The sequence below is a fragment of the Streptococcus sp. A25 genome, from assembly GCF_043674095.1.
Classification (GTDB): domain Bacteria; phylum Bacillota; class Bacilli; order Lactobacillales; family Streptococcaceae; genus Streptococcus; species Streptococcus suis_V.
This window is the reverse complement of sequence record NZ_JBIMJO010000020.1, coordinates 1-51,484: the sequence shown is the minus strand read 5'-3', so window position 1 is coordinate 51,484 and position 51,484 is coordinate 1. Positions and strand designations below refer to the sequence as shown.

Genomic DNA, 51,484 nt, shown 5'->3' with positions numbered 1-51,484 from the left:
GGAAGTAGCTCAGCTTGGTAGAGTACTTGGTTTGGGACCAAGGTGTCGCAGGTTCGAATCCTGTCTTCCCGATGTTACAAATCAAAGAGTGCTCATTGGGCATTCTTTTTTGATTTTACTGTTCAAAAAATTTAAGCTCTTTGTCAACTTTAGTGGGTAGATGAAAAGCTAAGACCTAGAGAGGACGAACTTCGTTCTCTCTTTCTTTATCTCTTTCTAGTTTTTAGGAGATAAGCTGAAAAGGGCTCTCCCCAGCCCTTTTCACTGTTCAAAGCAATCAAAATGCGTTTTTTAAAGTTCTCATCTTCCTGAAACCAAAGGCATTTCTCTTAATGACTTTGATGAGATTATTGGTAGCTTCCAGTTTGGCGTTGGAATAGGGCAATTCTAGGGCATTCAAAACCTTGTCTTTATCCTTTAGAAATGTCTTAAATACCGTCTGGAAAACAGGTTTAACAGTGACTATTTCCTGTTCGATGAGGTCAAAGAAATGGTCTGAGTTCTTCTCTTGGACATGGAATAAGAGCAATTGATAGAGTTCATAGTGTTGTCGTAGTACCTCTGAAAAAGACAGGAGTTTTTCCAGTATTTCCTTGTTAGTCAAATGCATTCGAAACATAGGGCGATAAAATCGTTTATCATTGATTTTCCGGCTATCTTATTGTATCAATTTCCAGTAGCGTTTTAAGGCTCGGTATTCGTGCGATTTTCTGTCGAATTGATTCATAATTTGAATACGAACACGGTTCATAGCACGGCTAAGTTGTTGAACAATATGAAAGCGATCAAGGACGATTTTGGCATGCGGGAGTGAAATAGTCTGGGAGACTATTTCAGCCTGAGCTTGGAAATTAGCAAAGCGAAGGGGTTAGCCAGCTGATAACACGTGCTAAACATGTCCATAGTGATGATTTTAACGCTATTCCAGACAGATTAGAAATCGCGTAAAAGTCATTTTCGCCCACCTACAACTGTTGACAAAGAGCCTTTTTAATATGAACTTTCTCTAATGGTCAATGTCGTTCTGAGTTTGATTTTTCGTGGGTGGTGGGCGGTTGGATTTGCAATGATGCGGTCCAAGAGTTGCATAGCTTCAAGGCCCATTTCCTCCGTGAAAACGCTGATAGAGGAGAGTGCCGGATAGACTTGACGAGTGATGGCGGTGTCGTTGAAAGTGATGATTTGAACACGATCAGGAACCTCAATTTGCCGTTCTTGTAGGGCTCGCAAAGCACCGACAGCCAGCGTATCGTTGGCCATGAAGAAGGCTGGTGGCAGGTCGTCGCCCAATTCTTGTATTGCACGGGTCATCAGTTCGTAGCCTGACTGGGTGGAAAATTTCCCGATATAGCAGTAATTTTCTTTGTAGATGCCCAAGGTGGACAGATAGTCATGATAGCTGAGCAAGCGGGGGTCGGCAGGCAGGTCTTGTCCGTCGGAGGTCTTTTCCTGCCCGACTAGCAGTCCGATGTCAGCGATACCTTGACTGCGAAAATGATTGATGACGGTTTGAACCGAGTGGTTAAAATCAGTGGTTACACAGGAGAACCCTTCGGTCAGAGTATCACTGTCCACAAAGACCAGATGAGGAGACAAGCTGGTCAGCTCTGCTATTTGCCTAGAAGAAAATTTGCCCACTGCGATGATGCCGTTAACCTCGGCCAGGAGCGGATTGCTCAGGTCGTTGAAGGAGAGGATGAGCTGATAGCCCAGTCGGCTAGCCTCGCGCTCGATGCTGACGCGGATAGAGTAATAGTAGAGGTCGGCTAATTCCTCGCTTTCTGTGTACCATTGGACAAGTCCGATGGTGCCTTTTTGTTGGGGCGCCTGCTTTTTCAAATGTTTGGTATAGCCCATTTCTTGAGCCAAGTCTAGGATGCGTTCGCGAGTTTCTGGACTGACGGATAGGCTGTTATCTCCATTGAGAACTCTGGAAATAGTGGCGGATGAGAGCTGTGCTCTAACTGCAATTTCTTTGATAGTGACCATGGCTTTCCCCTTTCTTTTTCTTTGATTATAGCACAATAGAAAAGATTAGTAAAATTTTAGTAAATTCTTGACAAGGTCTTTTTTTAGATATAAAATAAAAGAAATCGATTACAATTCAAGGAGGTTCTTATGAACAAGGAACAAATCACACAAGCCTTTCAGGATGTATTTGGTCAAGAAGCGGACGCGGCATTCTTCTCGCCAGGTCGAATTAACCTGATTGGTGAACACACGGACTACAACGGCGGTCATGTTTTCCCAGCTGCCATTACTTTGGGGACCTATGGTGCAGCCCGCAAGCGTGATGACCAAGTCCTGCGCTTTTACTCTGCCAATTTTGAGGAATTGGGTATTATTGAGGTGGATTTGGGCAATTTAGTCTATGACAAGGCCCATAACTGGACCAACTACGCCAAGGGCGTACTTAAGTTCTTGCAGGAGGCTGGACATACGATTGACTCGGGTATGGACGTCTATATCTATGGCAATATTCCAAATGGGTCTGGCCTGTCCTCATCAGCCTCTTTGGAACTGCTGATTGGGATTATTGCAGAGGAGCTATACAAGTTAGACTTGACTCGCCTTGATTTGGTTAAAATCGGAAAATTGACGGAAAATCAGTTCATCGGGGTTAATTCAGGAATCATGGACCAATTTGCTATCGGTATGGGTGCGGACAATAAGGCGATTTACCTAGATACCAATACGTTGGAATATGACTTGGTGCCGCTGGATTTGGGCGACCATGTCATTGTTATCATGAATACCAATAAGCGCCGTGAATTGGCAGATTCTAAGTACAATGAGCGCCGTGCGGAATGTGAAAAAGCGGTGGAAGAGCTCAATTCTGTCCTCTCTATCGAGACCTTGGGTGAGTTGGACGAATGGACTTTTGACGAATATGCTTACTTGATTAAGGACGAAAACCGTCTCAAACGGGCGCGCCATGCCGTTCTGGAAAATCAACGGACCTTGCAGGCTCGGGCAGCGCTTGAAGCTGGTGATTTGGCAAAATTCGGTCGTCTGGTCAATGCCTCACATGTGTCCTTGGAGCATGATTATGAAGTGACCGGTCTGGAATTGGATACGTTGGCCCACACCGCTTGGCAACAAGAGGGCGTTCTCGGGGCGAGGATGACGGGAGCAGGATTTGGTGGCTGTGGCATTGCCATTGTCCACAAGGATAAGGTAGAGGCCTTTAAGGAAAATGTTGGCAAGACCTACACAGAAGTGGTCGGCTATGCACCTAGCTTTTATGTGGCAGAAATTGCTGGCGGTTCAACCGTTTTGTAAGATGTGAAATGATGAAGGAGAGACGATGGCAAATCTGGTAGATACATTTGTGGAGCAAGCGATTGTTCATAGTGACTTTGAGGAGATGGACCGTCTCTATCTGCGCAATCGGGTTTTGGCTTTGGTTGGCGAGCAGGTCTTGGACATTGAGACGGAGCTGACGGATATGATTGCCCTCAAAGATGCCTTGTTGGCATCGGCTCTTGAGGCTGGTCAAGTTGGGGAACTCTTGGAGGAGCAGGACATGGTTGGGGCTAGTCTGATGGACTTGGTGACACCGGCTCCTAGTCAGGTCAACCGTCAATTTTGGGCGACCTATGAAAATAGTCCGGAGCAGGCTATTGCGGCTTTCTATGACCTCAGCAAGCGCAATGATTATATCAAGCTAGCAGCTGTTGCCAAAAATATCTATTACCAAGTACCGACAGATTATGGCAATCTGGAAATCACCATCAACTTGTCCAAACCAGAGAAGGATCCGAAAGCCATTGCGGCGGCCAAATTAGCAGAAGCAAGTAATTATCCTAAATGCCTGCTCTGTATGGAAAATGAGGGCTATCAGGGGCGGATCAATCATCCTGCTCGTGCGAATCACCGGATTATTCGTCTTCAGTTGGGGCAGGAGAACTGGGGCTTTCAGTATTCGCCCTATGCTTATTTTAATGAGCATGCCATTTTCCTCAATGCTGAGCATGTGCCAATGGCCATTACGCCACAGACCTTTGAGCAACTCTTGGATTTGATTGACCTTTTGCCGGGTTATTTTGTCGGTTCCAATTCGGATTTGCCGATTTCTGGTGGCTCTATCTTGACCCACAATCACTATCAGGGTGGTCGGCACACCTTCCCTATGGATGAGGCTCCGATTGAGCAGGAGCTGACGTTTAAAGGCTTTGAAGGTGTACAGGCTGGACTGGTCAAGTGGCCCATGTCGGTCATCCGTTTGACTTCCAGCGATCGGACGGCGCTGCTTGGTTTGGCGGCTAAGATTTTGGAAAAATGGCGGAGCTATTCAGATGACTTGGTTGGAATTAAGGCTGAGACGAATGGAGTACCGCATCATACCATTACACCGATTGCCCGCAAGCGTGACGGTCGTTATGAGCTGGACTTGGTCCTCCGCGACAATCAGACCTCGGAGGAATTCCCAGATGGTATCTACCATCCTCATCCAGATGTTCAGCATATCAAGAAAGAAAATATCGGCTTGATTGAAGTCATGGGCTTGGCCATCTTGCCACCGCGCCTTAAGGCGGAGTTGGCCGAGGTGGAGAAATTCCTGCTGGGGCAGGACAGTCAAGTGGCAGCCTATCACCAAGACTGGGCAGACCGCTTGAAGACCGCTCACAGCTCAATTACCGCTGAAAATGTCCAAGAGATTGTCCGCACGTCGGTGGGACAAATCTTTGCCCGTGTACTTGAAGATGCCGGCGTCTACAAACGCACACCAGAAGGCCAAGCTGCCTTTAGAAGATTTGTCGAGTTTGTGGGGGTTGTATAATAACTTTCGAAGGGTAGGCAGACGCCTGCTCTTTTTGTTATAATAGTAAAAGTTATCAAAGGAGTAGATATGAAAAATTCAAAAATTGGGACTTTCATTACGCTTGTGGCAGGTATTGCTTGGGGTTTGTCGGGAGTCAGTGGGCAATATTTGATGACGCGTGGGGTGACGGTTGAGATGATTACGACCCTGCGTTTGGTGATTTCGGGCGTGGTTCTGCTGGGCGTGGCCTATTTGACCAGTAGGGACCAGTTGATGGCTGTTTTGAAAAATAAAAAGGCCCTGCTTGGGATTTTCCTCTTTGCCATGCTGGGCTTGGTGCTCAATCAAATCGCTTATCTACAAGCCATTTACTATACAAATGCCGGTACGGCAACGGTTTTGCAATACCTCTGTCCTATTTTGGTCTTGGGTTATACCTGTCTGCGGGACCGACAAAAGCCGACAGCGGTTGAATTGATGTCGATTGCTTTTGCTGTAGTAGGTACATTTCTGATTGCGACACATGGGCAATTGGACAAGCTGGCGGTGACACCGGTTGGTCTGGCATGGGGGATTTTCTCAGCCTTCACTTACGCCCTCTATATCATCCTGCCTAGTCGCTATATTCACCAATATGGAAGTATGGTGGTCATTGGGATTGGCATGCTGATGGGTGGTTTGGTGGCAGTTTTTGCCTTTAGGACCTGGGGCCAGAGCCTTCCCGTGGACGGTGGTAGTCTCTTGGGCATGTTGGGAATTGTTGGTGTTGGTACCATTTTTGCCTATACGGCCTTTCTCAAGGGCGTCAGCATGGTCGGTCCGGTCAAGGGCAGTCTGTTGGCTTCGATTGAGCCGGTCGCATCGGTCTTTTTTGCCGTTTGGCTAGTTAATGAGCAATTTTATCCCATTGATTTTTTGGGGATGGTGCTGATTTTGGTGGCTGTTCTACTTATTTCCCTGAAAGATTTAGTGATTTCACGAAAGAGTATTGGTTAAGATGCTCTTTTTTGTTATACTAAAAGAAAAGGCTTACAAAGGAGAAGATATGCTTAGAGAATTTTGTTCGGAGAACCATATTGACGTAGCGCGTGCCCTTTCTTTAGGGGCGCAACGAGTGGAGTTGTGCGATAATTTGGCAGTCGGTGGAACGACACCTAGCTATGCGGTGATTGATTACGTTTGTCAACTGGCCCATGAAAATGATGCGACGGTCATGACCATGATTCGCCCCCGTGGCGGGAATTTCTGTTATGATGAGGTGGAAGTGGACATGATGGTAGAAGATTGTAAGGTGGCCAAGAAACTGGGTTCGGACGGTCTGGTTTATGGTCTGTTGACCGAGGAAAATTGGCTGGACGAGGTCGCTTTGGAGAAATTATTGGCCGTGTCTGAAGGGTACGAAGTTGTTTTTCACATGGCCTTTGACCAAATACCACGCAGGAGACAATTTGAGGCCATTGATTGGCTGGCAGAACACGGTGTGACGCGGATTTTAACGCGGGGTAATCTGTCTGGTTGTGCTTTGGAAAACATTGACTGGCTAAACGAGATTGTGACTTATGCCAAGGGAAAAATTCAAATCCTTATTGGTGGTGGATTGACGGTGAATAACGTTCCAGAATTGGTCAACAAGCTACCGATTGACCAAGTCCATGGAACAAAATTGTTTTGGTAAGAAAACTTTAAGTTTTCTTTAAGGAGGCTTCAGTATACTCTATTTATTCTTTTTCATATAATCTCCTGAAGGCGCTCGGCATTTGTCGGGTGTTTTCTTTCTTTTTTATATTTTATCGGGGATGGAGCGAGAACTATGAGCATTGAACTATCTGTAGATTGGAGACAAAGAATGCTGTTACTATTGAGTTAGTTTGAAAGGGGTGACTGACTTCAGATAAGCTGATTGAAATGTTATGAGAGTCAGGGGTTATTCGTTCTGGCTCTCCAAATCCTATACAAGCCTCAGAATATTTGTTATACTAAGAATAGAAAGAACATTTGGAGGTTTCTATGAAGAGGGTAAAATATCTTGGTCTGCTCTTGGGGGCTATGACATTTCTAGCTGCTTGTCAGCCAGCAGATTTGCAGTCCACTACTACTGAGACAGAAACGTCTACTCAAACTTCTGCTCCAACGGAATCAGAAGAGATATCGGTTGGTTCAAGTGAGCAAGAGGCGGGGTCTTCTGCTCAGCAAGGTTTTTCCTTACCAGTAATTTATCAGGACGTCATCGGAAATTACCAAGCTAGTCTTGCCCAACCAGAAGCTATCAATCCCGAACAGGTCAGCACCCAATTAGTCTTGGTTCATCAGCCGGAAATCTATGCTGGCGCTTTCTATAGCCTGTATGATTTTAACCAAGATGGGGTTGAAGATCTGATTATTGCTCTGAAAAAATCAGATAGTTATGTGCTGATTGACCTCTATACTCTGTATGGTGGAGGGGACCTCTTACGCCTGGTTGACAGTTTCCGTCATATCGGTCCTGAAATAGGTGAGGAGGCCATTCTCCGTCCCCTACAAGATGGTAGCTATCTTTATGAGGTTGCTGGTCAATCCAAGCTCTATCAATATGACGAACATATTCCGGGATTGGGTCCTGTTCCTGAGATAGAAGCAGAATCACCAGTTTTTGATCTGAACAGTTTGACCTGGATTCAGATAGAAGCACAATAGTGAAAGGCTTGAGTTGATGCTCAGGCCTTTGGTTTTCTATCCATGTTGGGAAGATTGATTTTGTATTTGATGACTAGCAGTCGGATAATCAAAGAGATGACAAATATAGTAATAAAGGTAGGAATTTGAGGTAGTTGCCAATTGACCACACAGATATGGTAAATCATACCGGAAAATAGGGCCAAGACAGCATAAACGTCCTCTCGAAGGACAATAGGGGTCTCATTGACCAATAAGTCTCGGACAATGCCACCACCAACTCCAGTCAGGGTCGCAAGAATACCTGTTGTCACAGCATTTAGCTGTAACTCTATGCCAGTGTTGGCCCCGATTAGGGCGAAAATCGCCAGACCTATCGCGTCGAAGATGAGGTTGGTTTGGGCAAGGAGAATCAGGGCCCGCTTGTCAAGAGGTGTATCCTGTCGGATATGAATGGCGCAGAGATAGAGTAGAATGGCCACGACAACGGATAAGTAGATGGCTGAAGGGTCCGTCAGAGCAGTTGGAATACGATTGGCCATGATATCTCGAATAATACCACCTCCCACAGCTGTCATCAGACTGAGGAGAGAAATCCCAAATATATCTAGTTTTTTTCTGAAACCTTTAACGGCACCTGAAACAGCAAAAGCGATTGTCCCTATGTAGTTACAAATGATAAGAAATAGCTCAAAATCCATACCTACCTCCACCTCTAGTTTACCATAGAAACAATTGGAAGTTCAAGAGAAAAAAAGTTTGTGATAAAAAGAACTTTATCAGGTGTGTCCTTGTCGATATTTTTGTGAAAAAGTGAACGAAATCAAGGTTTTCAGAAAGTTTACAAGAAAATAGAAAACGGTTCAAAAATTTGCCATTTGTGAAAAAAAGGTCTATCATAGTAAGGAAAGAGAAAAAACCTTTGGAGGAAATTATGGTATCTATTTCAAAAGAGCAACATTTGGATATGTTCTTGAAAATGCAGCAAATTCGTGATGTTGACATGAAGTTGAACAAATTAGTGCGTCGTGGCTTTGTACAAGGTATGACTCACTTCTCAGTTGGTGAAGAAGCAGCAGCGGTTGGTCCGATTGCTAGCTTGACAGACCAAGATATTATCTTCTCTCACCACCGTGGTCACGGTCACGTTATTGCAAAAGGTATTGATATCAACGGTATGATGGCAGAGCTTGCTGGTAAGGCAACTGGTACATCTAAAGGCCGAGGTGGTTCCATGCACTTGGCCAACGTTGAAAAAGGGAACTTCGGTTCTAACGGTATCGTAGGTGGTGGTTATGCCCTGGCTGTTGGTGCGGCTTTGACCCAACAATACCTTGGTACAGATAATATCGTTATCGCCTTCTCAGGTGACTCAGCGACTAACGAAGGTTCTTTCCATGAGTCAATGAACTTGGCAGCTGTTTGGAATTTGCCAGTTATCTTCTTTATCACAAACAACCGCTACGGTATCTCAACTGATATTTCTTACTCCACCAAGATTCCTCACCTTTACCTTCGTGCAGCGGCTTACGGTATGCCAGGTCACTATATCGAAGATGGTAACGATGTGGTTGCTGTTTACGAGAAAATGCAAGAAGTTATCGAATATGTTCGTGCAGGTAACGGTCCAGCCATGGTTGAGGTTGAATCTTATCGTTGGTTTGGTCACTCAACAGCCGATGCTGGTGTTTACCGTACAAAAGAAGAAGTTAACGAGTGGAAAGCAAAAGATCCGCTTAAGAAATACCGCAAGTATTTGACTGAAAACAAAATTGCTACCGACGAAGAATTGGATGCAATCGAAGCACAAGTTGCAGAGCAAGTAGAAGCAGCTGTGAAATTCGCACAAGAAAGCCCAGATCCAGATATTTCAATTGCATACGAAGACGTTTTTGTGGACTAGTCTACAGTCTAGATTGAAGAAAAATTTTTTATAAGTAGGAGAAATTGTAAAAATGGCTGAAACAAAAGTAATGGCCTTGCGTGAAGCGATTAACTTGGCTCAAAGCGAAGAAATGCGTAAGGATGAAAAAGTATTCTTGATGGGTGAAGACGTCGGTATCTACGGCGGTGACTTCGGTACATCTGTTGGTATGTTGGATGAATTTGGTCCAAAACGCGTTCGCGACACGCCTATCTCTGAGGCAGCAATTGCTGGTTCTGCAGTTGGTGCGGCTCAAACTGGTCTTCGTCCAATCGTTGACTTGACCTTCATGGACTTCGTAACCATTGCCCTTGATGCGATTGTTAACCAAGCTGCTAAAACAAACTACATGTTTGGTGGTGGTTTGAAGACACCTGTAACTTTCCGTGTGGCTTCAGGTTCAGGTATCGGTTCTGCTGCCCAGCACTCACAATCTCTTGAAGCTTGGTTGACGCACATCCCAGGTATCAAGGTTGTCGCACCTGGTACAGCTAACGATGCAAAAGGTCTTTTGAAATCATCTATCCTTGATAACAACCCAGTTATCTTCTTGGAGCCAAAAGCTCTTTACGGTAAAAAAGAAGAAGTGAATTTGGACCCAGATTTCTACATTCCACTTGGTAAAGGTGAAATCAAACGTGAGGGTACTGATGTAACCATTATTTCATACGGTCGTATGTTGGAACGTGCCTTGAAAGCGGCTGAAGAAGTAGCTGCAGAAGGCATCAGCGTAGAAGTGGTTGACCCACGTACCCTTATCCCATTGGATAAAGAATTGATCATCGAATCTGTGAAGAAAACTGGTAAGGTTATCTTGGTCAACGATGCTTATAAAACAGGTGGTTTCATCGGTGAAATCGCATCGATCATCACAGAAAGCGAAGCCTTTGACTACTTGGATGCACCAATCATCCGTATCGCTTCAGACGATGTACCAGTTCCTTACGCAAACATTCTTGAAAATGCTGTATTGCCAAACGTAGAGAAAATCAAAGCGGCAATCTACAAACAAGTTAACAAGGGTTAAGAGAAAATCTTGTTATAAACAAGAATGAAACGTAAGAAACTGAAAGAAAGGAATTGAACCCGGCCGGAGAGTTGGGGAATCAGGAATTTTTAGGAATTTCTCATTTCCAGTCACTCTCTGTTGGGCCCTGGTATCTTAAATATGGCAATTGAAATTATTATGCCTAAGCTCGGTGTGGACATGCAAGAAGGTGAAATCATCGAGTGGAAAAAACAGGAAGGCGATTTCGTCAATGAAGGCGACGTCATCTTGGAAATGATGTCTGATAAAACCAGCATGGAATTGGAAGCTGAAGAGTCAGGCGTTCTCTTGAAAATTGTGCATGGAAATGGTGCGACAGTTCCGGTAACGGAAGTCATTGCCTATCTCGGCGCAGAAGGTGAAACAGTGGAAGCGGCTGGTAGCTCTGCTCCAGCGGTTGAGCCAGCAGCAGCTATCGAAGAAGTTCCTGCTAGCCGTACACCGGTTATTGTAACTCCAGTAGTGGCTGCGAAACCGCAAGGTGGTGGTAAAGTTCGTGCAACTCCAGCAGCTCGTAAATTGGCGCGTGATTTGGGTATCGACCTTGGTTTAGTACCTGGTACGGGTGCCAATGGTCGTGTCCACAAGTCTGACGTTGAAGACTTCAAAGGTGCGGCTCCTAAGGCTACTCCACTTGCAGCTCGTATTGCAGCTGACCTGGGTGTTGATTTGACAACTGTGACAGGAACAGGTGTCAACGGTAAAATCAAGAAAGAAGACGTTCTTGCCCTTGTTGCACCAGCTCCAGCGGTTGAAGCAGCAGCTAGTCCTAAAGCAGAAGAAAAATCAGTCAAAGAATTGCCAGAAGGCGTTGAAATCATCAAGATGAGTCCAATGCGTAAGGCTATTTCGAAAGGTATGGTTAACTCTCACTTGACTGCACCAACCTTCACGCTGAACTACGACATTGACATGACCAACCTCATGGCACTTCGTAAGCAGGTTCTTGAACCAATCATGAACAAGACAGGTCTTAAAGTAACCTTCACAGACTTGATCGGTCTTGCAGTTGTTCGTACGCTTATGAAAGAAGAACACCGTTACATGAATGCGTCTCTCATCAACGATGCGCAAGAAATCGAATTGCACAAGTTCGTTAACCTTGGTATCGCTGTTGGTTTGGATGAAGGTCTGATTGTACCAGTTGTTCACGGCGCAGATAAGATGAGCTTGTCTGAATTCGTGGTTGCATCCAAAGATGTCATCAAGAAAGCGCAATCTGGTAAGTTGAAGGGTGCTGAAATGTCTGGTTCGACATTCTCTATCACAAACTTGGGTATGTTTGGAACTAAGACCTTTAACCCAATCATCAACCAACCAAACTCTGCTATCCTTGGTGTGGCGTCAACGGTTCAAACACCGGTTGTCATCGACGGTGAAATCAAAATCCGTCCAATCATGGCACTCTGCTTGACCATTGACCACCGTATTGTTGATGGTATGAACGGCGCGAAATTCATGGTTGACCTCAAGAACTTGTTGGAAAACCCGCTTGAATTGTTGATCTAAGATAAGATCTCCATTGGTTTAAACTAGAGAATTAGATTTCTGATTAGAAAACAAAGAAAGGATGTAGAACGGGTTCGTGACATTTGAACACGAACTAAATGCTCGGAATTTAGATAGTCCGCCTTGGATGTGAACATCCTGCTTTGGACTCCTAAAATTCAGTCGCATTTGGACGTTCTTTGTATCATAATTATGGCAATTGAAATTATTATGCCGAAACTCGGTGTGGACATGCAAGAAGGTGAAATCATCGAGTGGAAAAAAGCTGAAGGTGATTTCGTCAATGAAGGCGATGTGATTTTGGAAATGATGTCTGATAAGACTAGCATGGAGCTAGAAGCTGAAGATTCAGGTGTTCTTTTGAAAATCGTTCATGGTAACGGTGCGACTGTTCCTGTAACAGAAGTTATCGCTTACCTTGGTGCAGAAGGTGAAACAGTTGAAGCAGGTAGCGGTGCTGCTCCAGCAGCGGCTGAAGTTGCTCAAGCAACTGCTGATTTGAAAGCAGCTGGTTTGGAAGTTCCTGCAGCACCTGCTGCAGCTGCTCCACAAGCTCCTAAGGCAGAATTGGCTGCGGATGAGTACGACATGGTCGTAGTCGGTGGTGGTCCTGCTGGTTACTACGCGGCTATCCGTGGTGCTCAATTGGGCGGTAAAATCGCTATCGTTGAGAAGTCTGAATTTGGTGGTACTTGCTTGAACAAGGGTTGTATCCCAACTAAGACTTACCTCAAAAATGCTGAAATCCTTGACGGCTTGAAAATCGCTGCTGAGCGTGGTATCAACTTGGCATCAACCAACTATACCGTTGATATGGATAAGACAGTTGATTTCAAGAACAAGGTTGTGAAGACTTTGACTGGTGGTGTAGCGGGTCTCTTGAAAGCCAACAAGGTTGAAATCTTCAACGGTCTTGGTCAAGTAAACCCAGATAAGACAGTTGTTATCGGCGAGAAAGTCATCAAAGGTCGCTCTGTTGTGTTGGCTACTGGTTCAAAAGTTTCTCGCATCAATATCCCAGGTATTGATTCTAAATTGGTATTGACATCGGATGATATCCTTGACCTTCGTGAAATTCCTAAGTCACTCACTGTTATGGGTGGTGGCGTAGTCGGCGTTGAACTTGGTTTGGTTTACGCATCATACGGTACTGAAGTAACGGTTGTTGAAATGGCAGACCGTATCATCCCAGGTATGGACCGTGAAGTGTCTGTTGAATTGCAAAAAGTCCTTTCTAAGAAAGGTATGAAATTCTTGACCTCAGTTGGTGTATCTGAAATCGTTGAAGCCAACAACCAGTTGACCATCAAGTTGAACGACGGCTCAGAAATCGTTTCTGAAAAAGCTCTTCTTTCTATCGGTCGTGTACCACAATTGGCTGGTCTTGAAAATCTTAACCTTGAACTAGACCGCGGTCGTATCAAGGTTAACGAATACCAAGAAACATCTATCCCAGGTATCTACGCACCAGGTGATGTCAACGGTACGAAGATGCTTGCTCACGCTGCTTACCGTATGGGTGAAGTGGCTGCTGAAAATGCTATCCTTGGTAACCACCACAAAGCTCATTTGGACTTCACTCCAGCTGCGGTCTACACACACCCAGAAATCGCTATGGTTGGTTTGACAGAAGACCAAGCAATTGAGAAATATGGTAAAGACAACATCCTTGTTGGTCGCAACAGCTTTACTGGTAACGGTCGTGCCATTGCATCTAACGAAGCACATGGTTTCGTAAAAGTTATTGCTGATAAGAAATACCATGAAGTGCTTGGTGTTCATATCATCGGTCCAGTTGCTGCAGAAATGATCAATGAAGCAGCGACTATCATGGAATCTGAGTTGACAGTTGACGACGTGGCAGCATCTATCCACGGTCACCCAACCTTCTCAGAAGTTATGTACGAAGCCTTCCTTGATGTTCTTGGCGTGGCAATCCACAACCCACCAAAACGTAAATAATCATCACACAGGATTGGACCTTGTCCAGTCCTTTTTTGTGTAGAGTTGAAAATATGAATATCCGAATATTTTAAAAAAATTCTGAAAAAAAGATTGACATATAGAAATAATAGTGTAAAATAAAAGCAATCAGAAGAAGTAGACTTCAGGTTTGTTTCCAGAAAACTGGCGGTTGTTGCGAGCCAGTAGCAGACGAAGTTGAAATGGGCTGATGGAAAATAAGAGAAGGTAAACAATATCCTTCCGGTTGGTACCCCTTACCGTGCGGCTCCTTGTTGGAGGAGCTTGAGATGACAAGGGCTTTTTGGCTACTCTTGTCAATGGAGGTGGCACCGCGCTAGCTATGATTAGACGCCCTCGCACAGATTTTTTCTGTGCGAGGTTTTTTGTGTTCGCGAGAGGAGTTCTATATGAAAACAAGTTTATCGGCAGATATTTTAACCCCGATTTTAGCCTATATGCGCCTAGAGGGGCAGCACAAGATGATTTTGGAGTCTATTCCCAGAGACAAGGAAAATGCTCGTTTTTCCATTGTGGCTTATAACCCGGTTTATGAGATTAAATTTGAAAATGGCATCTTGACGCGGAATGGCGAAGTTATTGATGCCGACCCACTGGATTATCTACAGGAATTGACGGGTAAACATCCAGTAGCGGATGCCGGTCCCTTTAGCGGTGGCGCCATTGGTTTCCTTGGTTATGACATGATTAGCCTCTATGAAAACATTGGCGATATTCCGGTTGATCCGATTGGCACGCCAGATATGCACTTTTTCATCTATGAGTCCTATTTGGTCTTTGACCATAAAAAAGAGACCATTTCCATACATGAGGACAATATCTACAGCGGTCGAAATGAACAGGAAATGGCTAGCGCTTTGGAGCAAGTCTTGCAGTCGCTCAAGCAGGCGCATCCGGCTGAATTTGCACCGCATGACCTTCATTCCTTGTCTTTCCGCAACCACCTGGAAAAAGAAGAATTTGAGGGAATGGTGACAAAAGCCAAGGAGCTCATTCGTCAGGGGGATATGTTCCAATGTGTTCTTAGTCAGCGGTTCTCGGCACCAATTTCTGGCAAGCCACTGGATTATTACCGGAATTTGCGGGTGACCAATCCTTCAAATTACCTCTACTTTTATGATTTTGGGGACTATCAGATTATCGGAGCTAGCCCAGAAAGTTTGGTTTCTGTCAAGGATGGTCTGGTGACGACCAATCCCATTGCGGGGACACGTCCGCGTGGTCTGGATGAAGAGGCAGATAAGGCATTGGCGGCGGATTTGTTAGCTGATCAGAAAGAGGTGGCGGAGCACCGGATGTTGGTTGATTTGGGGCGAAATGATTTGGGGCGGATTGCTCAAATCGGCAGTGTTCGAGTGACCAAGTACATGGAGGTGGAGCTCTTTCGCTATGTCATGCACTTAACCAGTATTGTCAAAGGGCAGCTATTACCAGAACTCAGTCCACTGGACGCTCTCAAATCGACCTTGCCAGCAGGTACGGTATCGGGCGCACCGAAAATTCGTGCCATGCAACGGATTTACCAACTGGAAAAGGAAAAGCGCGGTGTTTATGCAGGTGCCATCGGTTATCTATCTGCCTCTGGTGATATGGATTTTGCCATTGCCATTCGGACTATGATTATAAAAAATCAGATGGCCTATGTTCAAGCGGGCGCAGGAATTGTCTACGACAGCATTCCGGGAAATGAATACCAAGAGACGGTCAACAAGGCCAAGGCCATGACTAGAATAGGAGATTTGCCATGATTCTCATTATTGATAACTACGATTCCTTTACCTATAATTTGGCCCAATATGTGGGAGCTTTTACAGAGATTAAGGTCTTGCGAAATGATGACCAGCAACTCTTTGTAGAGGCCGAAAAGGCAGATGGTCTGGTCTTTTCTCCAGGACCGGGTTGGCCAGCAGACGCGGGTAAAATGGAAGAGATGATTGCAGCCTTTGCTGGGAAGAAACCGATTTTGGGGATATGTCTAGGTCATCAGGCTATTGCAGAGGTTTTTGGCGGTCAGCTTGGTCTGGCGCGACAGGTCATGCATGGCAAGCAGAGCCAGATGAACTTGGAGGTATTGTCGCCCTTGTTTGCAGGTTTGGAAAAGGAAGTGACCATCATGCGCTACCATTCCATTGTCGTGACGGAGATGCCAAAGGATTTTCAGGTAACGGCGCGCACGCTAGACGATGGGGAAATTATGGCCATCCAGCATGTGACTTTACCCATTTATGGTCTGCAATATCATCCAGAAAGTATCGGTACGCCAGATGGGCTCAAGATGATTGAAGCGTTTGTGAAAGAGGTAATCAGATGAAAGCAATTTACGAAAAAATAGCAGCCAGACAGGATTTACAGCAGTCAGAAGTGGAAGGGGTCTTTGCTCAAATACTAGAGGGGAAATTGTCGGAAAGTCAGATTGCAGCGCTCTTGCTGGGATTTAAGACCAAGGGGGAAACGGTCGAGGAGATTACAGGTGTGGTCAAATCGCTCAAGGCCCACGCCATTCAGCTGCCAGAGACCGTTACCGATGCCATGTGCAATTGTGGTACAGGAGGGGACCAATCTTATAGCTTTAACGTATCAACAACAGCAGGATTTATCCTAGCGGCGGGCGGTGTCCGTCTGGCCAAGGGCGGTAACCGTTCCGTATCCTCCAAGTCTGGTTCGGCAGACGTTCTGGAAGAATTAGGCATCAACATCGCAGCTAGTCCAGAAAATTTGGCTCGTGCCTTGTCAGAAGTCGGATTGGCCTTCGTCTTTGCCCAATCCATGCACCCAGCCATGCGCTATATCGGTCCGGCTCGTAAGGCTTTGGGTATCCCGACCATTATGAATATTGTAGGTCCGTTGGCCAATCCGTTATCTCTGGATACCCAATTGATGGGCGTTTTCCGTGGCGATTTGCACTTGGAATTGGCTCAGGTCATGAAAAGTCTGGGCCTGCGTCGAGGTGTGATTGTGACTGGTCCTGATAATATGGACGAGGCGGCCTTGTATGGCACTAATCATTACACGCTCTTGTCCGATGGGCAGATTAGCCAAGGCAGTTTTTCCTACAAGGATTTGGGTATGCAACGCGTGGAGCCAGCTGATATTCGCGGGGGCGATGCCAAGGAGAATGCAAACATTCTCGTTTCCGTCTTGCGCAACCAAGCCAGTCCCTATCTGGAAACAACGGTGCTCAATGCTGGTTTGGGCTTTTTTGCCAATGGTAAGGTAGACAGTATCAAGGATGGCATTACCCTAGCCCGTCAATTGCTGGCGGATGGTTCAGCCCTTGCCAAATTAGAGGCACTCAGAGAGGTACAGGTATGACAAAAGCATTTTTACCAACCATTTTAGAGCAGAAAGAAAAAGAAGTGGCTAGACTTGTTTTGGAGGAAGTTCAGCCGCTTCGCCAGACCTATTCTTTCTACGACTATGTCAAGGAGCATTCGGAGTGCCTACAGATTATTGCCGAGATCAAAAAAGCCAGCCCTAGTTTGGGCGCCATTAATCTGGATGTTGATATTCTAGCTCAGGCGCGGACCTATCAAGAGGCGGGTGCGGCCATGATTTCGGTCTTGACGGATGAGGTTTTCTTCAAAGGCAAGATTGACTATCTCCGTCAGATTTCAGAGGCGGTGTCTATTCCAACCTTGGCCAAGGATTTTATCATTGATGAAAAGCAGATTGTTCGTGCACGAAATGCTGGGGCTACGGTGATTTTATTGATTGTTGCGGCTTTACCGGAAAAACGTTTGCAGGAACTCTATGATTTTGCCAGCAAACTGGGCTTGGAAGTCTTGGTGGAAATCCATAACTTGGTAGAATTAGAGATTGCTCATCGCATCGGTGCCAAGATTATCGGGGTGAACAACCGCAATTTGACGACTTTTGAAACGGATTTACAAACCAGTTTGGACCTGAACAAGCATTTTCAAGACCAAGCCGTCTATGTATCTGAATCGGCTATTTTCAGTGGGGCAGATGCGGCTTTACTGGCACCTCATTTTCAAGCCATTTTGGTGGGGACTGCCCTCATGCAGGCGGAGGATGTTCAGCAGAAGGTAAAGGAGTTGGCCATTGACAAAGGTTAAAATCTGTGGCTTATCCACTGAAGAGGCTGTGCGAGCGGCTGTCGAGGGCGGTGCGGATTATCTGGGCTTTGTCTTTGCTCCCAGCAGGCGGCAGGTCAGCCTAGAAAGAGCGCATCAATTGGCGACGCTCATCCCGGAAAGGATGCAAATCGTTGGTGTCTTTGTCAGTCCGACCCCGACAGAATTGCAGTTGGCCATTGGTCAAGTGCCTTTGGATATTGTGCAAATTCACGGCGATTGGGATGAAAGCTATGTTCAGCAAGTCCCTGTTCCTGTTATTAGGGCCATTCAGTTGGATAAGGCTGACGATATCAGTGAGACACAGGCGGCTTATCTGCTTTTCGATGCGCCTATAGCGGGCTCAGGGCAGACATTTGACTGGGAATTATTGACCGGCAAGCAATTCAGACAGCCGATTTTCATCGCAGGTGGCTTGACCGTAGACAATGTTGCCACGGCACAAGACTTGTTTTCACCCTATGCTGTAGACGTTTCGTCTGGAGTAGAGACGGATGGACACAAGGACCCTGTCAAAATTAAAGCATTTATAGAAAGAGTGAAAAAATGACCTATCAACAACCCAATAAAGATGGCTTTTTTGGCCAATATGGCGGCCGTTTCGTGCCGGAAACCTTGATGACAGCTGTTTTGGAGCTAGAAGAAACCTACCGTTCAGCCAAGGAGGACCCTGCTTTTCAAGCGGAATTTGACCACTTGCTCCGCCAGTATGTGGGCAGAGAAAATCCCCTCTATTTCGCCAAACGTTTAACTGATTATTGTGGTGGGGCCAAGATTTACCTCAAACGAGAAGATCTCAACCACACGGGTGCCCACAAGATTAACAATTCTTTGGGGCAGGTACTCTTGGCCAAACGCATGGGCAAGAAGAAAATTATTGCTGAAACGGGTGCAGGTCAGCACGGTGTAGCAACTGCGACAGCAGCAGCCCTCTTTGATATGGAGTGTACCATTTACATGGGCGAGGAAGATGTCAAACGTCAGGCGCTCAATGTCTTTCGGATGGAGTTGCTGGGTGCTAAGGTGCATGCGGTGACTGATGGCTCGCGTGTGCTAAAAGATGCGGTCAATGCCGCTCTGCGCGCTTGGGTGGCTCAAGTTGAAGATACCCATTATGTCATGGGCTCCGTGTTGGGGCCAGCGCCCTTTCCAGAAATCGTCCGGGACTTCCAAAGCGTGATTGGACGCGAGGCCAAGCAGCAATTTTCAGATCTTTCTGGTGGACAATTGCCCGATGCCCTCTTGGCCTGTATCGGTGGTGGCTCTAATGCCATGGGGCTCTTTTACCCCTTTGTCGATGACGAGTCCGTTGCCATGTATGGCGTAGAGGCGGCTGGGCTGGGTCTGGACACAGAGCATCATGCGGCGACTTTTGCAAAAGGGAAACCGGGAGTTTTACACGGCGCGCTTATGGACGTCTTACAGGATGAAAATGGGCAAATCATGGAGGCATTCTCCATTTCTGCCGGCTTGGATTACCCGGGAATTGGGCCGGAGCACAGCTATTTCAATGCTATCGAACGGGCGACCTACGTGTCTGTCACTGATGAAGAGGCCTTGGAAGGATTCCAACTCTTGTCGCGCTTGGAAGGGATTATTCCAGCCTTGGAATCTAGCCATGCCATCGCCTACCTGCCACGCTTAGCAAAGGAATTGGGACCAGACAAATCCATCATCGTCTGCCTATCAGGTCGCGGTGACAAGGACGTTGCCCAAGTCAAGGAACGCTTAGCTGCCCATAGAAAGGACCAAGAACAATGACAAAAATACTAGAAAAACACTTGCGGAATATTAAGGAAAATGGCAAGGGCATTTTCCTTCCCTACATCATGGCCGGTGACCATGAAAAGGGTTTAGATGGACTATTTGAAACCATTGATTTTCTGGAGCAGGCAGGCGTTTCAGCTATTGAAATCGGTGTTCCTTTCTCGGACCCTGTTGCGGACGGTCCAGTGATTGAGGAGGCGGGGCAACGCAGTTTGGCCAAGGGTGTCCATCTGTCGGACATTATCAAGCAGTTGCAAGGGCAAGCCAGTCAGGTGCCATTCATCTTGATGACTTATTTTAATCCTGTCTTTCAATATGGCTTGGACCAGTTTTTCCGCGATTTGGAGACGACTTCTGTCAAAGGCTTGATTATTCCTGACCTACCTTACGAACATGAGGATATCCTGCGTCCCTATCTGGAAAAGAGTGATTTCTGCCTCATTCGCTTAGTTAGTTTGACAACAGGGACTGACCGGCAGCAAGAATTGGTGCAGGATGCGGAAGGGTTTGTTTACGCCGTTGCCATCAATGGCGTGACCGGCAAGAGCAACCAGTACCGTGAGGACTTGGATGGTCACCTGAAACGCTTAAGGGCTTTGTCTCCTATCCCAGTATTAACAGGATTTGGCGTTTCCAGCCAAGAGGATATTCTCCGATTTAACCGCGTATCGGACGGCGTGATTATGGGCTCGAAAATCGTCAAAGGTCTGCATGAGGGCGAAATAGAAGAAATTCGTCAACTCGTGGTATTTGGCTGTCGGGTGGAGAAATAGAATGAAGTCTGGAAGAATCAAGGACTCATGCCGTTGACCAATAAAATGCTCAGAAAGGATGCGACCTAGTCGGTCCTTTTTTGATGGGATGCGGAAATGATCGTTCCCCTTGTTATTCGCTTTTTTTGCGAAAAAATGCTATAATTATCTGATTATATTTTTTGGAGAAATTAGTGAGTTTAGAGAATTACATGCCAGATTTTGCCTTGGAAAAGGCTTATGATGTGACGGTGGACAGTTTGAAAAAGCATGGGATTAAGGTGGTGTTTGTCGATTTAGATAATACCTTGATTGCTTGGAATAATCCTGACGGAACGCCTGAGATGCGCCAGTGGTTGCATGATTTGCGGGACGCAGGTATTCCAGTTGTCGTCGTGTCCAATAACAAATATGAGAGGGTCAAGCGCGCGGTCGAGAAATTCGAGATTGACTTTGAATCTTATGCGCTCAAGCCCTTCACTATCGGCATTAACCGCGCTCTCAAACGCTTTGATGTCAAGCCTAGCGAGGTCATTATGATTGGTGACCAGCTGATGACAGATATTCGGGCGGCCAAGCGGGCAGGACTCAAGTCGGCACTGGTCAAACCGCTGATTAAGACAGATTCGATTAACACACAGATTAACCGTTGGCGTGAGCGACGGACTATGAAAAAAATCATTGCCAAGTATGGACCAATAGACTACAAGAGGGAGATGTAAGTGGAAGAATTATTTTGTATCGGTTGTGGTGCTCAAATTCAGACGACAGATAAAGAGATTGCCGGATTTACTCCCCAATCTGCCCTCGAAAAAGGTCTGGAAACAGGGCAACTCTACTGCCAGCGGTGTTTCCGTTTGCGCCATTACAATGAGATTTCAGATGTCAATATCTCAGACGATGATTTCTTGAAACTCCTCCATAGTGTAGGAGAAAGCGATGCCTTGGTAGTGAATGTCATTGATATTTTTGATTTCAATGGGTCAGTCATTCCTGGTTTGCCTCGTTTTATTTCTGGAAATGACGTGCTTTTGGTCGGCAACAAGCAGGATATTTTACCCAAGTCAGTCAAGCCAGGTAAGGTTACTCAGTGGTTGACCGAGCGGGCGCATGAAATCGGCATGCGACCAGTTGATGTGGTCTTGACTTCGGCCCAAAACAAGCAGGCTATCAAGGACTTGATTGAAAAAATTGAACAACACCGCAAGGGTCGGGATGTCTATGTGGTCGGCGTGACCAACGTCGGCAAGTCAACGCTCATCAATGCCATTATCCAAGAAATCACAGGGGACAAGGATGTCATTACCACCTCACGTTTTCCAGGGACAACTTTAGATAAGATTGAGATTCCTCTGGATGATGGTTCTTTCATTTATGATACGCCTGGGATTATCCATCGTCACCAGATGGCTCATTACTTGACGGCTAAAAACCTCAAGTACATCAGCCCTCGCAAGGAAATCAAGCCAAAGACCTACCAGCTCAATCCAGAACAAACCTTGTTCTTGGCTGGTCTGGGACGATTTGACTTTGTGGCTGGTGAACGCCAAGGTTTCACAGCGTTTTTTGACAATGAACTTCAACTCCATCGGACCAAGTTACAAGGTGCTAGTAATTTTTACCAGAAACATGCGGGCTCACTTTTAGTGCCGCCAACCAGCAAGGAATTGAAAGAATTTCCTGAATTGGTCCGCCATGAATTTACCATCAACGAGAAGACGGATGTGGTCTTCTCAGGACTTGGTTGGATTCGTGTCAATGAAAAGGCCAAGATTGCTGCCTGGGCTCCAAAGGGTGTTGATGTGGTGATTCGCAAGGCTATTATTTAATGAAGTCTAAATGGGGTCACTTATGAAAAAAGTAGTTGGTATGCTGGCCATTGTTGGTTTGTGTGTTCTGGCCTATTGGTTTTGGCCAGGGGAAGAACCAAATCTTCCCAAACCCAGTGAGGTCCGGGAAATTCGTTTGGTCCAAGGTCAAGAAGTAGTCCAAATCGACCAGTCAGAAGAGATAGCGGTCTTTTTGGCAGAACTAGGAAATGCAAAAAAGACCCATCAAGCTAGTGTTCACGATGCACCGTTGGTTTCACCCCATGTGCGGATTGCTTTTGTCATGGCAGAAGGTGAAACCACAGCATTTGCTTATGAGGGAATACTTAACAGCTATCTGGAGTTTCCCTACACTGGTATCTACAAGCTGAAAGAGTCTCCTCAAGTGATTCAGAAAATGCTAGCAGACTAGGTCTGCTTAGTTTAGTAAAGAAAAGAGAAATTATGTCATTAACTTCAAAACAGCGTGCCTTTTTAAACAGTCAGGCACACAGTCTTAAACCCATCATTCAGATTGGGAAAAATGGTCTAAATGACCAGATTAAAACCAGTGTTCGTCAGGCGCTAGATGCGCGTGAATTGATCAAGGTGACCTTGCTACAAAATACGGATGAAAACATTCACGAAGTAGCAGAAATCTTGGAAGAAGAAATCGGTGTGGACACGGTTCAAAAAATCGGTCGCATCTTGATTTTATTCAAACAATCTAGCAAGAAAGAGAACCGTAAAATTTCCAAACAGGTCAAAGAAATCTAAGAAGGAGAGCCTATGGCTATTGAACTCTTAACACCCTTTACCAAGGTTGAATTAGAGGTTGAAAAGAAAGAAACCAATCGCAAACAAGTGGGGATTCTGGGAGGGAATTTCAACCCTGTCCACAATGCTCATTTGATTGTGGCAGACCAGGTCCGTCAACAGTTGAAGCTGGATGAAGTCTTGCTCATGCCAGAATTCATTCCGCCTCATGTGGATAAAAAAGAAACCATTGACGAATACCATCGCTATTCCATGCTCAAGATGGCTATTGCAGGTATTGAGGGCTTGGGGATTGAAACCATTGAACTGGAACGCCGTGGTGTCAGCTATACCTACGACACCATGAAATTGCTGAAGGAGAAAAATCCTGATACGGATTATTATTTCATCATCGGTGCAGATATGGTAGACTACCTGCCAAAATGGCATAGGATTGATGAATTGGTACAGTTGGTGCAGTTTGTTGGTGTCCAGCGCCCTCGTTACAAGGCAGGGACGTCCTATCCGGTTATCTGGGTAGATGTTCCCTTGATGGACATTTCCTCCAGCATGGTGCGTAGTTTTATCAAGCAAGGACGGGTGCCGAATTTTATGGTGCCTCATGAAGTTCTGGACTATATCGAAGAAAAGGGACTTTACCAATGATTGCAGCAGATTTGACATTTGACCGTCAGGCTCTTTTGGAAAAAATCCGTGTAGCCATGAAGCCAGCGCGCTTCCAACATGTCTTGGGTGTGGAGCAGGCGGCGCTTGCCTTGGCAGACCAATACGGCTGTGATCCGAAAAAAGCCAGTCTGGCAGCACTCTTGCATGACTATGCTAAGGAAGTGGAAGACCAAGTTTTTTTGGACTTGATTGCCAAGTATGATTTGGACAAGGACCTGCTCAACTGGGATAATAACATCTGGCACGGTGTGGTTGGCGCCTATAAAATCGCAGAAGATTTTGGTTTGGAAAATGAGGAAATTTTCCAAGCCATTCAACGACACACCATTGGTGCTGGGCAGATGACCTTGCTGGACAAGGTTCTCTATGTGGCGGACTACATCGAACCCAATCGGGATTTTCCTGGGGTGGACGAGGCGCGTCGTATCGCAAGAGAGTCCTTGGACAAGGCAGTAGCCTATGAAACTGCCCAAACCATTTCTTACTTAGCCAAGAAGGGAATTCCCATTTATCCACAAACCTTGGAAACCCATAATGGCTATGTTTCTTATTTGAAGGAGTAGGGATGATTACATTAAAACCTGTGGATGAAAGCTCCTATCAAGCAGTCTTGGACTTGACAGTAGCCGAGGCAGATAAGGTCTTCGTGGCTCCCAATGTGCGTTCACTCGCTGACGCTTGGCTTTACAGAGAAAACGGCGATGTCTTCCCCTATGCCATCTGGGCAGATGAACAGGTGGTCGGTTTTGCCTTGATTGACATTGATGAAGACATCCAGCAGTATATGCTCTAGCGGTTTATGATTGGACAAGAGTTTCAAGGAAGGGGTTATGGTCAGGCTGCTTTGGAGGTCGTAATAGCAATGGCTCAGTCACACCCTGTCTGCGACCATTTGATTGCAGCTTATGTTAAGGGCAATCAGAAGATGGTTCATCTCTTGGAGAAAAATGATTTTGTCTTAGATGTTGAAGAAGAAAGGGAATTGGTCTTCCGTTTGGAAACGCCTGGTGTTAAGCTATGAAATCTGCATTGTTAGTCATTGACATTCAGAACCTTCTAGTGGAGGAAAAACCTTATGCTATTGAAGAGCGATTAGCCCTCTGGCAAGATAGCCTTGCACAAGCCCGTCAAGCGGGGGTAGAAGTCATCCATGTCCGCCATCATGATCAGGAATTGGTCAAGGGGACTGCTGACTGGGAGATTCACTCAATTGTTGCACCCTTAGCTAGTGAGAAGATTTTCGATAAGACCTTTAACAGTGCCTTCAAGGAAACGGGGCTTCATGCTTATTTGCAGGAAAAGGGAATTGAGCAGCTCATAATCATGGGTATGGCGACCAATTTTTGTATTGATACGACGATTAAAGTAGCCTTTGAACTAGGCTACAAGGTAACTGTGATTCAGGACGGAACGACGACAGGTTATTCAGGCAAATTGGATGCCAAAGACTTGATTGACCACTACCAAAACATCTGGTCATGGAATTTTGCCCAGGTGGATACATTAGAAAATATAATTAGAGGATAAGATGAAAGAACTAGATTTAGTAAAAGTTGTGGTCCAGGCTGCTGATGACAAGCGAGCTGAGGACCTTGTTGTAATTGATGTTCAGGGTGTGACCAGCCTGACAGACTACTTTGTGATTGCCAGCTCCATGAACAGTCGCCAGTTGGAGGCTATTGCGGAAAACATCCGTGAAAAGGTAGTGGAAGTTGGAATCAAGGGTAGCCGTGTAGAAGGCGATAGTAACGGTGGCTGGGTCCTTTTGGACCTTGGAGGTGTTGTCGTTCATATCTTCTCAGAAGAAATGCGTGACCTCTACAACCTCGAAAAATTATGGCATGAAGGCAGTTTCTTGGAAGTATCGGAGTACCTAGGATAGGGAGAGCTTTATGGCAAATTTAGTAACCGTTTTAGGGTTGGGGTTAGCGGGCATAGACCCTGTTGGTATGTTGATGCTTATGGCACAGCTTGCTACTGGTGGAAGCAAGCGTCAAGCAGTTCTTTTTGCAGGGCTTGTTCTCTTTGGTACAACCCTGCTAGGTGTGGCCTTATCGACACTTTTAGGATCTAGTCTCAATAAACTGAGCGACTTTATTGGGGAAGTCGGCACAGCTATCAATCAACTGCCTGATGCCAGTTGGGTTTGGATTGATGTCGCCCTCATCGCTCTCTTGATTTATTGGGGCATTCGCCGTGACAATCAAAAAGAAATCAAAGAGAATCAAAGCGAAAAGAAGATAACAGGTATCTGGGCTGGCGTAGTCTTTATGGTTTTTACTGCTCCGACTGACCCTAGTTTTCTCGCAGTCTTAGCCATATCTGGACATCGCAATCATTTTCTCTTGTCCTTGCTTTACAGTACAATCTGGGTCTTGCTGAGTCAAGCTCCACTCTTTCTCCTCACTATTGCTGTGATTTTCAACCAGCATGAGAAATTTGTTCTAGAATTCAATGCTTTCATGGACAAGTATCGTCCAATACTAAATAGGGGACTGACGGGGCTTATTTATATCTTAGCTGGTGTCTTTACCTTGGATTTAGCTCTTTACCTCTTAGCAGGGAGTTGGCTTCTGGCCTAAGACAGTCGTAAGACTGTTTTTTCATCGAAAAGAAGGAAGGATATATGGCAACTTATGAAACCTTTGCGGCGGTCTATGATGAAATCATGGATGACAGCTTGTATGATAAATGGACAGATTTTAGCTTGCGGAACTTGCCACAAGACACCAAGACGATTTTAGAATTGGCCTGTGGGACAGGGATTCAGGCTGTACGGTTTGCTCAAAAGGGTTATGAGGTGACAGGGCTTGACCTGTCCTATGAAATGTTGGAATTGGCCCAGAAAAAAGCAGAAGCTGCGGGTGTCATGATGGAGTTGGCCCAAGCAGATATGATGGCTCTGGAAGGTGTTGGAGAGTTCGATGCGGTGACCTGTTACTCGGATAGTCTGTGCTATATGTCGGACCAAGAAGCTGTTTTGCGGGTCTTTGAAGGAGTTCACTCTGTTCTCAATCAAGGTGGTACTTTCCTTTTTGACGTCCACTCCATTTATCAAATGGAGGAAGTATTTGCAGGCTATAGCTACCATGAAAACTACGAGGATTTTGCCTTTGTCTGGGATACTTACGAGGGGGAGCATGAGCATTCTATCGTTCACGAATTGACCTTCTTTGTCAAAGATGAGGACAGTCAAGAGGAGCGGTTTATCCGTCGGGATGAAGTTCATGAAGAGCGGACCTATCCGATTGAAACCTATGTGGAATGTTTGAAAGAAGCTGGTTTTGTATCTGTGGAAGTCTTTGCGGACTTTGAAAATCAAGCTCCGACAGAAACCAGCCAGCGGTGGTTTTTCAAGGCGGTCAAGGCATGATTTCAGGCATCGTAGCAGAATACAATCCCTTCCATACAGGTCATAAATACCTGCTGGAGCAGGTTGAGGGGTTGAAAATCGTGGTCATGTCTGGTAATTTCATGCAACGGGGTGAGCCAGCCATTGTGGATAAGTGGACACGGGCTCAGATGGCTTTGGAACACGGGGCAGATCTTGTTGTCGAGATGCCCTTTTTGGTGTCTGTCCAGTCGGCTGACCATTTCGCCAAGGGAGCAATCAGCATTTTACACAGGCTAGGTGTGGAAAAACTGGTTTTCGGTACGGAAGAAATGCTGGATTACCAGAAAATTGCGGACATCTATGTGGATAAGTCGGAAGAGATGGAAAATTTTGTGAAAAACTTGCCTGACCATCTCTCTTATCCACAGAAGACCCAGGCTATGTGGCAGGAGTTTGCGGGTCTAACCTTCACAGGTGACACGCCAAATCATATTCTGGCTCTGGCTTATGCTAAGGCGGTGGCTGGAACTGGCATTCAGCTCAGCCCTGTTCAACGGCAGGGGGCTGGTTTTCATTCGGAAGAGGTGGAAACGTCCTACGCCTCGGCGACAGCTATCCGCAAGAGTGCTGACCAGCTGGACTTGGTGCGTGACTTTTTACCGTCTGCCAGTCTCTTTGAAGAGGCGACCAAGGTAAGCTGGAGAAACTATTTTCCTCTGCTCCGCTACCAGATTGCGACCCACCCAGATCTCAGTCAGGTCTTTCAGGTCAACGAAGAACTAGCCAGTCGTATCCGCTCTGCCATTGGGAGCGTAGCGACCGTGGAGGAGTTAGTGGATGCAGTTGCGACCAAGCGCTACACCAAGGCGCGGGTGCGGCGGGTGCTGACCTACATCTTGGTTAATGCGGTGGAAAGTCCCTTGCCAGAAGCAGTTCATGTATTGGGCTTTTCAACTCGAGGCCAGGCCTATCTAAAGATTGTCAAGGAGCGGGTGGACCTGATGACGCGGATCGGCAAAGAGCCCTGGGACAGTCTGACCCAGCAGGCGGATGCGGTCTATCAACTTGGCGCTGACGCAATCGCAGAGCAGACCTATGGGCGTGTGCCGGTGAAGGTGGAGTGATGAGAAAAAATTTTTTATAAAGTTCTTGACTCTCACCTTACGTTATCCCTTATACTGATTATAGAGAGGAGATTTCTATGAGCGAAAATTGGACAGTTAAGCAGGTCAGTCAGTTGACAGGATTGACGGTGAGGACCCTGCACCACTATGACCAGATTGGTTTGCTCAAACCAGCATTTGTGGCTGAAAATGGTTATCGCTACTATAATCAAGAGAATTTGGCTCGTCTGCAAGAAATTCTATTGTTTCGTGAATTGGATCTTCCTCTCAAAGACATTCAGCAGCTTCTGGACGTGACGGAAGTCAATCGTCAGCAAGTCTTGCGGGACCATATCACCCTTTTAGAGCTCAAAAGGGAACGGCTGGATCGCATCATCAATCACGCCAGATTGCTCACAGAAAAAGGAGGAGAAGTCATGGATTTTCACGCATTTGACAGCAGTCAACTAGAAGCCTACAAGGTGGAGGCTAAGGAGCGGTGGGGGAATACCTCAGCCTTTGCGGAATTTGAAGAGAAATACGATGCCAGTAAGGACCGGGTGTTTGCTCAAGAGATGCAGGCTATTTTTGAAGTTTTTGGAAAAATGCTGAGCTTAGAAGTCAGTCATCCAGATGTGCAGGCTCAGGTAGCCAACTTGCAGGCCTATATCACGGAAAATTTCTACACCTGCACCAAGGAAATCTTGCAAAATCTAGGTCTTATGTATGTTGAAGACGAGCGATTTACAACCAATATTGACCGAGCAGGTGGACCAGGAACAGCAGCCTTTGTCAGTCAAGCTATTGCGATTTATTGCAAAGAATAAACGAAAGAAGTCTAGTGAGAACTAGGCTTTTTTGGTATACTAGATGAAGCTAGAATATAAGGAGCCACCCCATGATTCAACCTATTATGAAAGATATTTTCTTCCTGCAGCAGAAGTCTGAGCCTGCGACTCAAGCGGATCTACAAGTCGGTCAGGATTTGCAGGACACTTTGGTAGCCAACGCTCACGCCTGCGTGGGCATGGCGGCTAATATGATTGGTATCAAAAAGCGGATTATCATCGTCAACATGGGTTTTACCAACCTGGTCATGTATAATCCTGTCCTCGTCAGCAAGGCCAATCCCTATCAGACTGAGGAGGGCTGTCTGTCGCTCGAAGGTACCCGTCCGACCACTCGCTATCAGGAGATTGAAGTGGAATTTTTTGATGCTTCTTGGAAGTCTGTCAGCCTAAAGCTGACAGACTTCCAAGCCCAGATTGTTCAGCATGAACTAGATCATTTGGAAGGGATTATCATCTAGTAGCTACCAAATCTACCGTCAGATAGATTTTTTTATCAAAAAGTCAAAAAAAAGTCAAACAAAACTATTGACTTTTACTGACCAATGGTGTAGAATAATGAATGTAAGGTAATGAGGCCTTGCATATTTTTCAACCAAAAGGTCAGTATAGGTCAAACGCTTATTTGATTTTCTATTAGTCTTATTGGTCAGTAAAGGACAAACTTCTAAGGAGGTTAGGATGAAAGATAAGATTATTTCCTATTAGTAATTTTTTTAACTCAAAGGTCAGTATTGGTCAATAAAAATGATAAAAATAAACGAGGTGGAACTATGAACAACAATTTTAATAACTTTAACAATATGGACGATATTTTCAATCAACTCATGGGAAACATGGGTGGCTACAGCACAGAACGTCGCCGTTATTCTATCAATGGGCGTGAAGTGACACCGGAGGAATTCGCTATGTACCGTCAGACTGGTCGCCTGCCACAGACAGAAGAAGTGGTTCAAACACAGGGTAAAGGTCAGATAAAGTCAGATGGGATTCTTGCAAAACTGGGTCGCAATTTGACCCAAGATGCGCGTGAAGGTAAGTTGGATCCAGTCATTGGACGGAACAAGGAAATCCAAGAAACTTCTGAAATCCTAGCTCGTCGGACTAAGAACAATCCTGTTTTGGTCGGTGATGCTGGTGTTGGTAAAACTGCGGTAGTAGAAGGCTTGGCTCAAGCCATTGTCAACGGAGATGTGCCAGCAGCCATTAAGAACAAGGAAATTATCTCCATCGACATTTCAGGCTTGGAAGCTGGGACTCAGTATCGTGGAGCATTTGAGGAAAATGTGCAGAATCTTGTGGATGAAGTCAAAAAAGCAGGAAATATCATTCTTTTCTTTGATGAAATTCATCAGATTTTGGGAGCTGGTAGCACTGGCGGAGACTCAGGTTCCAAGGGCTTAGCGGATATTCTCAAACCAGCTTTATCCCGTGGGGAATTGACGGTTATCGGTGCCACTACACAGGACGAATACCGCAATACCATTCACAAGAACGCTGCTCTGGCTCGTCGTTTCAATGAAGTCAAGGTCAATGCTCCGTCCGCAGAAGACACCTACCAGATTTTGAAAGGGATTAAGCCGCTTTATGAAGCCCACCACAATATTGAATTGCCAGATGAGGTTTTGAGAGCTGCAGTTGATTATTCCGTCCAATATATTCCGCAACGTAGCTTGCCTGATAAGGCTATTGACCTGATTGATGTGACCGCTGCTCACTTGGCTGCACAACATCCTGTGACAGATATTCAGACCTTGGAAGCAGAAATGGCTGAGGCAAAACAGTTGCAGTTGGAAGCAGCTGAAAAAGAGGATTATGAAAAAGCCTTGAATGAAAAGGTCCGCATTGATAAGCTACAAAAACAGATTGATAATCATACGGAGCAACAGAAAGTGGTGGCGACTGTTAATGATGTGGCTCAGGCGGTTGAGCGGATGACAGGAATTCCAGTTTCTCAAATGGGAGCTTCTGATATCGAACGCCTCAAGGACTTGAAAAATCGCTTAGCCACAAATGTAATCGGTCAAGATGATGCAGTGGAAGCAGTATCCCGTGCCATTCGTCGTAATCGTGCAGGCTTTGATGATGGTAACCGTCCAATCGGCTCCTTCCTCTTTGTTGGTCCGACTGGTGTTGGTAAAACAGAGTTGGCTAAACAACTAGCTCTAGACTTGTTTGGTAATAAGGATGCCATTATTCGTCTGGATATGTCTGAATACAGCGACCGGACAGCAGTTTCCAAATTAATCGGTACCACAGCAGGATATGTCGGGTATGATGATAATTCTCATACGCTAACAGAGCGTGTACGTCGCAATCCGTACTCTATTGTTCTCTTAGATGAGATTGAAAAGGCAGATCCACAAGTGATTACCCTTCTCTTGCAAGTGCTAGATGATGGGCATTTGACAGATGGTCAGGGCAACCAAGTCAACTTTAAAAACACCATTATCATTGCTACTTCAAATGCGGGCTTTGGTTATGATGTGCCAGTGACTGATGAGAAAGTGGCTATTATGGACCGCATTTCTCCTTACTTCCGTCCAGAATTTCTCAACCGTTTCAATGGGGTTATTGAATTTAAACACTTAGATAAAGAAGATCTCAAAGCCATCGTAGAATTGATGCTGGCACAGGTCAACAAGACCTTGGCTAAGAAGGGAATTAGTCTAGAGGTGACGGATGCAGCCAAAGAATTCTTGATGGAAGCAGGCTATGACCAGGCAATGGGAGCTCGTCCTATGCGTCGCGTGATTGAAAATCAAATCCGTGATAAGGTGACAGACTTCTATTTGGATAATGTTGAAGTCAAACACCTAGAAGCAGATGTTGTTGATGGAACTATCCAAATAAAAGAGCAAACCTTTTCATAAAATTATAGAATAATATAGAAAATTCGAGAATTAAACTCGGATTTTCTTTGTTTTTTCTTTTTAGAGAAATGTAGGTATATGATATATTTTACGAGTTCTTGACAGCTTTTACGTAAAACTTTCAAAAAATATTGTATAAATCCTTGACAAGTGCAAACGTTTGCGTTAAACTATCATTGTAATCGAAAGAAAGGAAAACGTTTTTATGGCGAATCGTACCAGTGGAATTTTAATGCATATTACCTCACTTCCAGGTAAGTTTGGTATCGGTACTTTTGGAAAGCCTGCCTATGACTTTGTAGATTTCTTGGTCGAAACCAAGCAGACCTACTGGCAGCTCCTTCCTCTCACAACGACAAGTTATGGAGATTCACCTTATCAATCATTTTCTGCCATTGCAGGAAATACTCATTTAATTGATTTTGATTTGTTGGCAGAAGAAGATTTATTGGCCAACTTTGACTACCAAGATGTGAAATTTGGGGACAATCCAGAAAAAGTAGACTATGCCTTGATCTATGAGGCTCGTCGTCCGATTTTGGAAAGAGCCGTTAAAAACTTCTTGAGTGATGACAAGCGTAAAGCAGCCTTTCAAGAGTTTGAAAAAGCCAATTCGTCATGGTTAAATGACTATGCGGAATTCATGGCTATTAAAGAACACTTTGGAAACAAGGCCCTACAAGAGTGGGATGACAAGAAAGTTGTTGCTCGAAATGAAGAAGCTCTTGAAAAATACCGCTTGGAATTGACAGACCAAATTGATTACTTTAAAGTCACTCAATATTTCTTCTTTAGCCAGTGGAAACAGCTAAAAGAATATGCCAATAAAAATCACATTAAGATTATCGGAGACATGCCAATTTATGTTTCTGCTGATAGTGTGGAAGTTTGGACCAAGCCACAGCTCTTCAAATTAGATAGCGAGCGCAAGCCGCTTTATGTGGCAGGTGTGCCAGCAGATAACTTCTCTGCAGATGGCCAGCTTTGGGGCAACCCACTCTACGATTGGGAGCAACATGAAAAAACTGGCTACAACTGGTGGATCTATCGCATTCACGAGAGTTTCAAACTCTACGATGTCTTGAGAATTGACCACTTCAAAGGCTTCTCAGATTACTGGCAGGTAGCAGGAGATGCTAAAGTTGCCAAGGTTGGTACTTGGGAGCCAGGTCCAGGCTACAATCTCTTCAAGGCGGTCAAAGAAACCCTTGGCGACTTGCCAATTATTGCAGAGGACCTAGGGAATATCGATGCTAAGGCTCGTAAGTTGCTTGCAGATTGTGGCTATCCAGGAATGAAAATTCTAGAATTTGGCTTCTTCGATGTGACAGGGAGAAGCATTGACATCCCACACCGTTGCGTACCAAACTCTATCGCCTACACAGGCACACACGATAACGAGGTGGTCAATGGTTGGTATAACAATCTAGAGCCTGAACAACAGGAGTTTGTAGATGCCTATACCAACAGAAAGCCGATTGAACCAGTGACCCAAGCCATGCTTCGAACTCTCTTTGCCACTGTCAGCGACACAGCTATTGCGACCATGCAAGATGTTCTTGACTTGGGCGAGGAAAGCCGCATGAACATGCCTTCAACTGTCGGAGGTAACTGGGAATGGCGAATGAAAGCTGAAGATTTAACCCAGGAACGCAAAGACTTCTTAGTCAAAATGACAACACTATATCAACGAGGAAATGAAAATCATGATTAACTTTACAACATTTGCAGAAACAAATACTTCGAAAAAATTAGCTGATTTAACAAACGAAGAAATCTATCTTCAATTGTTAAACTACGTAAAAGAAGCTGCAGCTACAAAACCAAAAAACACAGGTAAACGCAAGGTTTACTACATCTCAGCAGAGTTCCTTATCGGTAAACTCTTGTCAAACAACTTGATCAACTTGGGTGTGTACAAGGACATTCAGGCAGAATTAGCAGCAGCTGGCAAGTCTTTGGCACAGGTTGAAGACGTGGAACCAGAACCATCACTTGGTAACGGTGGTCTTGGTCGTTTGGCATCATGTTTTGTGGACTCTATGTCAACACTTGGGATCAACGGTGAGGGTGTTGGTCTCAACTACCACTGCGGTCTCTTCAAACAAGTCTTCAAGGACAACCAACAAGATGCAGAGCCAAACTTCTGGATTGAAAATGATTCTTGGTTGATTCCAACGACAATCAGCTACAATGTACCGTTTAAAAACTTTACTTTGACCTCTAAATTGGACCGTTTGGATATTCTTGGTTACAAGAAAGACACTAAGAACTACCTCAACTTGTTTGATATCCAGTCTGTCAACTATGGCTTGATTGAAAATGGCATTACGTTTGACAAGACGGCTATTCAAGAAAACTTGACCCTCTTCTTGTATCCAGATGATTCAGACAAGAATGGTGAATTACTCCGCATTTACCAACAATACTTCATGGTGTCAAATGCTGCCCAGCTTTTGATTGACGAAGCGATTGAGCGTGGTTCAAATGTGCGTGACTTGGCAGACTATGCTTACGTTCAAATCAATGATACTCACCCTTCACTTGTTATTCCAGAATTGATCCGTCTTTTGACTGAAAAACACGGCTTGGAATTTGCAGAAGCAGTGGCCATCGTTAAGAACATGACTGGTTACACCAACCACACCATCTTGGCAGAAGCCCTTGAAAAATGGCCATTGTCATTCTTGGAAGAGGTAGTACCTCACTTAGTAGACATCATCAGGGAATTGGATGCCTTGGTTGCTAAGGAAGTAGCGGATGTTGCTCTTCACATCATCGACGAGTCTGGTCGTGTGCACATGGCTCACATGGATATCCACTTCTCAAACTCTGTCAACGGGGTTGCGGCTCTCCATACTGAAATTTTGAAAAACTCTGAGTTGAAAGGTTTCTACGAGCTTTACCCAGAGAAATTCAATAACAAGACAAACGGTATCACCTTCCGTCGTTGGTTAGAATTTGCCAACCAAGATCTTGCAGACTACATCAAGGAATTGATTGGCGATGAATACTTGACAGATGCGACTAAGCTTGAGAAATTGTTGGCCTTTGCTGATGACAAAGAAGTTCATGCTAAATTGGCTGAAATCAAACACAACAACAAATTGGCTCTTAAACGTTACCTGAAAGACAACAAGGGAATTGAGTTGGACGAAAACTCTATCATTGATACACAAATCAAACGTTTCCACGAGTACAAACGCCAACAAATGAATGCCTTGTATGTGATTCACAAGTATCTTGAAATCAAAAACGGCAACCTTCCAAAACGTAAAATCACTGTTATCTTCGGTGGTAAGGCGGCTCCAGCTTATGTGATTGCCCAAGACATCATTCACTTGATTCTCTGCTTGTCTGAATTGATCAATAACGATCCAGAAGTGAGCAAGTATCTCAACGTTCACTTGGTAGAAAACTACAACGTAACGGTTGCAGAAAAACTTATCCCTGCGACAGACATCTCTGAGCAAATCTCACTTGCTTCTAAAGAAGCATCAGGTACTGGTAACATGAAATTTATGTTGAACGGTGCTTTGACACTTGGTACTATGGACGGTGCTAACGTTGAGATTGCAGAATTAGCAGGCATGGATAATATCTACACATTTGGTAAGGATTCAGATACCATTATCGACTTGTACGACAAGGCTGGTTACGTATCTTCGGACTATTACAATGGCGATGCCAATATCAAGCGTGCAGTTGACTTTATCGTCAGCGATGAAGTACTTGCACTTGGTAATGAAGAACGCCTTGGTCGTCTTCACCATGAATTGATCTCGAAAGACTGGTTCATGACCTTGATTGACTTAGCAGAGTACATCGAAGTTAAAGAGCAAGTCTTTGCAGATTACGAAGATCAAGATTCATGGAACAAGAAAGTTGTTCACAACATCGCCAAAGCAGGATTCTTCTCATCTGACCGTACAATCGAGCAGTACAACGAAGACATCTGGCACAGTAAATAATCTAAAACAAAAGAATGTTTCCGAGTGGGAACATTCTTTTTGGTATATTTAGTTTTTACCGTTTGGCCATAGATACAAAGGTGACCTTGTCTGGTCGGTAGGTAATGGTGCCGTACTGGAAGGGACGACCGTCTGCCAGATAGGTGGTGCTAGTGACGGAAACCACCATGTCGTAGTCAGCTAGATCAAGCAAGGATTTTTCTTCCTCCGTTGCAAAGCGGAAGGAAATTTCTCGACGTGAATGAGAGATTCCTAAGCCCAGGTCCGATTCTAGATACTGATAAATCGAGCTTTCAGCGATTTCCTTGCTGAGATAGGGGACAATTCTGCGGTCAAAGTAGGAAATCTCATACTCTAATCGCTCACCGTCGATAGTCCGAACGCGACTGACACGGTAGAGATCCGTTTTTTCATCCACTTCCAATTCCTTCATGACCTCTGGCTGACCTTGGACAATATAGAGGTTGGTCAATTCGGTCTGGACTTGATGGTGGGCAGAGCGGTTGAGTTCGCTGACGGTCTTCAATTCGGATACAAATGGTTTTCGAACAAGATTATGGTCCAAAATAATGGAATTTCTCCCTTGACGTTTTTGGATATAGCCATCCATCTCCAACAGCGATAGGGCCTTGCGGATGGTGTCCTTGGAATAGGAGTAAATCTCCATCAGTTCATTTTCTGTAGGCATCTCTTGATTGGCCTGCCAGATATTTTGTTCAATTTTTTCCTTGATGTCAGCATAGACTTTTTTGTATTTACTCATTTGGGTAACTTCCTAGCTTGCTATTTACCGCTAGTATATCATAAAAAATGCCAAAGGTCAGTATTCTAAGTCCAAGTGACTTTTACGGAAAACAAATAAAATTATTACGTAAAACCATTGACATTTGAAAACGTTTACGTTATAATAAGGTTACAAGTTGAAAAGGTTTTACTAAGTAAATAGAAAGGAGCGACATGAAGTTACTAACAGTTAATGTTCATGCCTGGCTAGAAGATGACCAGCATGAGAAAATGGATATTCTGGCTCAGACCATTGCACAAAAGCAATATGATGTAATCGCTCTCCAGGAAGTCAATCAACTGATGACAAGTCCCTTGGTGACCAAAGACTTACGCCAAGACAATTATGGTCTGGTCCTGCTTGAGAAGCTGAGGAAGCTTGGAATGACAGACTATTCCTATTTCTGGTCCAATTCCCATATTGGATATGATAAGTATGACGAAGGGATTGCTTTTTTGACCAAACTGCCTGTTTATGAAGTGGATGCCTTCTACTGTAGTCAGCACCAAGATTTGACATCAATCCTGTCTCGCAAGATTATTGGCTTGACAGTGGCATATGGGAATGAGTTGATAGATTTGTATTCTTGCCATATCAATCTTCCAGATAGTCAAGAAGAAAATCAGTTGGAAAATATTCGCTCGATTATTGAGAGAACGGATTCGAATCGATTGAAAATCCTCATGGGTGATTTCAATACGGATGCTTTATCAAATCCCCAAGCCTACCAAGCTATCAAGGACCTGGGCCTTTATGATAGTTATGATTTGGCAGAGGAAAAGGACAGCGGTATCACTGTTGAAAAAGCCATTGACGGATGGGCAGGTCATAGCCAGGAAAAACGTCTGGACTATGTGTTCTTAAATCAGGAAAGACAGGTTCAATCCAGTCGAGTGATTTTCAACGGGGACAATCTTCCTGTAATATCGGACCACTTTGGTGTGGAAGTAAGATTAAGTATTTAATGGTCAACAGACCAAGAAAAATTTAAGGAGAAAAACATGAAAAAATTTCTTAGTTTCGAATTTTGGCAAAAATTCGGTAAATGTTTGATGGTAGTGATCGCCGTTATGCCGGCGGCAGGTCTGATGGTTTCTATCGGAAACTCGATTCCACTAATCAGTCCTGAATCAGAATTGCTCATTCGTATTGGGAATATCATTGCCCAAATCGGTTGGGGGATTATCGGAAACCTTCACTTGCTCTTTGCTTTGGCAATCGGTGGTAGCTGGGCTAAGGAAAAAGCTGGCGGTGCTTTCTCGGCAGGTCTTGCTTTTATCTTGATTAACTTGATTACAGGTCATTTCTTCGGTGTAACTACTGATATGTTGGCAGATGCGACTGCGACTGTTAGCACAGTCTTTGGGACAGAAATTCCAGTATCTGGATACTTTGTCAATATCCTTGGTCAGCCTGCTTTGAACATGGGTGTCTTTGTAGGGATTATTGCTGGTTTTGTTGGTGCGACTGCTTACAACAAATACTACAACTATCGCAAGTTGCCAGATGTATTGACCTTCTTTAACGGCAAACGCTTTGTACCATTTGTGGTTATCTATCGCTCAGTTCTTGTAGCGCTAGGATTAGCTATCTTTTGGCCAGTTGTTCAAACAGGAATCAATAGCTTTGGTAAATGGATTGCAAGCTCACAGGATACAGCACCAATTCTTGCACCTTTTGTTTATGGTACCTTGGAACGTTTGCTTCTTCCATTTGGTTTGCACCACATGTTGACCATTCCAATGAACTATACATCACTTGGTGGTACCTATGACATCTTGACAGGTGCACAAGCAGGTACACAAGTATTTGGTCAAGATCCGCTCTGGTTGGCTTGGATTACAGACTTGATTAACCTCAAGGATGCTGGTGATTTGACTCAGTACAATGACCTTCTTGCCAATGTAACCCCTGCTCGCTTTAAAGTAGGTCAAATGATTGGTTCCTCAGGTATTCTCATGGGCTTGACCCTTGCTATGTACCGCAATGTTGATGAGGATAAGAAGAAAAAATATCGTGGTATGTTCCTTTCATCTGCTGCAGCTGTCTTTTTGACAGGTGTAACAGAACCAATTGAGTTTATGTTCATGTTTGCGGCAATGCCACTCTATGTAGTCTATGCATTTGTACAAGGTGCGGCTTTTGCGATGGCAGATATTGTCAATTTGCGTATGCACTCATTTGGTAATATCGAATTCCTTACACGTACACCGATGGCGATCAAAGCTGGTATCGGTATGGACGTTGTCAATTTTATCTGGGTAACAGCCCTCTTTGCAGTTGCAATGTACTTCATTGCCAACTTCATGATTCAAAAATTCAACCTAGCAACAGCTGGACGCAATGGTAACTATGATACAGAAACAACAGATGTGGTTTCAAATTCAAACGTAGATACTGCGGATGCTAGTTCACAAGTGGTACAAATCATCAACTTGCTTGGTGGTCGTGATAATATCGCAGATGTGGATGCTTGTATGACTCGTCTTCGCGTTAGTGTCAAAGATGTGGCACAGGTTGGAGATGAAAATGCTTGGAAACAGGCTGGTGCTATGGGCTTGATTATCAAAGACTCAGGTGTTCAAGCAGTCTACGGACCAAAAGCAGATGTTCTCAAATCAGACATTCAAGACTTACTAGAATCTGGCGTAGCCATCCCTCGTACGGAAATTGTTGCGACTGAAACAGTAGTTGAGGAAGCACAATTCAAGGGTGTGACCGAGGCAGTTTATGCTGTTGCTGAAGGTCAAGCCATCGCCATCACAGAAGTGAAAGATCCGGTCTTCTCACAAAAAATGATGGGCGACGGTTATGCAGTTGAGCCTAGCTCCGGCAATGTTTACGCACCAGTTTCAGGTATTGTAACCAGTGTCTTCCCAACAAAACACGCTGTCGGTATTTTGTCTGACAAGGGTGTAGAAGTTTTAGTTCACGTTGGTTTAGATACAGTTGCACTAAACGGTGTTCCATTCTCAACTAAGGTAACAGATGGCCAACGCGTTGAAGCAGGAGACTTGCTCCTTGTAGCAGATTTGGAAGCCATTCGCTCAGCAGGACGTGAAACAACTATCGTCGTTGCCTTCACAAACACAGCAGAAATCAAATCTGTCAGCCTTGGCAATCTTGGACAAGTGAGCAAAGATAGTCAAGTTGCGACAGTTGAGTTGTAAAAAGTAAAAGACAAGTTCATGTGAGCTTGTCTTTTGTTTTTAAAATCTTCTCAATCCTTGCCATTTATGGTATAATAAAGCGATTTTATAAAATGTAGGAGGTTCCCCATGGGACGTAAATGGGCCAATATTGTAGCCAAGAAAACCGCAAAAGACGGTGCTAACTCAAAAGTTTACGCCAAATTTGGTGTTGAAATCTATGTAGCAGCGAAAAAGGGTGACCCAGATCCAGAAACAAACTCAGCGCTGAAATTTGTTATTGACCGTGCTAAGCAAGCGCAGGTTCCAAAACACATCATTGATAAGGCTATTGACAAGGCAAAAGGAAATACAGACGAAACTTTCGTAGAAGGTCGTTACGAAGGCTTTGGACCAAATGGTTCTATGATTATTGTTGATACTTTGACATCAAACGTAAACCGTACGGCAGCTAACGTCCGCTCTGCTTTTGGAAAAAACGGCGGTAACATGGGTGCATCTGGTTCCGTATCATTTATGTTTGATAAAAAAGGTGTGGTTGTATTTGCTGGTGATGATGCAGATGCCATCTTCGAATTGCTCCTTGAAGCAGATGTCGAAGTGGATGACGTAGAAGCAGAAGACGGCACAATCACTGTTTATACAGCACCAACTGATTTGCACAAGGCAATCGTGGCACTGAAAGAATCAGGAATCCAAGAGTTTAATGTTACTGAACTGGAAATGATCCCACAATCAGAAGTATCACTTGACGGCGATGACCTCGCAACATTTGAAAAACTCTACGACGCTCTCGAAGACGACGAAGACGTCCAAAAAATCTACACGAATGTAGATGGCTTTTAATAAAATTGGCAGTCCAGTGGACTGCCAATTTTATTAAAAGGCTGGAGATTGGAACTGCCGGCAGGCAGTTTTCTTTATACTCAAAAGTCCGGGGGACAGTCATTTTTATTAAAAGGTTGGAAATGAGAACCAGCGGCAGCTGGTTTTCTTTATTTTCAGCTGTCCATAAGGACAATTACTGGCTTAAAAGGTTGGAAATTAGGATTGCTGGCAGGCAATCCTTTCTTTATCATTTCATGGTCTGTGGGACATATAAAATGACTAGAAAGTTGGAGATGAGAACCGCTGGTAGGCGGTTTTCTTTGTAGCTATTAGAATGTCCAGGGGAAGTTATTTTTATTAGAAGGTTGGAGATGCGAACCGCTGACAAGCGGTTTTCTTTGTCACTTCATAGTCCGGGGGACAGTCATTTTTGTTAAAAGATTAGAAATTGGAATTGTCTAGAGGCAGTTCTTTTTCTGCCCTTGTTTTTTTCAAAAAGAAAATCCCGCCTTCTCAGAAATAAGGCATGCCTATTTCCATTGGGCCAGGATTTGTTTGTGGTAATGGTGGAGCGGTCCGACCTTTTCTAGTAGGTAGGTCGCAGCAAGGCCGACCAGTAGACCAGACAGGATGCCGGTAATTGATAAAATCGGCAGGTAGTTTAAAACGTAGAAGGAACGAGCGATGCTGGCAAAGACAAGCAGTTGTCCCAGATTGTGGAGCATACCCCCCAGTATGGAGATGCCGATAGGGCTGACCCGTTTAGGTCCCAGTTGCTTTGAGGCGAGCATACCAAGATAGCTTAGGGTGACTCCAGCAAAACTGTAGAGAAAGGTAGAAAAAGTGCCGCCTAGAAAGGTAGCAATCAGCAGGCGAAGGCCCACAACCTTTAAGCTGTCTTTGGTAGGAAGGGTGAAAATGGCAATCAGGCTAATGAGATTTCCCAGCCCTAGCTTCGCACCCGGCGCAAAGGCAAAAGGAGGAGTGATCAAGCGCTCAATGAGCGAAATGACCACAGCCTGAGCCGCCAACATGGTGATAAAATTTAAGGTTTGTTGTTTCCGGTTCACCAGTTCTCGCCTCCTTTCAACCGATTGACTCGTGTCTATTCTTATCATTCTATCTTACTTTTTTTTTCTCAATCTGGCAAGCTTCCTCATAGATATTACTAGTTATTGAAATAGGGGCTTGAATTTTCTTCTATAAAAGTATATAATAATCTAATGTAAATCGTTTCTATTTTCACAAGGAGGACACACTGTGACGAAAAATATTGTGATTGTTGGTGCTGGTTATGCAGGGATTGCAGCAGCACGTTTGCTCGGAAAGACATTTAAAAAGGACTCGGATGTAACCGTTACCCTGATTGATAAGAATTCCTTCCATACCTATATGACAGAGCTCCATGAGGTGGCTGCTGGTCGTGTAGAACCTAATGCGATTAAGTATGATTTACAACGCATTTTTGCCAAGTATCCTAAGGTTGACTTGGTAACTGATAAGGTTTTGGAAATCGACTATGATAAGAAACAGGTCATTGCTGAGCACCAGACCTTGGACTTTGACTATCTCTTGCTGGCTATGGGGGGCGAGGCCAATGACTTCGGTGTTAAAGGTGTTAAAGAGCATGGATTCACCCTCTGGTCAATTGAAGCGGCAGAGCGCTTGCACGATCACATGGTGGATGCCTGCTACCGTGCCATGCGTGAGCATGATGAGGCAAAACGTCGCGCCCTCTTGACCTTCACTGTTATCGGTGCAGGTTTCACTGGTATTGAAATGATTGGTGAGCTTATTGACTGGGTACCAATCCTGGCCCGTGAGTTCAAGCTTGATCCAAAAGAATTCTCGCTCAAGGTTGTTGAGGCAATGCCAAATATCTTGGCCATGGTGACTGAGAAAGAACAAGTTAAGGCTAAGAAATACCTTGAGAAAAAAGGTGTTGAATTGGTTCTCGGTGACGGTGTTGCTAGCGTACAAGAAGACAGCCTGACCCTGTCATCAGGTCGCCAAATTCCGACCTACACCTCTATCTGGACAGCCGGTGTTCAAGCCAACACAGACGCTGCAGAGTTTGGAATTGAACGTGCGCGTGCAGGACGTCTGGTTGCCAACGAGTACATGGAAGCAAAAGGCCGTGAGAACGTCTATGTTGCCGGTGACTTGGTTTACTTTGAAGAAAGCGAAGGCAAGCCAACACCGCAAATCGTACAGGCTGCTGAGCAGACAGGTCACACAGCTGCAAGCAATATCGTTGCAGCCATTAAGGGTGGCGAAAAACATGCCTACAAAGGTAAATACGACGGCTTCATGGTATCTATCGGTGCTCGTTATGGCGTAGCCTTCTTGATGGACAAGTACCACATGTCAGGTTTCCTGGCTATGGCTGTCAAACACATGGTCAACTTGCTCTACTTCTTTACCATCCGTAGCTTCTTCTACATGGGTGCCTATGTTCGTCATGAATTCTTTGATATTCAGAACAAGCGTAATATCTTCGGTGGCCATACTTCTGGTAAGGGCAATCTCCTTTGGTCTCTACCAATGCGCCTGCTCTACGGTTCAGTTTGGCTTTATGAGGGTGTGAAAAAGGCCTTTGGTCTTTTCGGTACGACTTCATGGTTCGGTGACCAAGTTGTCTTCCCATTCCCATGGTTGGCAGATCCTGTTTCTGGGGCATCGGCTGCAGAAGCTGTATCTGGAGCGTCTGAAGCAGTAGCAGAAATGGCAGATCCAATCTTTGGTCTCAGCTATGCTTATGGTGAAACGCCGATGACGGTCTTGGAATCAATGCCAGATTGGTTTGCGTCAATTATGGAATTTATGATGCCTAACCAAGAAGTTGCTCTCTTTATGCAGAAATTCATGACCATCACCGAAATCGGTATCGGTTTGGCTTTGATTGGTGGTGCCTTTGTATGGTTGGTATCTGCCATCACAGTTATGTTCGTTATCATGTTTAGCTTGTCTGGTATGTTCTACTGGGTTAACATCTGGTTCATCCCGGCGGCAATCTCGCTCATGAATGGTGCCGGTCGTGCCTTTGGTTTGGACTACTGGATTATGCCATGGTTGGGTCGCTTCCTTGATAAGCTCGTCTATGGTAGACCCAAGCATATTTATCGTAAGAATGACAAAAAATAAAGGACAAATAAGAACTAGTGGTACATGAAATTTGGAAGGCCTATCCTGAGGTTGAAGCTGGATTAGAGCAGGTCAAGGCTATCATCAAATCTGAGATGGTAGTCTTGCACCCTGATGTAAAAGAGAAAATTGATCAGTACATCGATGCTCCTGGTAAATACCTCAGGGCAGGTCTTTGCCTTTTTTTAGCCAGGGAGACAGAAGGCCAGATAGTTCCTGCCAAGCTCTATTTTGCTGCTCATCTGGAGGTTCTGCATTTGGCGACCCTCATTCATGATGATGTGATTGACCAGGCTGACTACCGTAGAGGTATCCAGGCTGCCCACATTCAATTTTCCAATCGTATTGCTATTTATGCAGGAGATTATCTCTTGGCCTATGCCGGTCGTCTCTTGGCCCAGGGGCTCCGGCAATTGGACCTTGAAGAAAAAGACGTTCACCTGGCTCACCATAAAATCGTCGAATGGATTTTGAGGGGGGAGCTGGAGCAACTCCTGAATGCCTATAATGTGAACATGACGCCAAGGGCTTATTTAAAGCAAATTCAAGGGAAAACGGCTAGTTTATTCGGATATGCCTATCAATTGGGCCTCTTCTATCCTGGACAGTCCTTGCGTCATGCGCGCCAGGCCTATCGAGCAGGCCGTGATTTGGGAATGGCCTTTCAAATTCGTGATGATTTGATTGACTACAAACTAGATTTGTCAGAGTCTGGCAAGCCAGGTTTGCAGGATGTCCAAAATGGTATTTATACCCTTCCCCTGTTGTTAGCTTTACAAGACAATGAAGACCTGGCTGCTGATTTCGAGGAGTTGGTCAATGAATCTAGTCCTGAAAAGTTGACAGACTTGCACCAAAAAATTCTAGCTACGTCTGCTCTTGAGCGGACGGAGATAATCCTAAACCAGTATCTGGACAGGTCCTCTTGGCATTTGAGAAAGCTTTCTCCACAGGTTGCAGACTCAGTAAACGCTTTTTTGGGTGATTTCTTTCACAAATATTTCTAAAAACACTAGACATTTTTGGAAAAAAGTTATATCATAATATAAGAAAAACAAATAATTCCAAAGGAGTATTTATATGAGATCAACAAAATGGATGTTGAAAAGTGTCTTGGTTCTTGGTGCAGCCCTTACTTTGGTAGCGTGTGGTGCTAAAGAAGAAGCAGCAACAACAGCTTCTTCTGCTGAAACTGCAGCTTCTGAAGCAACTGCAACAGCAACTTGGAAAGATGGTACTTACAAAGCTGAGTCTGATTTCGATGAGCGCGGTTGGAAGTTTGTACATGAAATTACTATCAAAGATGGTAAAATCACTGCTTCAACAGCTGACTATGAAAATGCTGACGGTGCTTTGAAGTCTGAAGACGAAGAGTACAACAAAAACATGGAAGCAAAATCAGGTATCTCATCTAAAGATGCAACTGACAAGCTTGACGAAGAACTTCTTGCAGCTCAAAGCGCAGATGTAGAAGTTGTATCTGGTGCGACTAATACTTCTGAAAACTTCAAGAAATCAGTTGAAGAGCTCTTGAAAGCTGCTGAAGAAGGAAATACTGAAACAGTAAAATTGACATTTGAATAATCTATTCAAAAACAAGAGGGAAACACGGTAGCCAGCCTACTGTGTTTTCTGTTTAGAGAGGATAATCTATGAAAAAAGCGCTAAGATGGCTCTGTTTGAGTCTTGTGCTGATTCTATTAGTCGCTTGTGGCAAGAAAGAAGAGGCTCTGCCTGTCATCAAAAGTCCCTTGACCCGTAGCGAAAGTCTGCTCCACACCGTGGTCCAGCTCAGTATCTACCATGAAGGTCAGGAAGAGGTCATGGATCGGGCTGTTGCCTATATCAAGGAAATGGAAGGTCTACTATCAACCAACCTTGAGGGATCAGATGTCTACCGTATCAATCAAGCGGCTGGGAAAGAGCCGGTTGTCGTTGATGAGAGGACCTTTGAGGTTCTGGAAACTGCTCTTGAGATGGGCAAGGAAAGCGACGGCCTCTTTGATGTATCTATTGGTGCCGTCAGCAATCTCTGGAAAATTGGAGATCCAGATGCCCGTAAGCCTTCGGACGAGGAAATCAAAGCAGCTCTGCCATTTATTGACTATAAAAAGATCCAGCTAGACAAGGAGAAAAAGACAGTCTTTATTGAGGAGGGGATGACCCTGGAGCTGGGGGCTATTTCCAAGGGCTATATCGCCGATAAAGTACGGGAACTCTTTGCCAGCAAAGCTATCACGACGGCTATCATCAATCTGGGTGGTAACGTAGTGGTTATGGGGGATTCGCCTTCTAGTCAAGATGGCTGGAATGTCGGCGTGCAAGACCCTGATGAAGTTCGTGGAGCTACCGTAGGCTCTGTCCCTGGCACTCACGATTCTGTCGTGACGTCCGGCATCTATGAGCGCTATGTCGAGGTGGATGGGCTCAAATACCACCATATCCTTGATCCCAAGACCGGTTATCCTGTGGAAAATGACATCTCTGGTGTTACAGTCTTTTCGCAATCGTCTATGCAGGGTGATGCCCTATCGACAACCCTCTTCCTTTTAGGAGTGGAAAAGGGGCTTGATTTTATCAATCAACAGGAAGGTGTCGAGGCTGTTTTCATTGATAAAGACCAGGGAGTTCATGTCAGCGATGGTTTAAAAGATTCATTTGAACTAAGCAACGAGGAGTATCATCTTGTCAACTAATAGTAAAAAAGGGCTAACCTTGCCCGTATTCCTAGAATTTGTAGAGCTCAAAACCAAGGTTGCCAGTGTCTTTCCTATGACCATCGGCATTCTTTGGGCTTTCTACCGCTACCAGACCTTCAATTGGCTCAACACCCTGCTCTTTGTCCTGGCTGTCCTTAGCTTTGACATGTGCACAACTGCTATTAACAACAGCATGGATTTTCACAAGGCCAAGGACGAGGTCTATCGTCAAGAGAGCAATGTTATCGGAAAGTTTGCCCTTGATTTCAAGCAGATGATTGGCATCGTCCTCGGTCTGCTGGTCTTTTCAAGCCTGGTTTCCCTTATCTTAGTTTGGCAGACCAGCTGGTTGCTCTGGCCTATGGGGGCTGTTTGTTTTTTGATTGGGATTTTCTACACCTTCGGTCCCATTCCGCTTTCCCGCATGCCGCTGGGCGAGGTGTTTTCTGGAGTGACCATGGGGTTGGGGATTTTCTTCCTAGCTGTCTTTATCCAGGCGCCTGACAGTCTTCTACTTGCTCGTTTGGATGGGCAATGGCTGAGCTTGCAAGTTGATTGGATTAAGGTTTTGGAAATTCTCTTCATGTCCTTGCCCTTGGTGACCTTGATTGCCAATATCATGCTGGCCAATAACACCTGCGACCTGGAAGAGGATATCCGCAACCACCGCTATACCTTGGTCTATTATATCGGAAAGAAACATGCGCTCCAACTTTATTTTACTCTTGCTAGTCTGCCCTGGTTGCTCTGGTTGATTTATTGCCTGACAGGATTTTTGCCAATCTGGGCCTTGCTCGGGCTACTTGGAATCATTCCTGCCTACAAGAGTTTAAAGAGATTCCTGAAAAAGCAGGTGAAGGGAGAAACCTTTATCGAAGCTGTGAAAAGCTTTGTCCTCTTTGCAGCTATCTATGTCTTGTTTTTAGTAGTAGCCATTATCTTTTGGAGCTGGAAATAGTAAATGATAGAATCAGTCTTCGGGCTGATTCTTTTCTGCTTTTATATGCTATACTAGAAGAGAATTGAGGTGGATGGAATGTCACGAACACAAGAAGAACGCTTGATAGAACTATATGAAAAGGGAGTGCTAACCAAGGCAGAAGCACGGGCTCTGTTTCTGGAATTAGACCAACAGCCGGAATTTCTCTTGGAGGATGAAAAAGTTAAATTGAGCTTTAGTCTGCCCAATCTCAAGGTGTTTTCTTCCAATAAGCGCAAGCAAGAATATAGCTTTGACGGAATCGAATCTCTTTTTCTCAATATCCTAGCAGGGCGTTTGACCGTGACCCAATCCAAGACGGACCAGGTGGGCCTTGAGATTATCTATCAAGAAAATGCACCTGAGGAAAAACTCCCCCAGCTCTATGTGGAGAAAAAGGGTCTCTATTTTTCTAGTAGTCTGCCCTGCAAACTGACTATTAGCTTGCCTCAGCGCTGGATGTCGGTCTTTGACCTGGACCTGGGTCAGGCAGATGCCCGCTTGGATTACCTGCCTTTTGAAGACATCTCCATCCGAAGTTCGAAGGATAAAAAACAACAGGATATCCGTTTGAACACGTGTGGTGGTTATGCCCAACATCTCTATGTCCAGCTGGATCAAGCACCCTTGATATTGCAGGCTGGAAAGGGGCAAGGAATTCAAGGAAAAATTGAATCGGAGACTGGACAAATTCGAGTCAATCGCCGGAAAAAAATCAGTCCCTACCGATTTGAGAAATCAGGCGATGATGTGCTCTATATCCGTGCTCAGACTGGTCAAAGTGCCTTTTATGTGAAAGGAATAAAAGATGTCGATTGAATTATATAAATGCAAACAGGGAAAAGTCTTAGCTGGTGTACTGGCTGGCCTAGCCCACAAGCTGGGCTGGGAAGTCTGGCTGGTTCGTGGCTTATTCTTAGCCAGTCTATTGATCGGTAGAGCTTCCTTGCTAACCTTGGTCCTCTATATAGCAGGTGCCTATTTTCTTCCCTACAAGGAAGAGCAGGATGCTGAGCGTTATGGAATGGGCCCACGAAAAATCAAGGATGCTGAAAAAATTCGGAAAAACTGGTTTTAAGAACAGAGTTTGGGAGCTTTCTTCCAAACTTTTTCTTATTTGTTACCAATTAGTGTTGCTTATGGTATAATATACTGAGAACCGTATTCACAGCTCGGTACCTGAGATAAGGCTTGTTTTTCTCGAAATACAGTCGGTATTGTAGCAAAAACGGCTTTGATGTGAGAAAACGATTTCTTATTTAAAGGTACCGTACTTGTGGATACAATTTCAGAAGCGAAAGAGAGGGAATGCATGACAGTATATGTAAAAGATTTGGTAGATAATCTGCGGATTGAGCCTGCGTATAGTACAGAAGAGTTGTTGCGCAAGGAAATTACAACAGCTGATATTACGCGTCCAGGCTTGGAGATGACGGGCTATTTTGACTATTACGCTCCAGAGCGGATTCAGCTCATGGGGATGAAAGAGTGGTCTTATATGATGGCCATGACAGCCCATAACCGCTATCAGGTCCTATCGCAGATGTTTCAGCCGGAAACGCCGGTGATTATCGTAGCCCGTGATTTGGAAATTCCTGAGGAGATGTACAAGGCGGCCAAGGAAAAGAAAATTGCGATCTGCCGTAGCAAGACAGCGACCAGTCGTTTGTCTGGGGAATTATCTTCTTTCCTAGATAGTCGTTTGGCCCAACGGACCAGTGTTCACGGAGTTCTCATGGATATTTATGGCATGGGTGTTCTCATCCAGGGAGATTCTGGTATCGGTAAGAGTGAAACTGGTTTGGAATTGGTTAAGCGTGGTCATCGCCTGGTAGCGGATGACCGTGTGGATATTTTTGCTAAGGATGATGTGACTCTGTGGGGTGAGCCAGCAGAAATTCTGCGCCACCTATTGGAAATCCGTGGGGTCGGTATCATTGATATTATGAGTCTCTATGGTGCGAGTGCCGTTAAGGATTCATCAGAGGTTCAGTTGGCGGTTTATCTGGAAAATTATGAAACAGGCAAGGTCTTTGACCGTCTGGGCAATTCAGGCGACACCATCGAGATTGCAGGTGTTGAAATTCCGCAAATCCGTATCCCTGTCAAAACTGGTCGAAACATCTCTGTCGTGATTGAAGCAGCTGCTATGAACTACCGTGCCAAGCAGATGGGCTTTGATGCGACCAAGATGTTTGAAGAACGCTTGACCAACTTGATCGAAACAAACAAGGAAGAGGTCTAGTATGGGGCCAATTGCTATTCAATTAGGGCCTCTGGAGATCCGCTGGTATGCAATCTGTATTTTGACAGGCTTGATTCTAGGTGTGTATTTGGCATCGAAAGAGGCACCTAGAAAGAAAATTTCTTCAGATGATATCCTGGATTTTATCCTCTGGGCTTTTCCTATTTCAATCATTGGGGCTCGCATTTACTATGTCGTCTTTTCCTGGGACCAGTATAAGGACAACTTGCTGGATGTCATTGCCATTTGGAATGGTGGGATTGCTATCTATGGTGGTCTGATAACTGGTGCCTTGGTCCTCTATTTCTTTACCAGATACCGGTTTATCGAGACCCTGGACTTCCTGGATGTGGTAGCACCATCGGTTATGCTGGCACAGGCTATTGGCCGCTGGGGCAATTTCTTTAACCAGGAGGCCTATGGTGCAGAGGTAGCCAACTTGGACTACCTACCAAGCTTTATCCGAGACCAGATGTTTATCGATGGTGCCTATCGCCAGCCGACCTTCCTCTTTGAATCTGTCTGGAATATCCTTGGTTTTGCTCTCATCTGTGTCTTGCGCAGAAGACCGAAATTCCTCAAGCAGGGAGAAATCACCGCCTTTTACCTGATTTGGTATGGCTGCGGTCGTCTCTTGATTGAAGGCATGCGGACAGATAGTCTCATGTTCTTTGGCATTCGAGTGTCCCAATGGCTGTCGGGACTACTTATCCTAGTCGGTATCAGCATGGTCCTGGTGCGGAGAAGAAAATCCACAGTTCCCTATTATCAATCCTAAAAAGGAGAATATATGTTAATCGAAATTTCAGTATTGATCATTGCCTTGTCCATTGCGGCAGTGGCTATCTACCTGGTCCTGCTCCTGCAAAAAGTCGGCAAGGTGACAGATGAGGCCCAGCAAACCATTAAGGTCTTGACCAGTGATGTCAATGTGACCCTCTTTCAGGCCAATGAAATCCTAGCCAAGACCAATGTCCTGGTCGACGATGTCAATGGCAAGGTGTCAACTCTCGACCCGCTCTTTGTGGCAGTGGCAGACTTGTCGACTTCAGTGTCCGACCTCAATGCCTCGGCGCGTGATTTGACAGTCAAGGCCAAGTCAGCGGGCAAATCAACGGCTAAAGCAGGCGGAGCCCTCTCTGCCCTTACAACAGTATCATCTCTCTTAGGAAAGAAAGGAGCAAAAAATGGTAAAAAAATCTAGTATCGTCACAAGCCTCTTGCTGGGTGCAGCAGGTGGAGCGGCAGCAGCAGCTTTTCTGGCCACCAAAACAGGGAAGGCAGTAAAGGATAAGGTGATTTCTTTTGCTAATGACTACAAGGAAAACCATGAAGAAATCAATGCCGACATAGTCTCTAAGGCTCAGGATTTGGGCAAGCAAGCCACGGATAAATTTACAGAGGTCAAGTCTCAACTGGAAACAGGTGAATTGACGGTCGAGGACCTGGTGCAGACAGGCAAAGAGAAGTCTAAGGATTTGTTTGAATCAATCAAGTCTAAGACAGTCCATGCGCCAACAGTTGATGAAGAAGATGTCGAAGATGCAGTGATTGTGTCTGAAGATATTGAAATGGACATTGCGGACGTCGTAATAGAATCAGTTGTCGAAGCAGTTGAAGAAGACCAGACTTCGGAAACAGAACTCTAATCATAACATGAAAAATTGGGTAGAGCAGTCTATCCAATTTTTTTGTATAGGTTGAAGGTAACCGCCCAATAACAAGGTATCTATCTACTCACTCCCTCCTCCAGTATACTGTTAGAAAAACAAAACTGGAGGA

Annotated in this window: 50 protein-coding genes, 1 tRNA gene and 2 pseudogenes; 48 read left to right on the top strand and 5 right to left on the bottom strand. The window is 45.0% G+C overall.

The genetic code is table 11. The features are described from left to right. Positions 1 to 72: transfer RNA gene (locus ACHBID_RS09300), tRNA-Pro, on the top strand. A gap of 96 nt (positions 73 to 168) precedes the next feature. Here ACHBID_RS09300 and ACHBID_RS09295 read toward each other — a convergent pair. Next, positions 169 to 930, bottom strand: a pseudogene (locus ACHBID_RS09295) (transposase); the annotation flags it as partial. A 60-nt stretch (positions 931 to 990) separates the two neighbouring features. Continuing rightward, positions 991 to 1,989, bottom strand: coding sequence for a LacI family DNA-binding transcriptional regulator (locus ACHBID_RS09290; RefSeq protein ID WP_105111452.1), 999 nt, complete (start codon positions 1,987 to 1,989; stop codon positions 991 to 993). Positions 1,990 to 2,118: 129 nt separating this feature from the next. Between ACHBID_RS09290 and ACHBID_RS09285 the strand changes: the two genes are divergently transcribed. From ACHBID_RS09285 to ACHBID_RS09265, 5 genes are all read left to right on the top strand, one after another. Then, positions 2,119 to 3,282 carry a galactokinase gene (locus ACHBID_RS09285; RefSeq protein ID WP_105160106.1) on the top strand — a complete coding sequence of 388 codons (1,164 nt, stop codon included), beginning with the start codon at positions 2,119 to 2,121 and terminating at the stop codon, positions 3,280 to 3,282. A 25-nt stretch (positions 3,283 to 3,307) separates the two neighbouring features. Further along, entirely contained in the window at positions 3,308 to 4,783 is a 1,476-nt protein-coding gene (galT, locus tag ACHBID_RS09280) for a UDP-glucose--hexose-1-phosphate uridylyltransferase (protein ID WP_394732198.1), read from the top strand. Positions 4,784 to 4,852: 69 nt separating this feature from the next. Then, the gene (locus ACHBID_RS09275) at positions 4,853 to 5,761 is read left to right on the top strand and encodes a DMT family transporter (protein ID WP_394732197.1); all 909 of its coding nucleotides are present in this window, start codon (positions 4,853 to 4,855) and stop codon (positions 5,759 to 5,761) included. 49 nt (positions 5,762 to 5,810) lie between these two features. Further along, positions 5,811 to 6,440 (top strand): copper homeostasis protein CutC, encoded by a 630-nt coding sequence (locus ACHBID_RS09270; protein ID WP_172059881.1) that lies wholly within the window; start codon positions 5,811 to 5,813, stop codon positions 6,438 to 6,440. Positions 6,441 to 6,772: 332 nt separating this feature from the next. Continuing rightward, positions 6,773 to 7,438, top strand: coding sequence for a colicin lysis protein (locus ACHBID_RS09265; RefSeq protein ID WP_105111448.1), 666 nt, complete (start codon positions 6,773 to 6,775; stop codon positions 7,436 to 7,438). 20 nt (positions 7,439 to 7,458) lie between these two features. Here ACHBID_RS09265 and ACHBID_RS09260 read toward each other — a convergent pair whose 3' ends face one another. Next, entirely contained in the window at positions 7,459 to 8,118 is a 660-nt protein-coding gene (locus ACHBID_RS09260) for a trimeric intracellular cation channel family protein (protein ID WP_105123388.1), read from the bottom strand. 233 nt (positions 8,119 to 8,351) lie between these two features. On the opposite strand from ACHBID_RS09260, the gene ACHBID_RS09255 reads away from it, so the two are divergent. From ACHBID_RS09255 to glgP, 28 genes and pseudogenes are all read left to right on the top strand, one after another. After that, a complete protein-coding gene (locus ACHBID_RS09255; RefSeq protein WP_105111446.1) occupies positions 8,352 to 9,320 on the top strand; it encodes a thiamine pyrophosphate-dependent dehydrogenase E1 component subunit alpha in 969 nt (322 codons plus the stop codon). 52 nt (positions 9,321 to 9,372) lie between these two features. Continuing rightward, positions 9,373 to 10,368, top strand: coding sequence for an alpha-ketoacid dehydrogenase subunit beta (locus ACHBID_RS09250; protein ID WP_014638601.1), 996 nt, complete (start codon positions 9,373 to 9,375; stop codon positions 10,366 to 10,368). Between the two features lie 141 nt (positions 10,369 to 10,509). Continuing rightward, positions 10,510 to 11,898, top strand: a complete 1,389-nt coding sequence (locus tag ACHBID_RS09245) for a dihydrolipoamide acetyltransferase (RefSeq protein WP_394732196.1) — start codon at positions 10,510 to 10,512, stop codon at positions 11,896 to 11,898. A gap of 192 nt (positions 11,899 to 12,090) precedes the next feature. Next, entirely contained in the window at positions 12,091 to 13,860 is a 1,770-nt protein-coding gene (lpdA, locus tag ACHBID_RS09240; protein ID WP_394732195.1) for a dihydrolipoyl dehydrogenase, read from the top strand. 410 nt (positions 13,861 to 14,270) lie between these two features. Beyond that, positions 14,271 to 15,629 (top strand): anthranilate synthase component I, encoded by a 1,359-nt coding sequence (trpE, locus tag ACHBID_RS09235; protein ID WP_394732194.1) that lies wholly within the window; start codon positions 14,271 to 14,273, stop codon positions 15,627 to 15,629. Next, positions 15,626 to 16,192 (top strand): aminodeoxychorismate/anthranilate synthase component II, encoded by a 567-nt coding sequence (locus ACHBID_RS09230; RefSeq protein WP_394732193.1) that lies wholly within the window; start codon positions 15,626 to 15,628, stop codon positions 16,190 to 16,192. The genes trpE and ACHBID_RS09230 overlap by 4 nt, the downstream gene beginning before the upstream one ends. Continuing rightward, positions 16,189 to 17,193, top strand: a complete 1,005-nt coding sequence (trpD, locus tag ACHBID_RS09225; protein ID WP_394732192.1) for an anthranilate phosphoribosyltransferase — start codon at positions 16,189 to 16,191, stop codon at positions 17,191 to 17,193. Before ACHBID_RS09230 ends, trpD begins: the two co-directional genes overlap by 4 nt. Further along, positions 17,190 to 17,957 carry an indole-3-glycerol phosphate synthase TrpC gene (gene trpC, locus ACHBID_RS09220; RefSeq protein WP_105123394.1) on the top strand — a complete coding sequence of 256 codons (768 nt, stop codon included), beginning with the start codon at positions 17,190 to 17,192 and terminating at the stop codon, positions 17,955 to 17,957. Before trpD ends, trpC begins: the two co-directional genes overlap by 4 nt. Beyond that, positions 17,944 to 18,525 carry a phosphoribosylanthranilate isomerase gene (locus tag ACHBID_RS09215; RefSeq protein ID WP_105137294.1) on the top strand — a complete coding sequence of 194 codons (582 nt, stop codon included), beginning with the start codon at positions 17,944 to 17,946 and terminating at the stop codon, positions 18,523 to 18,525. Before trpC ends, ACHBID_RS09215 begins: the two co-directional genes overlap by 14 nt. Continuing rightward, the gene (trpB, locus tag ACHBID_RS09210) at positions 18,522 to 19,736 is read left to right on the top strand and encodes a tryptophan synthase subunit beta (protein ID WP_105160100.1); all 1,215 of its coding nucleotides are present in this window, start codon (positions 18,522 to 18,524) and stop codon (positions 19,734 to 19,736) included. The genes ACHBID_RS09215 and trpB overlap by 4 nt, the downstream gene beginning before the upstream one ends. Beyond that, a complete protein-coding gene (gene trpA / locus ACHBID_RS09205) occupies positions 19,733 to 20,515 on the top strand; it encodes a tryptophan synthase subunit alpha (protein WP_105160099.1) in 783 nt (260 codons plus the stop codon). The genes trpB and trpA overlap by 4 nt, the downstream gene beginning before the upstream one ends. Positions 20,516 to 20,688: 173 nt before the next feature. Continuing rightward, positions 20,689 to 21,216, top strand: a complete 528-nt coding sequence (locus ACHBID_RS09200) for a YqeG family HAD IIIA-type phosphatase (RefSeq protein WP_105160098.1) — start codon at positions 20,689 to 20,691, stop codon at positions 21,214 to 21,216. Continuing rightward, positions 21,217 to 22,323: a ribosome biogenesis GTPase YqeH gene (yqeH, locus tag ACHBID_RS09195; RefSeq protein ID WP_105160097.1), complete on the top strand. Its 1,107-nt coding sequence runs from the start codon at positions 21,217 to 21,219 to the stop codon at positions 22,321 to 22,323. A 22-nt stretch (positions 22,324 to 22,345) separates the two neighbouring features. After that, on the top strand, positions 22,346 to 22,735 hold the full coding sequence (locus ACHBID_RS09190; RefSeq protein ID WP_161948216.1) for a DUF5301 domain-containing protein: 390 nt from the start codon (positions 22,346 to 22,348) through the stop codon (positions 22,733 to 22,735). A gap of 32 nt (positions 22,736 to 22,767) precedes the next feature. After that, on the top strand, positions 22,768 to 23,079 hold the full coding sequence (yhbY, locus tag ACHBID_RS09185; RefSeq protein ID WP_004195298.1) for a ribosome assembly RNA-binding protein YhbY: 312 nt from the start codon (positions 22,768 to 22,770) through the stop codon (positions 23,077 to 23,079). A gap of 12 nt (positions 23,080 to 23,091) precedes the next feature. Then, positions 23,092 to 23,724 (top strand): nicotinate-nucleotide adenylyltransferase, encoded by a 633-nt coding sequence (locus ACHBID_RS09180; protein WP_014637492.1) that lies wholly within the window; start codon positions 23,092 to 23,094, stop codon positions 23,722 to 23,724. Then, on the top strand, positions 23,721 to 24,308 hold the full coding sequence (yqeK, locus tag ACHBID_RS09175; RefSeq protein WP_394732191.1) for a bis(5'-nucleosyl)-tetraphosphatase (symmetrical) YqeK: 588 nt from the start codon (positions 23,721 to 23,723) through the stop codon (positions 24,306 to 24,308). Before ACHBID_RS09180 ends, yqeK begins: the two co-directional genes overlap by 4 nt. 2 nt (positions 24,309 to 24,310) lie before the next feature. Further along, positions 24,311 to 24,766, top strand: a pseudogene (locus tag ACHBID_RS09170) (GNAT family N-acetyltransferase). Further along, a complete protein-coding gene (locus ACHBID_RS09165) occupies positions 24,763 to 25,272 on the top strand; it encodes a cysteine hydrolase family protein (RefSeq protein WP_394732190.1) in 510 nt (169 codons plus the stop codon). Before ACHBID_RS09170 ends, ACHBID_RS09165 begins: the two are co-directional and overlap by 4 nt. Before the next feature lies 1 nt (position 25,273). Beyond that, positions 25,274 to 25,627: a ribosome silencing factor gene (gene rsfS, locus ACHBID_RS09160; RefSeq protein WP_394732189.1), complete on the top strand. Its 354-nt coding sequence runs from the start codon at positions 25,274 to 25,276 to the stop codon at positions 25,625 to 25,627. Positions 25,628 to 25,637: 10 nt separating this feature from the next. Next, on the top strand, positions 25,638 to 26,327 hold the full coding sequence (locus tag ACHBID_RS09155; protein ID WP_193437233.1) for a hypothetical protein: 690 nt from the start codon (positions 25,638 to 25,640) through the stop codon (positions 26,325 to 26,327). Between the two features lie 44 nt (positions 26,328 to 26,371). Beyond that, positions 26,372 to 27,118, top strand: a complete 747-nt coding sequence (locus ACHBID_RS09150; RefSeq protein ID WP_105118575.1) for a class I SAM-dependent methyltransferase — start codon at positions 26,372 to 26,374, stop codon at positions 27,116 to 27,118. Then, the gene (locus ACHBID_RS09145; protein ID WP_394732188.1) at positions 27,115 to 28,203 is read left to right on the top strand and encodes a nucleotidyltransferase; all 1,089 of its coding nucleotides are present in this window, start codon (positions 27,115 to 27,117) and stop codon (positions 28,201 to 28,203) included. Before ACHBID_RS09150 ends, ACHBID_RS09145 begins: the two co-directional genes overlap by 4 nt. 77 nt (positions 28,204 to 28,280) lie before the next feature. Next, a complete protein-coding gene (locus tag ACHBID_RS09140) occupies positions 28,281 to 29,009 on the top strand; it encodes a MerR family transcriptional regulator (RefSeq protein ID WP_394732187.1) in 729 nt (242 codons plus the stop codon). Between the two features lie 71 nt (positions 29,010 to 29,080). Next, positions 29,081 to 29,491 carry a peptide deformylase gene (locus ACHBID_RS09135; protein ID WP_105160089.1) on the top strand — a complete coding sequence of 137 codons (411 nt, stop codon included), beginning with the start codon at positions 29,081 to 29,083 and terminating at the stop codon, positions 29,489 to 29,491. A gap of 312 nt (positions 29,492 to 29,803) precedes the next feature. After that, positions 29,804 to 31,903: an ATP-dependent Clp protease ATP-binding subunit gene (locus ACHBID_RS09130; protein ID WP_394732186.1), complete on the top strand. Its 2,100-nt coding sequence runs from the start codon at positions 29,804 to 29,806 to the stop codon at positions 31,901 to 31,903. Positions 31,904 to 32,108: 205 nt separating this feature from the next. After that, positions 32,109 to 33,617, top strand: coding sequence for a 4-alpha-glucanotransferase (malQ, locus tag ACHBID_RS09125; protein ID WP_394732185.1), 1,509 nt, complete (start codon positions 32,109 to 32,111; stop codon positions 33,615 to 33,617). Next, positions 33,610 to 35,874 (top strand): glycogen/starch/alpha-glucan family phosphorylase, encoded by a 2,265-nt coding sequence (gene glgP / locus ACHBID_RS09120; RefSeq protein ID WP_394732199.1) that lies wholly within the window; start codon positions 33,610 to 33,612, stop codon positions 35,872 to 35,874. The genes malQ and glgP overlap by 8 nt, the downstream gene beginning before the upstream one ends. Before the next feature lie 55 nt (positions 35,875 to 35,929). On the opposite strand, the gene ACHBID_RS09115 is transcribed toward glgP, so the two are convergent. Continuing rightward, positions 35,930 to 36,637, bottom strand: a complete 708-nt coding sequence (locus ACHBID_RS09115) for a GntR family transcriptional regulator (protein ID WP_394732184.1) — start codon at positions 36,635 to 36,637, stop codon at positions 35,930 to 35,932. 194 nt (positions 36,638 to 36,831) lie between these two features. On the opposite strand from ACHBID_RS09115, the gene ACHBID_RS09110 reads away from it, so the two are divergent. The 3 genes from ACHBID_RS09110 to ACHBID_RS09100 all read left to right on the top strand — a co-directional run bounded on the left by ACHBID_RS09110 (position 36,832) and on the right by ACHBID_RS09100 (position 40,653). Continuing rightward, positions 36,832 to 37,623 (top strand): endonuclease/exonuclease/phosphatase family protein, encoded by a 792-nt coding sequence (locus ACHBID_RS09110; RefSeq protein ID WP_394732183.1) that lies wholly within the window; start codon positions 36,832 to 36,834, stop codon positions 37,621 to 37,623. 36 nt (positions 37,624 to 37,659) lie between these two features. Further along, the gene (locus ACHBID_RS09105; protein ID WP_394732182.1) at positions 37,660 to 39,828 is read left to right on the top strand and encodes a PTS transporter subunit IIBC; all 2,169 of its coding nucleotides are present in this window, start codon (positions 37,660 to 37,662) and stop codon (positions 39,826 to 39,828) included. Between the two features lie 108 nt (positions 39,829 to 39,936). After that, positions 39,937 to 40,653: a YebC/PmpR family DNA-binding transcriptional regulator gene (locus ACHBID_RS09100; protein WP_004195244.1), complete on the top strand. Its 717-nt coding sequence runs from the start codon at positions 39,937 to 39,939 to the stop codon at positions 40,651 to 40,653. A 512-nt stretch (positions 40,654 to 41,165) separates the two neighbouring features. Here the strand turns inward: ACHBID_RS09100 and ACHBID_RS09095 are convergent. Then, on the bottom strand, positions 41,166 to 41,705 hold the full coding sequence (locus ACHBID_RS09095; RefSeq protein ID WP_105160080.1) for a Gx transporter family protein: 540 nt from the start codon (positions 41,703 to 41,705) through the stop codon (positions 41,166 to 41,168). Between the two features lie 190 nt (positions 41,706 to 41,895). On the opposite strand from ACHBID_RS09095, the gene ACHBID_RS09090 reads away from it, so the two are divergent. The 11 genes from ACHBID_RS09090 (at position 41,896) to ACHBID_RS09040 (ending at position 51,351) form a co-directional block, all read left to right on the top strand. Then, a complete protein-coding gene (locus tag ACHBID_RS09090; RefSeq protein WP_105137321.1) occupies positions 41,896 to 43,779 on the top strand; it encodes an NAD(P)/FAD-dependent oxidoreductase in 1,884 nt (627 codons plus the stop codon). A 17-nt stretch (positions 43,780 to 43,796) separates the two neighbouring features. Then, positions 43,797 to 44,786, top strand: coding sequence for a polyprenyl synthetase family protein (locus ACHBID_RS09085; RefSeq protein WP_394732181.1), 990 nt, complete (start codon positions 43,797 to 43,799; stop codon positions 44,784 to 44,786). Between the two features lie 73 nt (positions 44,787 to 44,859). Next, the gene (locus ACHBID_RS09080) at positions 44,860 to 45,363 is read left to right on the top strand and encodes an FMN-binding protein (protein ID WP_394732180.1); all 504 of its coding nucleotides are present in this window, start codon (positions 44,860 to 44,862) and stop codon (positions 45,361 to 45,363) included. 68 nt (positions 45,364 to 45,431) lie between these two features. Further along, on the top strand, positions 45,432 to 46,475 hold the full coding sequence (locus ACHBID_RS09075) for an FAD:protein FMN transferase (protein ID WP_172021706.1): 1,044 nt from the start codon (positions 45,432 to 45,434) through the stop codon (positions 46,473 to 46,475). Beyond that, entirely contained in the window at positions 46,465 to 47,436 is a 972-nt protein-coding gene (gene menA, locus ACHBID_RS09070; protein ID WP_394732179.1) for a 1,4-dihydroxy-2-naphthoate polyprenyltransferase, read from the top strand. The genes ACHBID_RS09075 and menA overlap by 11 nt, the downstream gene beginning before the upstream one ends. Before the next feature lie 78 nt (positions 47,437 to 47,514). After that, positions 47,515 to 48,276, top strand: a complete 762-nt coding sequence (locus tag ACHBID_RS09065) for a hypothetical protein (RefSeq protein ID WP_105123423.1) — start codon at positions 47,515 to 47,517, stop codon at positions 48,274 to 48,276. Further along, entirely contained in the window at positions 48,266 to 48,535 is a 270-nt protein-coding gene (locus tag ACHBID_RS09060) for a PspC domain-containing protein (RefSeq protein WP_105111189.1), read from the top strand. Before ACHBID_RS09065 ends, ACHBID_RS09060 begins: the two co-directional genes overlap by 11 nt. A 234-nt stretch (positions 48,536 to 48,769) precedes the next feature. Then, positions 48,770 to 49,702: an HPr(Ser) kinase/phosphatase gene (gene hprK, locus ACHBID_RS09055; protein ID WP_105111190.1), complete on the top strand. Its 933-nt coding sequence runs from the start codon at positions 48,770 to 48,772 to the stop codon at positions 49,700 to 49,702. Position 49,703: 1 nt separating this feature from the next. Beyond that, a complete protein-coding gene (gene lgt / locus ACHBID_RS09050; RefSeq protein WP_172021704.1) occupies positions 49,704 to 50,480 on the top strand; it encodes a prolipoprotein diacylglyceryl transferase in 777 nt (258 codons plus the stop codon). A 12-nt stretch (positions 50,481 to 50,492) separates the two neighbouring features. Beyond that, entirely contained in the window at positions 50,493 to 50,906 is a 414-nt protein-coding gene (locus ACHBID_RS09045; protein WP_105111192.1) for a DUF948 domain-containing protein, read from the top strand. Then, entirely contained in the window at positions 50,890 to 51,351 is a 462-nt protein-coding gene (locus tag ACHBID_RS09040; RefSeq protein WP_105123425.1) for a YtxH domain-containing protein, read from the top strand. The genes ACHBID_RS09045 and ACHBID_RS09040 overlap by 17 nt, the downstream gene beginning before the upstream one ends. Positions 51,352 to 51,484: the final 133 nt, after the last annotated feature.

What these genes read in the sequence shown, in the direction of transcription:
- ACHBID_RS09130 (WP_394732186.1), top strand. Translation starts at nt 29,804, where the DNA reads ATGAACAACAATTTTAATAACTTTAACAATATGGACGATATTTTCAAT.
- ACHBID_RS09290 (WP_105111452.1), bottom strand. Translation starts at nt 1,989, where the DNA reads ATGGTCACTATCAAAGAAATTGCAGTTAGAGCACAGCTCTCATCCGCC.
- ACHBID_RS09275 (WP_394732197.1), top strand. Translation starts at nt 4,853, where the DNA reads ATGAAAAATTCAAAAATTGGGACTTTCATTACGCTTGTGGCAGGTATT.
- lgt (WP_172021704.1), top strand. Translation starts at nt 49,704, where the DNA reads ATGGGGCCAATTGCTATTCAATTAGGGCCTCTGGAGATCCGCTGGTAT.
- malQ (WP_394732185.1), top strand. Translation starts at nt 32,109, where the DNA reads ATGGCGAATCGTACCAGTGGAATTTTAATGCATATTACCTCACTTCCA.
- ACHBID_RS09110 (WP_394732183.1), top strand. Translation starts at nt 36,832, where the DNA reads ATGAAGTTACTAACAGTTAATGTTCATGCCTGGCTAGAAGATGACCAG.
- ACHBID_RS09150 (WP_105118575.1), top strand. Translation starts at nt 26,372, where the DNA reads ATGGCAACTTATGAAACCTTTGCGGCGGTCTATGATGAAATCATGGAT.
- ACHBID_RS09255 (WP_105111446.1), top strand. Translation starts at nt 8,352, where the DNA reads ATGGTATCTATTTCAAAAGAGCAACATTTGGATATGTTCTTGAAAATG.
- trpE (WP_394732194.1), top strand. Translation starts at nt 14,271, where the DNA reads ATGAAAACAAGTTTATCGGCAGATATTTTAACCCCGATTTTAGCCTAT.
- ACHBID_RS09265 (WP_105111448.1), top strand. Translation starts at nt 6,773, where the DNA reads ATGAAGAGGGTAAAATATCTTGGTCTGCTCTTGGGGGCTATGACATTT.
- galT (WP_394732198.1), top strand. Translation starts at nt 3,308, where the DNA reads ATGGCAAATCTGGTAGATACATTTGTGGAGCAAGCGATTGTTCATAGT.
- ACHBID_RS09080 (WP_394732180.1), top strand. Translation starts at nt 44,860, where the DNA reads ATGAGATCAACAAAATGGATGTTGAAAAGTGTCTTGGTTCTTGGTGCA.
- ACHBID_RS09115 (WP_394732184.1), bottom strand. Translation starts at nt 36,637, where the DNA reads ATGAGTAAATACAAAAAAGTCTATGCTGACATCAAGGAAAAAATTGAA.
- ACHBID_RS09045 (WP_105111192.1), top strand. Translation starts at nt 50,493, where the DNA reads ATGTTAATCGAAATTTCAGTATTGATCATTGCCTTGTCCATTGCGGCA.
- trpA (WP_105160099.1), top strand. Translation starts at nt 19,733, where the DNA reads ATGACAAAAATACTAGAAAAACACTTGCGGAATATTAAGGAAAATGGC.
- ACHBID_RS09190 (WP_161948216.1), top strand. Translation starts at nt 22,346, where the DNA reads ATGAAAAAAGTAGTTGGTATGCTGGCCATTGTTGGTTTGTGTGTTCTG.
- glgP (WP_394732199.1), top strand. Translation starts at nt 33,610, where the DNA reads ATGATTAACTTTACAACATTTGCAGAAACAAATACTTCGAAAAAATTA.
- yqeK (WP_394732191.1), top strand. Translation starts at nt 23,721, where the DNA reads ATGATTGCAGCAGATTTGACATTTGACCGTCAGGCTCTTTTGGAAAAA.
- trpD (WP_394732192.1), top strand. Translation starts at nt 16,189, where the DNA reads ATGAAAGCAATTTACGAAAAAATAGCAGCCAGACAGGATTTACAGCAG.
- ACHBID_RS09100 (WP_004195244.1), top strand. Translation starts at nt 39,937, where the DNA reads ATGGGACGTAAATGGGCCAATATTGTAGCCAAGAAAACCGCAAAAGAC.
- ACHBID_RS09075 (WP_172021706.1), top strand. Translation starts at nt 45,432, where the DNA reads ATGAAAAAAGCGCTAAGATGGCTCTGTTTGAGTCTTGTGCTGATTCTA.
- ACHBID_RS09040 (WP_105123425.1), top strand. Translation starts at nt 50,890, where the DNA reads ATGGTAAAAAAATCTAGTATCGTCACAAGCCTCTTGCTGGGTGCAGCA.
- lpdA (WP_394732195.1), top strand. Translation starts at nt 12,091, where the DNA reads ATGGCAATTGAAATTATTATGCCGAAACTCGGTGTGGACATGCAAGAA.
- ACHBID_RS09060 (WP_105111189.1), top strand. Translation starts at nt 48,266, where the DNA reads ATGTCGATTGAATTATATAAATGCAAACAGGGAAAAGTCTTAGCTGGT.
- rsfS (WP_394732189.1), top strand. Translation starts at nt 25,274, where the DNA reads ATGAAAGAACTAGATTTAGTAAAAGTTGTGGTCCAGGCTGCTGATGAC.
- ACHBID_RS09140 (WP_394732187.1), top strand. Translation starts at nt 28,281, where the DNA reads ATGAGCGAAAATTGGACAGTTAAGCAGGTCAGTCAGTTGACAGGATTG.
- ACHBID_RS09165 (WP_394732190.1), top strand. Translation starts at nt 24,763, where the DNA reads ATGAAATCTGCATTGTTAGTCATTGACATTCAGAACCTTCTAGTGGAG.
- ACHBID_RS09180 (WP_014637492.1), top strand. Translation starts at nt 23,092, where the DNA reads ATGGCTATTGAACTCTTAACACCCTTTACCAAGGTTGAATTAGAGGTT.
- trpB (WP_105160100.1), top strand. Translation starts at nt 18,522, where the DNA reads ATGACCTATCAACAACCCAATAAAGATGGCTTTTTTGGCCAATATGGC.
- ACHBID_RS09155 (WP_193437233.1), top strand. Translation starts at nt 25,638, where the DNA reads ATGGCAAATTTAGTAACCGTTTTAGGGTTGGGGTTAGCGGGCATAGAC.
- ACHBID_RS09065 (WP_105123423.1), top strand. Translation starts at nt 47,515, where the DNA reads ATGTCACGAACACAAGAAGAACGCTTGATAGAACTATATGAAAAGGGA.
- ACHBID_RS09285 (WP_105160106.1), top strand. Translation starts at nt 2,119, where the DNA reads ATGAACAAGGAACAAATCACACAAGCCTTTCAGGATGTATTTGGTCAA.
- ACHBID_RS09250 (WP_014638601.1), top strand. Translation starts at nt 9,373, where the DNA reads ATGGCTGAAACAAAAGTAATGGCCTTGCGTGAAGCGATTAACTTGGCT.
- hprK (WP_105111190.1), top strand. Translation starts at nt 48,770, where the DNA reads ATGACAGTATATGTAAAAGATTTGGTAGATAATCTGCGGATTGAGCCT.
- ACHBID_RS09145 (WP_394732188.1), top strand. Translation starts at nt 27,115, where the DNA reads ATGATTTCAGGCATCGTAGCAGAATACAATCCCTTCCATACAGGTCAT.
- ACHBID_RS09105 (WP_394732182.1), top strand. Translation starts at nt 37,660, where the DNA reads ATGAAAAAATTTCTTAGTTTCGAATTTTGGCAAAAATTCGGTAAATGT.
- ACHBID_RS09230 (WP_394732193.1), top strand. Translation starts at nt 15,626, where the DNA reads ATGATTCTCATTATTGATAACTACGATTCCTTTACCTATAATTTGGCC.
- yhbY (WP_004195298.1), top strand. Translation starts at nt 22,768, where the DNA reads ATGTCATTAACTTCAAAACAGCGTGCCTTTTTAAACAGTCAGGCACAC.
- ACHBID_RS09245 (WP_394732196.1), top strand. Translation starts at nt 10,510, where the DNA reads ATGGCAATTGAAATTATTATGCCTAAGCTCGGTGTGGACATGCAAGAA.
- ACHBID_RS09270 (WP_172059881.1), top strand. Translation starts at nt 5,811, where the DNA reads ATGCTTAGAGAATTTTGTTCGGAGAACCATATTGACGTAGCGCGTGCC.
- trpC (WP_105123394.1), top strand. Translation starts at nt 17,190, where the DNA reads ATGACAAAAGCATTTTTACCAACCATTTTAGAGCAGAAAGAAAAAGAA.
- ACHBID_RS09135 (WP_105160089.1), top strand. Translation starts at nt 29,081, where the DNA reads ATGATTCAACCTATTATGAAAGATATTTTCTTCCTGCAGCAGAAGTCT.
- ACHBID_RS09260 (WP_105123388.1), bottom strand. Translation starts at nt 8,118, where the DNA reads ATGGATTTTGAGCTATTTCTTATCATTTGTAACTACATAGGGACAATC.